64 protein-coding genes and 1 pseudogene (2 of these 65 only partly in view) are annotated in these 57,671 nt (G+C 28.3%); 9 read left to right on the top strand and 56 right to left on the bottom strand.

The genetic code is table 11. The annotated features are described in order from the left end of the window. Together IR151_RS20475 and IR151_RS11855 are read right to left on the bottom strand one after the other, a co-directional pair. Positions 1-33 carry the beginning of a DUF6485 family protein gene (locus IR151_RS20475; RefSeq protein ID WP_227434727.1) on the bottom strand. It extends 63 nt beyond the left edge of the window, so 33 of the gene's 96 nt are visible here — the first part of the coding sequence; it begins with the start codon at positions 31-33; its stop codon lies off the left edge, out of view. Positions 34-511: 478 nt separating this feature from the next. Beyond that, positions 512-1,600, bottom strand: coding sequence for a hypothetical protein (locus IR151_RS11855; RefSeq protein WP_227434726.1), 1,089 nt, complete (start codon positions 1,598-1,600; stop codon positions 512-514). Between the two features lie 125 nt (positions 1,601-1,725). Here IR151_RS11855 and IR151_RS11850 point away from each other — a divergent pair, with 125 nt between their 5' ends. After that, positions 1,726-2,454, top strand: coding sequence for an HAD family hydrolase (locus IR151_RS11850; protein ID WP_227434725.1), 729 nt, complete (start codon positions 1,726-1,728; stop codon positions 2,452-2,454). 323 nt (positions 2,455-2,777) lie between these two features. Here IR151_RS11850 and IR151_RS11845 read toward each other — a convergent pair whose 3' ends face one another. The 4 genes from IR151_RS11845 to IR151_RS11830 form a co-directional block, all read right to left on the bottom strand. Further along, entirely contained in the window at positions 2,778-3,275 is a 498-nt protein-coding gene (locus tag IR151_RS11845; RefSeq protein WP_227434724.1) for a hypothetical protein, read from the bottom strand. A gap of 10 nt (positions 3,276-3,285) precedes the next feature. Then, positions 3,286-3,729 carry a hypothetical protein gene (locus IR151_RS11840; RefSeq protein ID WP_227434723.1) on the bottom strand — a complete coding sequence of 148 codons (444 nt, stop codon included), beginning with the start codon at positions 3,727-3,729 and terminating at the stop codon, positions 3,286-3,288. Then, positions 3,719-4,558: a DUF5685 family protein gene (locus tag IR151_RS11835; RefSeq protein WP_227434722.1), complete on the bottom strand. Its 840-nt coding sequence runs from the start codon at positions 4,556-4,558 to the stop codon at positions 3,719-3,721. The genes IR151_RS11840 and IR151_RS11835 overlap by 11 nt, the downstream gene beginning before the upstream one ends. A 410-nt stretch (positions 4,559-4,968) precedes the next feature. Continuing rightward, positions 4,969-5,583, bottom strand: a complete 615-nt coding sequence (locus IR151_RS11830; protein WP_227434721.1) for a TetR/AcrR family transcriptional regulator — start codon at positions 5,581-5,583, stop codon at positions 4,969-4,971. 265 nt (positions 5,584-5,848) lie between these two features. Here IR151_RS11830 and IR151_RS11825 point away from each other — a divergent pair, with 265 nt between their 5' ends. Further along, the gene (locus tag IR151_RS11825; protein WP_227434720.1) at positions 5,849-6,493 is read left to right on the top strand and encodes a nitroreductase family protein; all 645 of its coding nucleotides are present in this window, start codon (positions 5,849-5,851) and stop codon (positions 6,491-6,493) included. Positions 6,494-6,859: 366 nt separating this feature from the next. Here the strand turns inward: IR151_RS11825 and IR151_RS11820 are convergent, their stop codons facing one another. From IR151_RS11820 to IR151_RS11745, 16 genes are all read right to left on the bottom strand, one after another. Continuing rightward, positions 6,860-8,245 (bottom strand): M20 family metallopeptidase, encoded by a 1,386-nt coding sequence (locus IR151_RS11820; RefSeq protein WP_413927360.1) that lies wholly within the window; start codon positions 8,243-8,245, stop codon positions 6,860-6,862. Between the two features lie 164 nt (positions 8,246-8,409). Beyond that, positions 8,410-9,153 carry a glutamine amidotransferase gene (locus IR151_RS11815; RefSeq protein WP_227434718.1) on the bottom strand — a complete coding sequence of 248 codons (744 nt, stop codon included), beginning with the start codon at positions 9,151-9,153 and terminating at the stop codon, positions 8,410-8,412. Positions 9,154-9,172: 19 nt separating this feature from the next. Then, positions 9,173-10,435 (bottom strand): M20 family metallopeptidase, encoded by a 1,263-nt coding sequence (locus IR151_RS11810; RefSeq protein ID WP_227434717.1) that lies wholly within the window; start codon positions 10,433-10,435, stop codon positions 9,173-9,175. A gap of 154 nt (positions 10,436-10,589) precedes the next feature. Continuing rightward, positions 10,590-11,588: an ABC transporter permease gene (locus tag IR151_RS11805; RefSeq protein WP_227434716.1), complete on the bottom strand. Its 999-nt coding sequence runs from the start codon at positions 11,586-11,588 to the stop codon at positions 10,590-10,592. Next, complete coding sequence (locus IR151_RS11800) at positions 11,572-13,083, bottom strand: sugar ABC transporter ATP-binding protein (RefSeq protein WP_227434715.1); 1,512 nt, start codon at positions 13,081-13,083, stop codon at positions 11,572-11,574. Before IR151_RS11800 ends, IR151_RS11805 begins: the two co-directional genes overlap by 17 nt. Before the next feature lie 50 nt (positions 13,084-13,133). Further along, positions 13,134-14,090 (bottom strand): substrate-binding domain-containing protein, encoded by a 957-nt coding sequence (locus IR151_RS11795; protein ID WP_227434714.1) that lies wholly within the window; start codon positions 14,088-14,090, stop codon positions 13,134-13,136. Positions 14,091-14,137: 47 nt separating this feature from the next. Next, complete coding sequence (gene rbsK / locus IR151_RS11790) at positions 14,138-15,031, bottom strand: ribokinase (protein ID WP_227434713.1); 894 nt, start codon at positions 15,029-15,031, stop codon at positions 14,138-14,140. A gap of 41 nt (positions 15,032-15,072) precedes the next feature. Continuing rightward, positions 15,073-16,095, bottom strand: a complete 1,023-nt coding sequence (locus tag IR151_RS11785; protein ID WP_227434712.1) for a LacI family DNA-binding transcriptional regulator — start codon at positions 16,093-16,095, stop codon at positions 15,073-15,075. 220 nt (positions 16,096-16,315) lie between these two features. Further along, the gene (bioB, locus tag IR151_RS11780) at positions 16,316-17,293 is read right to left on the bottom strand and encodes a biotin synthase BioB (protein ID WP_227434711.1); all 978 of its coding nucleotides are present in this window, start codon (positions 17,291-17,293) and stop codon (positions 16,316-16,318) included. A gap of 207 nt (positions 17,294-17,500) precedes the next feature. Then, positions 17,501-17,764, bottom strand: a complete 264-nt coding sequence (locus tag IR151_RS11775; RefSeq protein ID WP_021382847.1) for a hypothetical protein — start codon at positions 17,762-17,764, stop codon at positions 17,501-17,503. Positions 17,765-17,833: 69 nt separating this feature from the next. After that, entirely contained in the window at positions 17,834-18,907 is a 1,074-nt protein-coding gene (locus tag IR151_RS11770) for a DUF362 domain-containing protein (RefSeq protein WP_227434710.1), read from the bottom strand. A gap of 404 nt (positions 18,908-19,311) precedes the next feature. After that, positions 19,312-20,070 (bottom strand): ABC transporter permease, encoded by a 759-nt coding sequence (locus IR151_RS11765; RefSeq protein ID WP_227434709.1) that lies wholly within the window; start codon positions 20,068-20,070, stop codon positions 19,312-19,314. Next, a complete protein-coding gene (locus IR151_RS11760; RefSeq protein ID WP_413927359.1) occupies positions 20,067-20,987 on the bottom strand; it encodes an ATP-binding cassette domain-containing protein in 921 nt (306 codons plus the stop codon). Before IR151_RS11760 ends, IR151_RS11765 begins: the two co-directional genes overlap by 4 nt. Next, positions 20,984-21,184, bottom strand: coding sequence for a PLD nuclease N-terminal domain-containing protein (locus IR151_RS11755; protein ID WP_227434707.1), 201 nt, complete (start codon positions 21,182-21,184; stop codon positions 20,984-20,986). Before IR151_RS11755 ends, IR151_RS11760 begins: the two co-directional genes overlap by 4 nt. Before the next feature lie 4 nt (positions 21,185-21,188). Further along, on the bottom strand, positions 21,189-22,283 hold the full coding sequence (locus IR151_RS11750) for a helix-turn-helix domain-containing protein (protein WP_227434706.1): 1,095 nt from the start codon (positions 22,281-22,283) through the stop codon (positions 21,189-21,191). 158 nt (positions 22,284-22,441) lie between these two features. After that, positions 22,442-22,876 (bottom strand): helix-turn-helix domain-containing protein, encoded by a 435-nt coding sequence (locus tag IR151_RS11745; protein WP_227434705.1) that lies wholly within the window; start codon positions 22,874-22,876, stop codon positions 22,442-22,444. A gap of 327 nt (positions 22,877-23,203) precedes the next feature. Between IR151_RS11745 and IR151_RS11740 the strand changes: the two genes are divergently transcribed. From IR151_RS11740 to IR151_RS11725, 5 genes are all read left to right on the top strand, one after another. Then, the gene (locus IR151_RS11740) at positions 23,204-23,380 is read left to right on the top strand and encodes a hypothetical protein (protein ID WP_227434704.1); all 177 of its coding nucleotides are present in this window, start codon (positions 23,204-23,206) and stop codon (positions 23,378-23,380) included. A gap of 112 nt (positions 23,381-23,492) precedes the next feature. Then, positions 23,493-23,615 carry a hypothetical protein gene (locus IR151_RS20230; RefSeq protein ID WP_255613004.1) on the top strand — a complete coding sequence of 41 codons (123 nt, stop codon included), beginning with the start codon at positions 23,493-23,495 and terminating at the stop codon, positions 23,613-23,615. 213 nt (positions 23,616-23,828) lie between these two features. Then, positions 23,829-24,140 (top strand): DUF6442 family protein, encoded by a 312-nt coding sequence (locus IR151_RS11735; RefSeq protein ID WP_227434703.1) that lies wholly within the window; start codon positions 23,829-23,831, stop codon positions 24,138-24,140. 5 nt (positions 24,141-24,145) lie between these two features. Then, positions 24,146-24,355, top strand: a complete 210-nt coding sequence (locus IR151_RS11730; protein WP_021382875.1) for a helix-turn-helix transcriptional regulator — start codon at positions 24,146-24,148, stop codon at positions 24,353-24,355. Between the two features lie 371 nt (positions 24,356-24,726). Continuing rightward, positions 24,727-26,097, top strand: coding sequence for an MATE family efflux transporter (locus IR151_RS11725; protein ID WP_227434702.1), 1,371 nt, complete (start codon positions 24,727-24,729; stop codon positions 26,095-26,097). A gap of 69 nt (positions 26,098-26,166) precedes the next feature. On the opposite strand, the gene IR151_RS11720 is transcribed toward IR151_RS11725, so the two are convergent. Beyond that, on the bottom strand, positions 26,167-26,373 hold the full coding sequence (locus tag IR151_RS11720) for a hypothetical protein (protein WP_227434701.1): 207 nt from the start codon (positions 26,371-26,373) through the stop codon (positions 26,167-26,169). A 405-nt stretch (positions 26,374-26,778) separates the two neighbouring features. Then, on the bottom strand, positions 26,779-27,174 hold the full coding sequence (locus tag IR151_RS11715; RefSeq protein ID WP_227434700.1) for a pyridoxamine 5'-phosphate oxidase family protein: 396 nt from the start codon (positions 27,172-27,174) through the stop codon (positions 26,779-26,781). A gap of 141 nt (positions 27,175-27,315) precedes the next feature. Between IR151_RS11715 and IR151_RS11710 the strand changes: the two genes are divergently transcribed. After that, complete coding sequence (locus IR151_RS11710) at positions 27,316-27,708, top strand: winged helix-turn-helix transcriptional regulator (protein ID WP_227434699.1); 393 nt, start codon at positions 27,316-27,318, stop codon at positions 27,706-27,708. Between the two features lie 154 nt (positions 27,709-27,862). Further along, complete coding sequence (locus IR151_RS11705) at positions 27,863-28,843, top strand: CPBP family intramembrane glutamic endopeptidase (protein WP_227434698.1); 981 nt, start codon at positions 27,863-27,865, stop codon at positions 28,841-28,843. 796 nt (positions 28,844-29,639) lie between these two features. Here IR151_RS11705 and IR151_RS20225 read toward each other — a convergent pair. From IR151_RS20225 to fliG, 32 genes and pseudogenes are all read right to left on the bottom strand, one after another. Next, positions 29,640-29,783 (bottom strand): annotated as a pseudogene (locus tag IR151_RS20225) (hypothetical protein); the annotation flags it as partial. Between the two features lie 366 nt (positions 29,784-30,149). Then, positions 30,150-30,566, bottom strand: coding sequence for a DUF3788 domain-containing protein (locus IR151_RS11695; protein WP_227434697.1), 417 nt, complete (start codon positions 30,564-30,566; stop codon positions 30,150-30,152). A gap of 14 nt (positions 30,567-30,580) precedes the next feature. Next, a complete protein-coding gene (locus tag IR151_RS11690; RefSeq protein ID WP_227434696.1) occupies positions 30,581-31,492 on the bottom strand; it encodes an AraC family transcriptional regulator in 912 nt (303 codons plus the stop codon). 312 nt (positions 31,493-31,804) lie between these two features. Then, positions 31,805-32,827 carry a spore photoproduct lyase gene (splB, locus tag IR151_RS11685; RefSeq protein ID WP_227434695.1) on the bottom strand — a complete coding sequence of 341 codons (1,023 nt, stop codon included), beginning with the start codon at positions 32,825-32,827 and terminating at the stop codon, positions 31,805-31,807. A 211-nt stretch (positions 32,828-33,038) separates the two neighbouring features. Then, positions 33,039-34,169: an iron-containing alcohol dehydrogenase gene (locus tag IR151_RS11680; protein ID WP_227434694.1), complete on the bottom strand. Its 1,131-nt coding sequence runs from the start codon at positions 34,167-34,169 to the stop codon at positions 33,039-33,041. A gap of 307 nt (positions 34,170-34,476) precedes the next feature. Then, the gene (gene htpG, locus IR151_RS11675; protein WP_227434693.1) at positions 34,477-36,417 is read right to left on the bottom strand and encodes a molecular chaperone HtpG; all 1,941 of its coding nucleotides are present in this window, start codon (positions 36,415-36,417) and stop codon (positions 34,477-34,479) included. A 113-nt stretch (positions 36,418-36,530) separates the two neighbouring features. Next, positions 36,531-37,901 (bottom strand): tetratricopeptide repeat protein, encoded by a 1,371-nt coding sequence (locus IR151_RS20470; protein ID WP_227434692.1) that lies wholly within the window; start codon positions 37,899-37,901, stop codon positions 36,531-36,533. A 31-nt stretch (positions 37,902-37,932) separates the two neighbouring features. Then, positions 37,933-38,307, bottom strand: a complete 375-nt coding sequence (locus IR151_RS11665; protein WP_413926673.1) for a FliM/FliN family flagellar motor switch protein — start codon at positions 38,305-38,307, stop codon at positions 37,933-37,935. A 2-nt stretch (positions 38,308-38,309) separates the two neighbouring features. After that, positions 38,310-39,191: a FliM/FliN family flagellar motor switch protein gene (locus tag IR151_RS11660; protein ID WP_227434691.1), complete on the bottom strand. Its 882-nt coding sequence runs from the start codon at positions 39,189-39,191 to the stop codon at positions 38,310-38,312. A gap of 22 nt (positions 39,192-39,213) precedes the next feature. After that, positions 39,214-39,975, bottom strand: a complete 762-nt coding sequence (locus IR151_RS11655) for a flagellar hook-basal body complex protein (RefSeq protein ID WP_227434690.1) — start codon at positions 39,973-39,975, stop codon at positions 39,214-39,216. 20 nt (positions 39,976-39,995) lie between these two features. Further along, positions 39,996-40,769 carry a flagellar hook-basal body complex protein gene (locus IR151_RS20465; RefSeq protein WP_227434689.1) on the bottom strand — a complete coding sequence of 258 codons (774 nt, stop codon included), beginning with the start codon at positions 40,767-40,769 and terminating at the stop codon, positions 39,996-39,998. Positions 40,770-40,809: 40 nt separating this feature from the next. Beyond that, positions 40,810-40,995 (bottom strand): flagellar protein, encoded by a 186-nt coding sequence (locus IR151_RS11645; RefSeq protein ID WP_227434688.1) that lies wholly within the window; start codon positions 40,993-40,995, stop codon positions 40,810-40,812. Beyond that, positions 40,980-41,402, bottom strand: a complete 423-nt coding sequence (locus IR151_RS11640) for a flagellar protein (protein ID WP_227434687.1) — start codon at positions 41,400-41,402, stop codon at positions 40,980-40,982. The genes IR151_RS11645 and IR151_RS11640 overlap by 16 nt, the downstream gene beginning before the upstream one ends. Before the next feature lie 15 nt (positions 41,403-41,417). Beyond that, positions 41,418-42,119 carry a sigma-70 family RNA polymerase sigma factor gene (locus tag IR151_RS11635; protein ID WP_227434686.1) on the bottom strand — a complete coding sequence of 234 codons (702 nt, stop codon included), beginning with the start codon at positions 42,117-42,119 and terminating at the stop codon, positions 41,418-41,420. Positions 42,120-42,132: 13 nt separating this feature from the next. Next, positions 42,133-43,011 carry a MinD/ParA family protein gene (locus IR151_RS11630; RefSeq protein WP_227434685.1) on the bottom strand — a complete coding sequence of 293 codons (879 nt, stop codon included), beginning with the start codon at positions 43,009-43,011 and terminating at the stop codon, positions 42,133-42,135. Next, complete coding sequence (flhF, locus tag IR151_RS11625; protein WP_227434684.1) at positions 43,008-44,021, bottom strand: flagellar biosynthesis protein FlhF; 1,014 nt, start codon at positions 44,019-44,021, stop codon at positions 43,008-43,010. Before flhF ends, IR151_RS11630 begins: the two co-directional genes overlap by 4 nt. Beyond that, on the bottom strand, positions 43,999-46,074 hold the full coding sequence (gene flhA / locus IR151_RS11620) for a flagellar biosynthesis protein FlhA (protein ID WP_227434683.1): 2,076 nt from the start codon (positions 46,072-46,074) through the stop codon (positions 43,999-44,001). The genes flhF and flhA overlap by 23 nt, the downstream gene beginning before the upstream one ends. Positions 46,075-46,082: 8 nt before the next feature. After that, on the bottom strand, positions 46,083-47,897 hold the full coding sequence (locus tag IR151_RS11615; RefSeq protein ID WP_227434682.1) for a fused FliR family export protein/FlhB family type III secretion system protein: 1,815 nt from the start codon (positions 47,895-47,897) through the stop codon (positions 46,083-46,085). 11 nt (positions 47,898-47,908) lie between these two features. Next, positions 47,909-48,178: a flagellar biosynthesis protein FliQ gene (fliQ, locus tag IR151_RS11610; RefSeq protein WP_009888090.1), complete on the bottom strand. Its 270-nt coding sequence runs from the start codon at positions 48,176-48,178 to the stop codon at positions 47,909-47,911. Between the two features lie 12 nt (positions 48,179-48,190). Beyond that, positions 48,191-48,856 (bottom strand): flagellar type III secretion system pore protein FliP, encoded by a 666-nt coding sequence (gene fliP, locus IR151_RS11605; protein WP_227434681.1) that lies wholly within the window; start codon positions 48,854-48,856, stop codon positions 48,191-48,193. Next, positions 48,857-49,231, bottom strand: coding sequence for a flagellar biosynthetic protein FliO (locus IR151_RS11600; RefSeq protein ID WP_227434680.1), 375 nt, complete (start codon positions 49,229-49,231; stop codon positions 48,857-48,859). A gap of 14 nt (positions 49,232-49,245) precedes the next feature. Beyond that, entirely contained in the window at positions 49,246-49,689 is a 444-nt protein-coding gene (fliL, locus tag IR151_RS11595) for a flagellar basal body-associated protein FliL (protein ID WP_227434679.1), read from the bottom strand. A gap of 11 nt (positions 49,690-49,700) precedes the next feature. Next, positions 49,701-50,396: an OmpA family protein gene (locus IR151_RS11590; protein WP_227434678.1), complete on the bottom strand. Its 696-nt coding sequence runs from the start codon at positions 50,394-50,396 to the stop codon at positions 49,701-49,703. Continuing rightward, positions 50,386-51,204, bottom strand: coding sequence for a motility protein A (locus tag IR151_RS11585; protein WP_227434677.1), 819 nt, complete (start codon positions 51,202-51,204; stop codon positions 50,386-50,388). The genes IR151_RS11590 and IR151_RS11585 overlap by 11 nt, the downstream gene beginning before the upstream one ends. Beyond that, entirely contained in the window at positions 51,204-51,407 is a 204-nt protein-coding gene (locus tag IR151_RS11580) for a flagellar FlbD family protein (RefSeq protein WP_054268815.1), read from the bottom strand. The genes IR151_RS11585 and IR151_RS11580 overlap by 1 nt, the downstream gene beginning before the upstream one ends. A 12-nt stretch (positions 51,408-51,419) precedes the next feature. Further along, on the bottom strand, positions 51,420-52,406 hold the full coding sequence (locus tag IR151_RS11575) for a flagellar hook-basal body complex protein (protein ID WP_227434676.1): 987 nt from the start codon (positions 52,404-52,406) through the stop codon (positions 51,420-51,422). A 26-nt stretch (positions 52,407-52,432) separates the two neighbouring features. After that, positions 52,433-53,041 carry a flagellar hook capping FlgD N-terminal domain-containing protein gene (locus tag IR151_RS11570; protein ID WP_227434675.1) on the bottom strand — a complete coding sequence of 203 codons (609 nt, stop codon included), beginning with the start codon at positions 53,039-53,041 and terminating at the stop codon, positions 52,433-52,435. A gap of 17 nt (positions 53,042-53,058) precedes the next feature. Then, positions 53,059-54,261, bottom strand: a complete 1,203-nt coding sequence (locus IR151_RS11565) for a flagellar hook-length control protein FliK (RefSeq protein WP_227434674.1) — start codon at positions 54,259-54,261, stop codon at positions 53,059-53,061. Positions 54,262-54,289: 28 nt separating this feature from the next. Further along, positions 54,290-54,739, bottom strand: a complete 450-nt coding sequence (gene fliJ / locus IR151_RS11560) for a flagellar export protein FliJ (protein WP_227434673.1) — start codon at positions 54,737-54,739, stop codon at positions 54,290-54,292. Positions 54,740-54,767: 28 nt separating this feature from the next. Next, positions 54,768-56,087 carry a flagellar protein export ATPase FliI gene (gene fliI, locus IR151_RS11555; RefSeq protein WP_227434672.1) on the bottom strand — a complete coding sequence of 440 codons (1,320 nt, stop codon included), beginning with the start codon at positions 56,085-56,087 and terminating at the stop codon, positions 54,768-54,770. Positions 56,088-56,090: 3 nt separating this feature from the next. Next, a complete protein-coding gene (locus IR151_RS11550) occupies positions 56,091-56,831 on the bottom strand; it encodes a FliH/SctL family protein (protein WP_227434671.1) in 741 nt (246 codons plus the stop codon). Then, positions 56,815-57,671, bottom strand: the 3' portion of a protein-coding gene (gene fliG, locus IR151_RS11545) for a flagellar motor switch protein FliG (protein WP_227434670.1). Its footprint extends 214 nt past the window's final position; only the last 857 of its 1,071 coding nucleotides appear in the window; its start codon lies off the right edge, out of view — the gene reads right to left on this strand; it ends in the stop codon at positions 56,815-56,817. Before fliG ends, IR151_RS11550 begins: the two co-directional genes overlap by 17 nt.

Below are 57,671 nucleotides of genomic sequence, written 5' to 3'. Positions count from 1 at the left end.
CTCTTTCTCATATTTTTTGGATTTATTTGGCATTTCTCAACTTAAGTTTACTAACTCTATGTTATAATGACTCTAACAAGTCATTATCTTGTTTATAGTAGGCATTATTTTGAATAAAATATGTGTATTTTACTTTTCTGGAACTGGTATGATTCTAATATATTTACAAATAAATAAAAGCTAGTAATTCTATTATAACTATCATTCATGACTCTTTAAGATTATTTTATTTTCATTATAAAACTTCATTGCTTCATCATATAACAATCATAAAATATATCTTACTCCCTATATATCTAGTAATATGTTGAGATACGGTATGCTAAAAACCAATATTGGCAAATATTATAAAAAAAAGAAATAAAATATTTTTATATAAATTGTATAAAATTTTAATAATTGACCACAATAATAAATGTATTCCTCATAATATTCCCCCAATATTATAGAAATAAATTTAAGCGAGATTAAATTCAGTTAATCTCGCTTAAATAATGTCAAAAATCATATACTATTCCAAAAAATCATCAAAGTCTATTGAATCTGACTCTGCAAAATCGTATAAAGCATTTTGCTCAAAGAAAAATTTCTCTTCAAATTTAATATATTTGCTATAATTAGACTGACTTATTTCATTAATACAATTACAATCATTATCACTATAAGTCCCTATAAAAAACTTGTTTCCCATTAAGTAATATATAGCTTTCATATCATTATTTATTATATATACATTTTCTTTAACATGGTCATTATTAAAATTAAATCTAGTAAAAAATATACCTTCATTCATATTACTTTTTAATAAGAACGGATTTTCTTCATAAAATACTTTTGCAAATTCCTCAGGTGAACTTACGCTATATACACTTACAAATTCACTCTTAGAAATTTCATCAAAAACTTCAAAATCGTACATAGGCTCTTTATCTGTTACTAGCATAGAATTGATTTTAAAACCAGTATCATTACATTTACTTATACAAAAGGCTATTTTACATGTATAATACCCATCATTATCTTCATATAAAGCCTCACTAATATACCTACCTTGTCCTTTATTACTTACTGTATTTTTAAGTAATGTACCATTGATATTTGTAATATGCATATTTGCAATCTCTTCACTTCCTGAAAAGTATCTTAAGCTTTCTCTATCCCATGCTATAAACCTCATAGTCATATAGTTTATGAATTCAACTTCCTCATCAACTCTTTTACATATTTTATTATATAATTTTTCTATAGTTAAATCTGTTTTATAATTTTTTATAATGTCAATGTATTCACATTTATCTCCTGGCAATATCTTGTTATAACAAATATTCTTATTTCCAAAATAAGATACTAAAAACAGAGATTCCTCCTCTGTTAATCCAATTCTATCTGAGCCAAATCCACCCATTAATCTTTCTTCTTCCCTATAAGCTTCTTCTTGTGTTGGATTTTTTAAACTCACATAATCCGCCAGACCTAATCCTTCTGCATCCAATAAAAAATATTGACAAAAGTGATTGTTTTTATTGTCTATCCAATTTATTATAAGACCCAAGCTCCCCATAAGTCTAGAATTTGTAACCTTTGCAAAATTAAAATTCATACAATCACGTCCTTTAAAATTTAAAATCTTTGTTTTTTAATATATAAATTATTATACATATATTTTAACAACTTAGGTATAATTTATAATATAATATAAGGAAATGATTAATTGAGGTGGTTTTTATGAAAAATATAGCAGCTTTTTTTGATATAGATGGTACTCTTTATAGGGACTCTCTTATGGTTGAACATTTTAAGAAATTAATTAAATATGATATAATTGACCAAAAAAATTGGTATAAACACGCCAGAGATACATTTATGGATTGGGATAAAAGACAAGGCAACTATGATGATTACTTACTAGAAATATGTAATCTTTATGTTGACTCCTTAAAAGGCTTAGACAAAACTTGCATTAATTTTACAAGTGACCAAGTAATTAAATTAAAAGCAGATAGAGTTTATAAATACACACGTTCAAGAATAGATTGGCATTTAAATCAAGGTCACATAGTTATCTTTATTTCTGGCAGCCCTGGGTTTTTGGTTGAAAAAATGGCTAAAAAATACAATGTAACTGACTTCTTAGGAAGTGATTATGTATTTGAAGATGATATATTTACAGGAACAGTCATACCAATGTGGGATTCTATAAGTAAAAATAACGCTATAAATGATTTTGTTGTAAAATATGATTTAGACCTATCAAATTCGTACGCTTATGGAGATACTAATGGCGATATAAATATGCTAAAAAGAGTTGGAAATCCAATAGCAATAAATCCTACAAAAGAACTTTTGGCTCAAATATCACTTAATAAGGAAATTTCTAAAAATGTTGAAATAATAGTAGAAAGAAAAGACATTATCTATTCTTTATCTACAGATGTTAATATGGTAGATATTTAATTTATATTAGCTCTTTTAAAGACTTATACAACAAAAGTCTTATTATAATAAAGGATGTCATCATTGAAGTGATATCCTTTATTTTTATTCATATTATATATTTTAGTTCATAGATGGTAAGTATCTATTTCAAATATAAAAATTGTTATTGCTAAAACATTAAAAGTTTGTATAACAACATAAAAAGACTCTGATATAAAAATCAAAGCCTTTTTTATTAAATAAACTCATACATATGTTAATTTTATTTTTATATTTCAATGTACCTTTGCAAATGTATTATTCATATAAAAATTAAAACCATTCTAAAGTAAAACATTAAGTCAGTTGTTATTTTTAAATAACATCTTTCTTAGTCTATTATTGTAATAATCTATAAAAGAACTATATACATAATCATATATTATAAAGGCTACCTCAAATGAAGCTACTATAATAATATTTATTGGAATATAAACTATTGTCCTTAATATAAAGTACAATATAACTATCATTATATTTGCAAATACTACTTTCATAAGATACTCAATATATATTGACCTATCTTTTTCTATAAAATATTTAACAATACCATATATCCCAAAAGTAAGAGAATATACAATCCATTGAGATTTACTTGCCATTACTATAAATCCTAATGCTACAGAACCTATATAAAAAGCAATTCCACTTTTAAATCCCCATTCCATTATTACAATTGATACTAAAAGCGATGCTAACCCCATAATAAACAATGTATTTACAGGAATAATATTTGTAAGAGTTAACAGTATCACATTTAATGCTAATAAAACTCCTCCATAAGCAACTTTTATACTCATATTTATCATCCTAACAACAAGATATTAAATCTCCACCAAAACATTCACAACAGGAATCTAGACACCAAAGTTTAGCGCAGTTTTCACAACAATCATCACCTAGACAGCAACAACAGTCATCACAACAACAGCAACAACATCCATCTAAATCATTACGTCTTCTTCTATTATAATTATCAGCTCTATTGTTATATTCATTTCTATATTGTGTATAACTTCTAAGTGCATCATTGTATTCTTGATTTTCAGGCTCCATGAATTTTGCTCTCTTTAAGAAGTCTTCTCCTTCTTCATAATATCCAATATTCATCGCAGAAAAACCAGTTAGATAATACCACTCTGCACATTTGTCAGTTAATGTTTTTAAAAAATCATAGGCTTTTTTAAATTCACTATTTTCCATAAAAGCTCTTGCTCTCATAAAATTTTCATTATTATAAGTATTACTGTACATTCTTTCCACCTCTACTTTCTAATATATTCATGTATCTTAAATAAACTCCAGAATAAATTATATTTTCTATTATTCCAACGTTTTTATTTAGATTTAAATTATCAATTCCCCTAGCTAAAAAACCTAATGATGTTACAATTATTTTTTTTACTTTTTCTTTTAACTCATCATTTTTATCTATATATTCTATAAAAGGATTATATCTTCCTTTCTTAAAATCTTCATCTAAATCTTCATATGCATCTAGTAAATATATATATTTACCTATATTAAAGCCTATCATTCTTAGATTTCTCTCATTTTCATCTTTTTTATATGCAAATACTTCTCCCATTATATTTCCAAAGACATTAGACACTTCATCTATATTTATATTTTTGTCCTTTTCTAACTTATTTAATTCATTTAATTGTTGCTTTATATACTCAGCTTTTTCAGGATATTTCTCATAGGCTAAGTTTAATTTGTTTTTATATATATAATATGCTAATTTATCTTTTATGCGTTTATCATCCATTAAATTATCTTCCAATTTATAATACGTTAAAAGAACATTCATACTTGCTGCATATTCGGTAATATCATTTGTTATTATCTTTTTCTTCTTAAATGGACTGACTACACACACTTCTTCTGTACTTATAGACTCTGGCTTATATACTGAAGTTAATAAGATAATTAGAAATGTTATATCGTAGTTTAAAGAAAACCTTGAGATTTCTCCATGATTTCTTTTTAGATATTTACATAACCCACAATAATAAGCTTTGTAATGGTCATATTCTCTAAATGTTAAATCCATTTTGTTTATTTTAACATATCCAAACATAAATACTCCTTCTTGTACTACTTTTTATATAATAAATTATAATTTGTATTGTAACAATCTATATCTATAAATATCACATTTAACTCTTTTATATTCTCAATACTTCTTTATGGTTTATAAAAAGTATTGTGACTTACATAAATATTTACTTTGTTATCTATAAACTCATTATATTTATTTTCTAAATCATTTATTATATAGTACATTATGTAAGTTTTTACTCTTTTTTACTTACTAATGTTATATATCCTTTTGACTTACTATGTGTTATCTCTAAGTTACTTATATCATTTAACAGTAGTATATCCTTTGCATTTGAACAAGTCATTATTTCTCTATTTTTTATTAATTATTATTATATCATTAATAAAATTATAATTCATTGTTTAGAATTATTTTTCTGATGGTTTTTATGAGTCTTTACGAATACCTACTGCTCTTAATGGACCAAGTAACGACATTCTAGCAAGTATCAGTGCCATTTCATCAGGAGATTCTTTCATGTTTTTTTCAAGCCAATATTGAATTACACCTAAGTCCGCTGAAAGTATATATTGTATAAAATATTCTTCCGAAATTATTGCCTCATCTATGTTAAAATTTTTTAATTTTTGTTTCTCAAACAAATTGATTTCAATAAATTTTTTTATTTTTCTTTCAAAGGTAGGGTCACCTTTTGGACCTAAAATAGATTTAATAATTACTGAATTTTTTCTAAAATATTCAAAAAGCTTTACCATAAATGGAAGAGGTTCATTTGAGGCATCCATGTTCATCATGTTGACTGAATCAAGGTGCTTAGTCTCTTCTTCAATTTCCTGTATTATTTCATTTTCAATTTTCTCTAACAAGTCATACTTATCAACATAATGCAGGTAGAAGGTTCCTCTATTTATATCTGCCCTTTGAGTTAAGTCAGTAACTGATATATTGTTAAATCCTTTCTCATCTATTAACTCTGCTAATGCAGACCTAATCATTTTTTTAGTACGTATTGTTCTTCTATCAACAGATACTTTTTTCATGAATTATTTCCTCGCTCTATATAAATTTTTTTAATTTTAATTGACAATTTTATATTAAATGTTTATTACTTAACAATTTAAATATTATTGTTCATTGCATAAATCAATATACATATTATAATATACATATAGATTATTAATCAACAATGTGTTCATAAAAAATAGCGAATTGATTTGAAGTAAATGTTTAATATGACCTAAAATTTCGCCTTTATATGAATACATTATAGGATATCTTAAGAATAAGTATTAATGGAGGATAAAAATGAACAATTTAGATAAAAACAATGTTAATGAAGTTTTGGATATGCTATTAAGAACTCGAAGATCCATAAGAAGTTTTACAAAAGAAGTACCTTCAAAAGAACTGGTTGAAAAAATAATTGAAACTGGAAGACTTGCACCTTATGCAATACTTGCAGTAGCAAAACAAACAGATTTCAGACATTTCTTTGTTATCTCAAATAACAGTTTACAAATGGATAAAATAAAAACTATTCTTATTGATGTTATTAAAACTCAAATATCAACCCATGAGAAGAAGGCCGATAATGACATAGCTCTACAATCCTTCATTACTTCTTTAAAGATGCAAGTTAAAAAAGGGGTTCTTGGTGTAGGGTCAGCACCTTATCTTATTATTGTGGCAGAACGTCGTGGAATACCAGCCATAGAACAAAAGTCATTATCTCATGTTATGCAGAATATGTGGCTTAAAGCAACTGCTTTAGGATTAGGTTTTGAACTTGTTAGTGTAATAGGAAGATTAAGTAATAATAAAGATTTTTGCGATATTTTAGGAGTACCAACAGGTGAATATGGCTTTGATGCCTGTACAATTGGTTTCCCTACAACATCTGTAATTAAGGAAGGCAGAGCCATTCCTCATCCATCAATAAAATGGATATAATAAATAATATTGAAAACCAAATATTTATAAACTATTCTTACATATTTTTAATAATAGATGACATGCTGTTTCTCAGAGGAATCTATAATTTAACTGAGCCTAAGATAATCAAATTAATTACAAACAAAGAATAAATATAATAAAAGGACTTATAAATTATAAGTCCTTTTATTGAGCCTGAAATTAAATTCTTTTCCTTCAACTCTGGTAAATAACTTTCCTGTATTTCTTTTAAAGTATATGTATATCCACCATAATCAATTATTTTTACTTTTGTCTGTGTCTTAGAATTAGTCGTTCCTATGGCTCTCAATATATATTTATACTAATTCATACAATTCAATCTTACTTACATTAAGTTAATTTTTAAATAATTGGAGTATATTCAAAACTGCCTAAAGTATCTTTTAATTCCTTTTTTGCTTTATCTACAATAGATTCATCAAGCATTACATCATTTATTGAACATGCTATAGATTTTGATGCTAACAACATCGCTTTAAATCCCATGTCAGAACCTGCACTAGCGCAAGATTGCCATGTATGAGCAGAAATACCAATAGGCCAAACTGAACAAGAACATTGTGCTGTGGGAGTTATGTAACTAACATCTCCAATATCTAATGATAGTGATATACAGTTATTATGAGTAAAGGTATCATCTGTAACTTCATCATGTAGATTCATCTTAGTAATCTCCTTGTTTCCACTTAATACACTAGACACATTAATTCTTTTATCTATAGAAACTGTTTCAACTAATTTTTTTGCAAAATAGTAGTCATCTTCATCATACTTTTGTACTCCTATCAATTTCATGTTTTTTGATAAAACATCTGTTAATATTGTATTTGGAATATAGTCATATACTCCACTTACAATATTATATTCCATACTAGTACCAGTCATCAATGCTGCTCCTTTTGCTATATCAACAATTCTGTCAAATATATCTCTTACATGCTCCATTTTAACGCCTCTTATGTAATACCATACTTCTGCAAAGTCTGGAACTATGTTTGGCATTTTTCCACCATTAGTAGTTACATAATGAACTCTACAGCTATCAAATATATGCTCTCTTAAATAGTTACAGCCTATGTTCATAAGTTCCACTGCATCAAGTGCACTTCTTCCGTTATAAGGAGCTTGTGCTGCATGTGCACTAACACCCTTGTATCTAAACTTTACAGAATAATTAGCAAGAGTTGGAATTCTTATTGGAGTGTTTATATCAAATGGATGCCAACTAAATGCACAATCAATTCCATTAAAGAAACCTTTTTTTATCATTAATACTTTTCCTGACAAATCTTCTTCTGCTGGACATCCATAATATTTTATAGTTCCTTTCAATTTTTTTAGTTTGATTAGTTCCTTTATTGCAATTACAACTCCTATTGAACCCGTACCAAGTAAATTATGTCCACAACCATGACCCGCACCACCATCTGAAATAGGTTCTTTTGTAATGGATACTTTTTGAGACAAACCATCTAATGCATCATATTCACCTAAAACTGCTATAACTGGCTTACTTTCTCCATAGCTAGCTACAAATGCTGTATCCATATCCTCTAATTCATCTACACTAAAATCATGTTTTTTTAAATATTCTTTTTGTAAGTTTGAAGCATAATATTCTTTATATTGAAGTTCTGGATTTTTCCATATTTTATCTGATATATCTCTTAACTCTCCTTGTATTTTATCTATATAATCCATTATAAATTTTTTATTTAAATCATTTATATTAACCATATTCTCCTCCATAAGACTAATAATTATATTATTTGATTATATAAAATAATTATTTTTTAAATAGCTTCTATATTATAATCATTTTATATAAGAAAACCTCTTGACTTGTAAATTACACTTTATCAAGTAAGAGGTCTTTTAAATTTATAAAATTTTTAGCATGTTAACCAATCAAGCATATTAACCCATAATTTATTATAATATTTCCAATCAGTAAATTCTCTTGGACCCCAATGAGGTGCACAATCAGAACTAAAGATAGCAGATTTTCCTTTTCCAAATTCGCCAACAGCTACAAATGGGTCTCCTCCAATAGTCGCTAGCACAGGACAATTATCTTTAGCTATTGTCTTATTATATCCTAAAAACTGTGGCCATTCCTTTGGTATATCTTTTAAAACTGGATGTTCAGAATCAACAACGACTGGAGTTATTCCTGCTGGTTTTTCAACCCTATCATCTTTATCTATCATTGTTATTGGCAATACATCTTTGATAGCAGTTTCTCCAAATCTAGCTTTTGCATCTATACCTGTAAATGACATATATCCACCTACCATGATTAATGCTCCACCGCTATTTACATACTCTTTAACTAACTCAAGTCTATCTGGTTTACTATTACAATCTATAAATGTACTATTAGATAATAAGAATGTATTAGAACCTATATCAGATAATATTATACAATCATACTCATTTAACTCTTCCAATTTATATGGAAAACTGTCTGCTGCTACATGTGCAGGCATATGAACTGCTTCATATCCTCCAGACTCTACTGCTTCTTTTAACCATTTTACTGCTTCTTCATAATGTGTTGTAACAAATGTGTCAAATCCCTTTATATGAGTTATATTTTTTACCCACGATTCCCCTACTATTAATACTTTTTTCATCTATATATTCCTCCTACTTTTATAAGTTTAATATTAGACTGGCATACATAAGTATACTGTCTAAATACTCTTGAATTTCAACATACTCATCTATTGAATGACATTGTTCTATTGAACCTGGCCCTAATATTAGTGTTGGGATTTTAGCTAAGTTTTTCATCAGTCTTGCATCATTTCCAGCCGTTGACCCCTTTATATTTAGCTTTCTTTCTAAGGTTTCTTCTAATATCTTTTGAGTATTAACTATAAATTCAGATTGCTTGTCCATCTCAAAACCTAATCCTGATTGATATATATTTATCTCTGGTTTATTATCTTTAAGCCACAAATCTCCATCAGCTCTTGTCATTATAACCTTAGTTATATCTTCCACAACTTGCTCATAACTCATTGTATTTGGCAAGAAATGTACACATAAATTAAATACACATTTATCTGGTACAGTAGAACCTGCTGTTCCACCATTTATTACGCCTAGATTTATTGTAGGTGGAGGTAATAAAGCATGTTTATACCTCATAAGCCAATTATGTTCTAACTCTTTTATATCTTGGAGTAATAACATTGCCTTTTCTATAGCATTTACACCTTCCCACTTACTTCCACAGTGGAGAGATACACCTTTAACTTCAACCTCAAAGAATACAAATCCCATATGTGCAATTATTATGTCCTTCTCTGATGGTTCACAAATTACACAGTAATCTCCATCAATTCCATTCATAACTGCATTTATAGTTCCATTTCCTCCGCCTTCTTCATCTACCACCGACATTACCTTTATATTGCCAGGTATATTTAAGCCACTATCTTTTATAAGTTTTACAGCTAATATTGAAGCCATTAGACCAGATTTCATATCTGCAGTTCCAAGTCCATAAAGCTTCCCTTTATCTTCTGTAGCACAATATGGATTATATCTCCATTTTTTTATATCACCAGGTGGCATAGTATCTACATGACCATTAAAAACTATTGTCTTACCAGGCAAATTATCACTGTACTTACATATTAAATTATATCTATCATCATAATTGTGACCTAGATTACCTTCTTTATATATGTCTTTTGCCTTTTTAATTAAATCTTCGCTCATTTCTTGCCTATTTACACTAAAACCTATGGAATTTGCAAGTTTTTCAATATATTCTTGACCTTCCTTTTCAAATCCACCTAGTATTCCATGACCTACATCTTCGGTTTTGATACTTACAAGCTCTTTTAAATAGTCTATATATTCTTTTTTATTGCTATTTAATGTATCTAAGAGAATTTTTTTCATATTTCCTCCCAAGATTTATTTTCACATTTAAGATTTCAAAGTTAATATCCTCTGCTTAAATTACAATCTTTCTTTTTATTTAATACCTATCCTTTTTATTTAGCACCTATGCAAAACTAATAATTCTTATAGCTTACTAGTTAAGTAATATTTATTATTTTACTTTAGCTGATTTTTTTAATTTTATGTTATTTATCCATATAGCAAATAACATTACCAAACCTTTTATAATCATCTGATTATATGAAGATACACTCAATAGGTTTAATCCATTTCCTAATATTCCTATTATTCCAACACCTATACATGTACCTACTATAGAACCAGAACCACCCATCATATTAGTACCTCCAAGCACAACTGCTGCTATAGCATCCAATTCGGCTCCATCTCCAACAGTTGGTGAACCTGATGCTAAACGTGAAGATAATATTATTCCAGCTAAAGCTGTTAATAATCCAGCTAAGGCATATACTTTAACTATGACTTTATTTACTTTTACTCCACATAGTCTAGCTGCTTCTTCATTCCCACCTACAGCATGTACATGGCGTCCAAAATCAGTTCTTTTTAAGAGAAAATGTCCTGCTATTACGACTATAATCATAATTATAACTGGTATTGGTATTGGTCCAACATATCCTCTACCAAGCATCTTAAATGCATCTGTGTTTACTGATATAGGTCTCCCTCCTGTAAACACAAAGCTTGCTCCACTTATTATTGTCAACATAGCTAAAGTTACGATAAATGGTGGTAATTTTTGTGTTGAAATAATTGCACCTTTTATGATACCTAGTATTGTTCCAATTGCTAATGCCAGTAACATACCCACCCATACAGGTGCATTGTAATTCACTACTGTTGTAGCCCAAAATGTACCTACTAAAGCAATTACTGCTCCTACACTTAAGTCTATTCCTCCTGTAATTATTACAAAAGTCATCCCTACTGCAAGAATTGCATTTATTGATATTTGTCTTCCAACATTAATTAAATTATCTAAAGTTAAAAAATTAGATGAAGCTACACTCATTATTATAAAAATTATTACAAGTCCTATAGCTGCACTCCCCTGGTCTTTAAATACACTTGTTAATTTTGATAATAATGGAGATGAAGCATTTTCTTTATGCTTAGTTATTGAACTCATTAATTTTACCTCCAAAAGCCAATTTTAATACATTATTTTCAACCATTTCTTCACCTTCTAAAAAGCCACTTATATGACCCTCTCTCATAACCATTATCCTGTCACTCATTGATATCAACTCTGGTATCTCTGAAGATATCATTATGATACTTACGCCATCCTCTACCAAGTCACCCATTAGATTGTATATTTCTGCTTTAGCATTTACATCTATACCTCTAGTCGGTTCATCCATAATTAATATGTCTGGTTGTAATAAAAGCCATCTGGCTATTATAGCTTTTTGTTGGTTACCACCACTTAAGCTCTGTATAACCTGATTCATATGTGGAGTCTTTATTTTTAAAGCTTCTATGTATTTTTCTAAAACTTCTTTTTCTTTTTTTCTATCTATAACTGATTTAAATTTAGATACTTTCTTTAATCCTGCCATAGTTGTATTTTCTTTGACACTCATCTGTAAAAATAATCCAGTGCCCTTTCTATCTTCTGTTATCAAACCTAAACCATTTTCAATTGCATCCGATGGTGTTTTAAATTTAATTTCTTTATTATTTAAATATATTTTCCCAGAACTATATGTTCTAAGTCCAAATATAGCCTCTACGATTTCACTTCTCTTGCTTCCAACTAATCCACCTATTCCTAAAATTTCTCCTTTTCTTATATTAAAGCTGACATTATTAAAAACATTGTTTTTAGTTAGATTTTCTACCCTCATAATTTCTTCTTTGATTTCTACCTTTCTTTTAGGGAAAAATTGGTCTAATTTTCTATCTATCATTAAATTAACTAATTCTTCCTCAGATGATACTTCTTTGGTATTCAAAGTCGAAATCGTTTTCCCATCTCGCATTATAGTTATTCTGTCACAAATCTCAAAAAGTTCTTCCATTCTATGAGAAATATATATTATACTAACTCCACTACTCTTTAAATCATTTATAAGTCTAAAAAGTATCTCAGTTTCTTTTTTACTTATTGAAGATGTTGGCTCATCCATTATCAATACCTTAGTTTCTGATGATAAAACTCTTGCTATTTCAACCATTTGCTTTTGAGCTATACTAAGTTCTTTGACTAAGCTACTTGGATTTATATCTATTCCCATATTGTCAAAAATCTTTTTAGATTCTTCATTCATTTTTTTATCATTAGTTAAGACCTTGCCATTTATTTCTTTTCCCATAAAAATATTTTGTGCTACTGTCAATTCATCAAATACTGTTAATTCTTGATATATGGCATTTATACCTATTTTTTTAGAAATATCTGGTGATATATTTTCTATCTCTTTTCCTTCAAAAATAAATTTACCAGCAGTCTTTGCATGTGCACCAGTTAAAATCTTTATCATTGTTGATTTACCAGCACCATTTTCACCCAGTAGTGCATGAACTTCGCCATGAAATAACTCAAAATTAACATTATCCAACGCCCTAACTCCAGGAAATTCCTTAGCAATATTACTTAACTTTAGAATTATATTACTCATAATGACACTCCTTTTTAGATAGGATTTCTTTTAAATAATCTTATTTTTTATTAATTCTTAAAGTCTTTTATATTTTCTTTATCATAAAGTAAGGCTGGTACTGGTATATTTTTCTCTACCTTTTCACCTTTTATAGCCTTTACTACTGCTTCTACTGCCAAACGTCCCATTTCTTTAGGTTGTTGCTGAATCATAGCAAGAACAGTTCCATCTGTTATTCCAGTTGCTGCTTCATCAGTTAAATCAAATCCTACAATCTTAACATCCTTATTTTTTGCAGATTCAAGTGCAGCTTTAGCTCCTAATACACTATTTTCAGCTGTTGCATATATTATATCTACATTTGGATTAGATTGAATTAAGTTTTCTACAGTATTAAGAGATTCTTCTCTATCATATCCTGGTTGTGAGTTTAATATTTTAACATTAGCTGAACCTTTTAATGCTTCTTTAAACCCATCTATTCTTTGCATTTGTATTTGAGATTTTAAATCTGTTACTATTGCAATTTCTGATTTTCCACCTAAGTTTTCATCTATATACTTTTTAGTGTATTCGCCTAATTTTTTACCAGCATCGTAACTAACTGTTCCAACATAACTTGTAATATTTTCAGTATTTAATACAGCATCTACTGTAACTACAGGCATTTTTTCAAATGCTCCCTCTACAGCTGGTACTATAGCTGAATTATCTGTTCCAAGTACTATCATTCCATCTACATCCTGTTGTATAAAATCTTCTATAGCTGATGTTTGCTTAGCTACATCTTGGTCTGGGTCATTTACTATGACTTTTACACCTAGTTCTTTAGCTTTTTCTTTTATCCCTTCATCAATGTCTATAAAAAATTGATGTTGAAGAGTTATTGTAGATACCCCTATAGTTAAATCTTTCTTAGCTGAATTATCCTTCTTTTCTGATTTACCTGGTCCATCCATTGAACATCCTGTTAACATTCCTACTGCTAGTGTTGCAACAATTCCTAAAGATAAAATTTTTCTCATAATTACCCTCCATTTTTAATAGTTTTAGATTTGAACAATTTTAATTTTTATTTATTAATATCTAAATATTTTTCAACATCTTCCCTATAAGGCATTCCAGATTGAGCACCTAATTTTGTTACAGATAGTCCTGACACTACTACAGCATACCCTACTGCTGTATATAAGTCTTTGCCTTCTGTTATAGCTACTGACAATGCTCCATTAAAAGTATCACCTGCCCCTGTAGTATCTTGAACATCAACATTTATACAAGACACATGTTTTACTTCTTTACCATCATAAAATCTAGCTCCATTTTTTCCTTCTGTTACTACAAGTTTATTTGGATGTTTTTTTAATACTTCTTCTATACTTTCCTCTGTGTCAAAAACTATCTTATATTCATGTTCATTTGGTGTTAAATAGGTTACTTTTTCTATTATATCTTCATCTAATCTTATTGCTGGTGCTGGATTTAATAAAACCTTTATATTATTTTCAAAACAGAAATTTACTACATATTTTATTGTTTCTAGTGGAATCTCTAACTGTAGTAATACTATATCTGCATTCTTTATCTCTTCTTCATTCTTTTTAATTAAGTTTATATCTACTAGTTCATTTGTTCCTGGCACAACAACAATACTATTATCATTTTCACATAGTGTTATGACAGCAACACCAGAACTTTTTTGATTATTTCTAGCTATCAAATTATAATCAACTTTATTCTCTTTAAAATTTCGTATCAATTCTTCGCCTAAGCTATCTTCCCCTACACAAGATATCATTTTTACATTTGCACCTAACTTAGATGCTGAAACTGCTTGGTTAGCACCTTTTCCCCCAGGTGATGTAAAAAAGCTATTACCTAGTATTGTTTCTCCTTTTTCTGGTCTTTTATCTACAGAACATACCATGTCCATATTTACACTTCCTATGACAACTATGTTTCCCATTACGTTACTCCTTTACATATCTATTTATGCTTTTCATGCTGTTAATTACTTTCTTTAGTTGAAGCTCTTATCACTAGTTCTGCCTTAAAAATTAATTCATCAAAGGATTCTTTCTTATCTCCTCTTAAACAATTTATTAATATTTCACTGGCTTTATATCCTATATCATAAGATGGTTGTCGTACTGTTGTAAGTGGAGGACTTATTAAACTAGAAGTTTGAATATCATCAAATCCCACAACGCTTACATCGTTTGGTATATTTAATCCTCTTTCTTGAAGACCTCTGATAACACCTATTGCAATTAAATCATTTGCACAAAATATCGCATTAAAATCTATCACTTCTAATTTTTTTATAAATTCTTGGCCCCATTCAATCTTATATTTTCCTTCAAATACATAATTAGAATTGTAATCTAAATTACACTCAGTTAAAGCTTTTTTATATCCTTCTAATCTATCTATTGCTATTTCATTTTGAAGTGGACCACTCAAGTATATTATTTTCTTATTTCCAATATCTAATAAATGTTTTGTAGCTATATATGCACCCTCAAAGTTATTTATTTTAACTATGCCTTTTAAGGTTTCTTTATTCATACTTATTTTCTTATCGATTAATACTGTTGGTATTTTTATATCTTTGTAATTTGCCTCTTTCCAGTTTGTATTTGATGATGCTGCAAATATAATTCCATCTATCATTCTTTCTGATAATGTTCTTATCCCTTCATATTCCTTTTTGGCATCTTCATCTGTATTACATAAAATTATATTATAACCTTCCTCATTAGCTTTATCTTCCACACCTCTTGATACATCTGTGAAAAATGGATTTCGTATATCTGGTATAAGAAGTCCTATTGTATTTGTTCTTTTAGTTACTAAACTTTGTGCTAATTTATTTGGAACATAATTTTTTTCCTTCATTATTTTTAAAATCTTTTCTCTTGTTGCTTGACTTATATTTTCATCTTTATTATTAATGACTTTTGATACAGTTGTTTTGGAAACACCAGCCAATTCGCCAATCTCTTTTATAGTTATACTCAAGAAGTTCACCCCCACAATTTAGGAAACCGTTTTACTTAACCGGTTACCTAGATACTATCATATCTTTTTTCGCTTTGCAACTACTTTATACAAATTTTGATATTTTTCTTATTTTTCATAATATTGCAATTTATAAATTCAAATTTAATATTTATATTAATATACAAAAAAAAATTAATATACTTTTATAATTATTTAAAAGTACATTAATTAATTTAAGTAATCTTTATTAAAGTTCAAGTCCTTGTCCTATAATCATTTTTTTATCATTTTCAATTCCATTTCCTACAGTTGTTAAATAATCACCTACAATTGCAGAATTTACACCACCATTAAATCCAATTTTGTCATACCCTTTTAAAGATAGCCTTCCACCAGCATATCTTATGTATACATTAGGAATTATAAATCTAAATACTGCTGTTGTTTTTAATATTTCCATAGGCTCTAATACATCATAATTTTCCATAGGAGTATTCTTAATAGGGTTTAAAATATTTATTGGAATTGATTTGGTATTTAATTCTCGTATTTCAAAAGCCATTTGTAGTCTTTGTTCTTTACTTTCATTCATCCCAATGATTCCACCTACACATACATCTAATCCAGCCCTTTTAGCTTCTTTAATTGTTCTTATTCTGTCTTGATAAGTATGTGTTGTACATATATTATCAAAATTATCTTTAGATGTCTCGACATTATGATGATATGTAGTCACACCTACTAGTTTTAGCTTTTTAGCTTGCTCATAATCTATAATTCCTAGAGATGCACATAATTTTAAATTAGTATTTTCTCTTAATCCTTCATAGATATTTAAAATATCATTAAACTCTTTTCCTGTTATACCTTTACCACTTGTAACTAAAGAGAATCTATGTACTCCTTTACTTTCCATTTCTTTGGCTCTCTTTAAAATCTCATTATAATCTAGTAATGAATATTCTTCTATCCCAGTTTTATAATGAGATGATTGTGCACAAAATTTACAGTCTTCACTACATTTGCCAGACTTAGCATTCATTATTGTACATAAATCTACTTTTCTTCCCATAAAATATTCTCTTATTTCATTTGCAGATTTTAATAAGATATCAAAATTGTTTTTGTTATTAGTATCAATACTTATTAAATTAAGAGCTTCTTCATAATTTATTTCTTTTCCACTCAATATTTTATTTTTTAATTTGACTATGTATTTTTCCATATATCCTCCTATTTGTCAACTTATATTTTTTATATAGTTTACTTATTATATATAGTATTACATAGACAACATTTATTGGTCAACTTTATTTTATATATAGGTTTACTATTATAAAAAAAAATACTGTTCTAAAATAGTATTTGTATAATATCTTATACGTATCATTATTAAAACAGTATTTTTTATTAAAGAATCATTCTTATTAATTTATAAAACTATTCTTGTCTTAACTCCATCCAAGCTTTCCATTGTAACAACCTCTAATCCTTCATACTCTCTAAATAGCCATTTTAAATCCTTCATAGCTTGATTAACCTGACTTTTTGTTAGATTATTTATAAAATATTCTTTTCTAGTTTCCTCATACTCTTTGCTAGTTAAAAAGTTTCTTAGAAAATTAAATGCAAATACACTTGGAATATTGTTTACATTAGCTTTCTTGCTATTTTCTTTCTCATAGTAAATTTTCATAAATGCATACTCCTTTGATACTTTTAAATTTCTCTTACAATAATTATATGCATTTAAGTCCTACTATTCTTATAATTTTATTAATTCATATTCTTTATTTCCCATTCCCATTTCACACGCATAGTCTATTATTCTAGTTCCATTTACATGAGGATGCTCATGTTTAAACACATCATGACCCATTTCCTTACAAACCAAATCATAGCATGCTTGTTCAATTGCTACTGGGTCTGTTGATGCTAATATTCCTATATCATGTGCAATCGGTCTACCTGACCAAGGCACACAATCACAAAGTGGAGTCACATTCATAACAAAAGTTATATATCCTACCTTATCTTTTTTGTTTGATACTGCTCCATAAGCGTATTCTGCCATCTTTTCAACAAATACATCTGAGTCACTTTCCCATTGTATAGTTACTGCTCTAGTTGGACAGACAGTTGGACATTCTCCACATCCATAACACACATCAGAATCTATAATCGCCTTCTTATCTACTATACTTATAGCTTTTGTAGGACAAGAATTAACACATTTTCCACATCCTACACACTTCTTCTCTTTTACTACTGGTGTAACATCAGAATGTTGCATTTGCTTTCCTGCTGCACTTGCACACCCCATAGCTAAATTTTTTAATGCTCCTCCAAAACCTGCTGCTTCATGACCTTTAAAATGACTCATTACTATCATTGCAGAAGAATTATAAATTTCGCCACCTATTTTCACACTTTCAAAATGTTTTTTATCTATTTGTACATTTTCATAATTTCTACTGTACAATCCATCTGCAATTATTACTGGTGCATTTACCACTGCATAGGCAAAACCATTTTCTATAGCTGTTGTAAGATGGTCTACAGAATTTGTTCTACTCCCTGTATATAATGTATTTGTATCTGTTAAAAATGGCTTTCCTTCACAATCTTTAATCTTATCAACCACTTGTCTAACTGCTACAGGACTCATATATGTAGTATTTCCTTTTTCTCCAAAGTGAAGTTTGATTGCTACTTGGTCATTCTTTTCTATTAAATCTTTGAATCCTGCTGTATCAAATAATCTTCTTACATTGTTTGGCACATTTTTATTTTGCGAATTTGAGTATAAGTCACAAAAATATACTTTTGACTTTTCCATATCTACACCCCTTTAAAATATTTACTTGAATTAATTTTATCACTTTTAAAGTAATTTTTTAGTATATTTTACCACAATTAAAGATTCTTATCTTTATTTAATAAAAACAATATTATTTTAACTCCTTACTACATTTTTTTAATTCTTTACTAGTTTAGGCTCTATATACTATAGCATATCTTAAATAACCTATAATCACTATATTATAATCTATCTCCTTTTTTATTTTTAAACAGTTCCTTAAGGTAATAATTTAATTATTATAAAATATAATGAGTACGACTAAAACAAAAAAAAGACTTGAAACTTAAGTTCAAGTCTTTTTTACTTAGATATATTCTTATATATTACTAAGCATATTTTTACACAATACAGTGATATTTACAATTATAATAAAGATATCATTAAACTGGTTTTTTATTAAATAAAATAACAGCTGATAACAGACACACTATTGAAATAATAATTGTTACAATGATTGGAATAATAAATTCTGGAGCTGTCACTTTACCTGAAATCAAATCTATATTTTTTGATACTATGAAATTAGGTGTATAAGGTGCAATCTGTTCAGGAATAGAAATTAAACTCAAAACAAGAGTTACTACTAATACAAGTAATACACTTGCAAATGCTGGTCTAAATAGTACACATCCAAGAATTAATATAGTAATATACATAATACCAATTATCCATAAGTTAAATGCTGAAAATACAACATGATTAAGATTTGCAGTTGGCCAAAAATACATTGTATAACCATAAGTACATAAAAAGCTCAACCAGAAACCAATGGTCATAATAATTACTGCAATAGAAAATTTAGACAATACTACAGACGAACGTGACAATCCTTTAGTCAACATAATGACAAGTGTCCCTTTAGAATATTCGTTTGATAAAATATTACAAAAAATAATTAGAGTTAAACTCATTCCAAGACCAGAAATATTGCCAGAAAACTGTGTCCAAGAATCTAAAGCAGTTGGTAGAGCAGTAACTTTTAAAGTTGGGGCAAAATGAGCAATCAAGTCTGGCATAAATTTAGCAGAAAGAGGACTCATTATTCCAAATATCAAAAATAAAATAATTAGACTAAATAATTTATAATTTCTTACGTTCTCTACAAATTCTTTTTTTGTAAATGCTATGTATTCTCTCACTTTACTACCTCCAAAAATAAATTTTCAAGTGACAATTCTATTAATTCCATCTTTCTTGGACAAAGATTCATTTCTGCAAGTGTAGATATAACTGTTTGTTGTATTGATTTTATATCTTTACCATGGAAAATAATTTCCATATTAGTCTCTTCTGAATCTTTAAGTAAGGATTTAATACTACTACTAGACTTAAATGCTTGTATTTCATCATTACTTGAAAACTCCAATAAAAGTCTATCTTTTCCGTGCATACTTTTTATTTCTGAAAGTGTACCACTCAGAGCGATGCTTCCATTATTTAATATAGCAACATGGTCACAAATTCTTTCAACATCTGACAGTATATGTGTTGAAAATATTACGGTTGTTGAGTCTTTGATTTTAACCATAATATCTAATATTTCTTTTCTACCAACAGGGTCAAGTGCACTTGTTGGTTCATCACAAATAAGTAATTTAGGACGTGAAAGCAATGCTTGAGCTATCCCAAGACGTTGCTTCATTCCACGAGAAAATCCACCTATTCGTTTCTTTTCATTTCCAAGTCCCACAAGTGTCAACAACTCTTCACTTCTTAACTTTATTTCTTGTTTTGAAAGCCCTGTGATTTCTCCACAAAGAGAAAGATATTCAAGTGGTCTCATATAGTTATAAAACTCTGGAACATCAGGTAGATAACCTACATGGCGATTAGAACTTGTTCTTCCATAAGTCACCTTCTCACCAAAAACATTTATAGTTCCACTATCTGCTTCAAGTAACCCAAGCACCATTTTCATTGTTGTAGTCTTGCCTGCACCATTCTTACCTACAAATCCAAATACTGACCCTTCTGGTACAGTAAGATTTAGCTTATCTATTATCTTTCGATTACCAAAACTTTTTGATAACCCATTTATTGAAACAATATTCATCATTCATCACCTCTTCCTATAGTGAAATATAAAATTGGACCTATTATACTTATAAATAGCACTAAAATAATCCATATTGCCTTATTACCAATTTTATAATTTGGATGTTTTATTATATGAATAAGTGCAGTAATTACAAGTATTAAATTTAAAATAATAACAGGAAGTAAAAGTGGTAGATATTCCATTAAATTTTCCATAATCTTATTCCTCCAATAAAGATAATTTTTCTATAAGAAATCTGTATTCCTTGTTCTCATTTAATACAGAGAACATAGGATTATTCTTAATAGCAGCAACAATACCTGCCTTTACAATTGTATCATCACGTGTGATACCTGTTCCAATCTCAGAAATCCAGCAATCAATATGATTAAAAAAGTCATCACTATGTAGCATAATTGGATATATATCACTTATTGCCAAATCTACATATCTTTGTAACGACTTAATAGCTCCTTTAGTATTTCCATGTATTAAATTCATTTGTATCTGAGTCAAATATACAGAAAACATAACACCAGGAGATAATTCATTAAGGTCAAATGTATCTGAAATTATTAAAATACGTCTTTCTATTTCTTCAATTTGTGATTTATCTGAGTTTTGCAGAAGTCCCACTAAATCTTGAACTAATAATGTAAGATTCTGATATGCTCCAATCTGTAACGTTTCATTAGCTTCATTAGTTTGACCATTCATCATTTGTCCCTGTGCAAGAAGTATGCTTTCATTTACCATGGGAAAATTGCTATCTTGAAATAAATCAATAACTTCTATAGGTTGATTTAACAAGATATAACAAGTTGCCTCCATACCTTTTGACTGACGACAAATTTCTATATCATCACTTGTTTCTCGTATTCGAATAAAAATTTCTAATGCTTCACTAATTAATAGTTCACGTTTTTCTTCATCTACAAGGTCATAATGATTAATTATCAAAATACCCATCTGATAAATCAAAGGAAAGCATGAATAATATTTTTTTATGGTTTCTCTTATTTCATCCATAACTTCATCAAATGGTTTAACAGTAAAATCTTTACACAATCGCTGATATAGTTTATTAATATCTTCCTTAATCATTTGTGGTTCGTAGCAAATTAATTCATCAACTGTAATGTTGAAATATGTCGCGAGTTGTGGTAAAAAAGTGATATCAGGATAACTTTGCCCAGTTTCCCATTTAGACACAGAAGCTTTAGAGATACCTATATAATTTGCAAGTTCATCTTGTGTAATTCCTTTTTCTTTACGCTTTAAAATTAGTGTTTTTGCAATGTTTAATTCATTCATATCAACGCCTCCTTTGTATAATTATATCCTTAAATACATAAACCTAACAAGCGATTTGAAGTTGACTTTTGATGAAAAAATCAACCATAGAGAAACAAATAAGCAGGTATCTTAGATACCTGCTTAAATATATTTTTAAATTCAATTTATATAATTTTTTATTTATCATGTTTTTTAAACGTCTTGTATAAAATATCTTTTAATATAAGTACATTATTCTCATTGCTCATCCTGTATTCCTTTTCAAATCTTGAATATAATTCTTCAATAGCTATTTGATACTTTTCTATCCCTTCTATGTCAACATATGTTTCTAAAATAGGATACTTAGAGCTCCATGCTTTTGTCCAGTCAACATCCTTACTAATATTATCAGTTACATCTTTAGAACATAAATTACTTTCATCGATTAAGTAATCATAAGTAATATTAAACAGCTTTGATATATTTTTTATATTTTCTAAGTCTGGCTTAGCTTGCCCTAATTCCCACTTGCTAATAGTTTGTCTAGATACATTTAGTCTTTCAGCCAACAATTCTTGAGAATAATTATATTTCTTTCTTAGTTTTGTAATCTTGTCTTCTAAATTCATATATTAAACTCCTTTCAAGGTAAAAATAATTATATTTCAATTATAAAGTATTAAACTCAATGATTCTACAAAGCAAAGTTTGAAATATGTAAACTTTAGTTTACATACATGATGAATCATTCTATATGAACAATACTAGTATTAATATTTAATTATAGATTTTTTAATAAAAATTAATTATTTATTCTTAAATAATAAAAAAGGCTTGTATTGTAGTTAACTCCAAGTAGTATACTCTATTTAAGAATTGAGTAAAACATAATGAGTTTTATGTAGAGATATTGTACAGTTTATAAATCATATCATACTAAAAAGGAAATAAGGGAATTGTTTTCTAAACTTACAGGTGTTAATGTTGATGAAAGCCTATATTTAATACCACCATTTTATACAGATTTTGGAGAAAATATAAGAGTTGGAAAGGATGTATTTATTAACCATGCTTGTACATTCATGGATAGAAGTGGAATTACGATTGCAGATGATGTACTGATTGGACCTTAAGGTAAATCTTATAACAATAAACCCTCCTTTAGAGCCCTCAGAAAGACATTCCACTGTATCTACACCCATAGTTATAAAGAGGAATGCTTGATTAAGTGCAGGAGCAATGATTATGCCAGATATTACAGTAAGTGAAAATACTGTTGTTTCTGCAGGAGCAGTAGTCACAAATGATGTACCTCCAAATACTGTGGTTGCAGGTATCCCTGCTAAGATAATAAAAACTGTATGTTAGATTCTAAGTTTAAATTTGGTTATTAGTTCAATAGAATATTATTATAGTATTTCAATAAAAAAGACATTTTTAATTTAATTAAGTTTGTCTTTTTTTATTGATTTTTATTATACTCATTTCAAGTTTTATTGTCAAAGTTCTTGACAAGTAAACTTGTCATAAGTATAATAAAAGTACCAAGTAAACTTGGCATCCAAATAGGAGGTATCTTACATGAATAAAGAAGAAATTTTAAGTAAGAGTCGTCAATCCACTAAAGATGAAGGCTTAGAGTATATTGAAAATAAAGGCAGAAAAATAGGATATTCAATTTTCATATGTGTCTTCGCTTTCATTGTAATATTTAACGCCTTTATTGGACAAAAGAGTGATGCAGTATCTGCTTTATTTTGGACATTTGGTCTTGCTGAAAATATAGCAAAATACCAATTCACACATGAAAAAAAGAATTTAATTTTGGCTATTGGTTTCTTAATTACAACTATATTCTCATTAACTAATTTTGTTTTATCATCATTAAGGTAAGCAATATGAATGAAGAATTAATATTAAAAAATCACTTAAAAATAGCAAGAACAGAGAAAAAATTATCTCAAAGTCAGCTAGCTGAAATGGTCGGCGTGTCAAGAAACACTATTAGTTCAATAGAAACAGGTCAGTTTAATCCAACAGCAAAATTAGCACTTATTTTATGTATAGCTCTAGATAAAAAATTTGAAGATTTATTTTACTTTGAATAAAATGTATTGTAGTCATAAAATATAAAAGAAACCATAGTTATTGTATATTTTATTCACTTCTAAAACTCAAAATAAAAAGAGTTAAATAAATAAATAAAACAAAAAGAGTAAATGGTTAGATATTTATTATCTTATCACTTTACTCTTTTATTTATTTTAAAGTCTTATACATCTCTTTAATACCCTACATTCCATATTCATTAAAATAACTCCTATTTTCAAAAACCTCATTTTTAAATCCATATGTTGTCTAAATATAAAATAAATATACAGGTACCTTAATAAATATGTTGCAAAATTATTAAGGTACCTGTATAATATATTTCATAAGGTGCCTTATCATTATAAATCATATTATTTAGGAGGATAACATGGAAAATGAAAAATCAAACATTAAATATTTAAAAGAAGAACCAATAAAAAAAACTATTCTTTATTTATCTATTCCTATGATGATAGGAATGTCAGCTGGAACTATCTATAATGTAATTAATGCCTACTTTATAGGTTTAGTTCATGACACAGCTATGCTTAGTGCAATAACATTGGGACTCCCTATATTTACAATTCTAATGGCTTTTGGAAATATGTTTGGCGTTGGTGGTAGTACATTCATAACTAGGCTAATTGCACAAAATAATAGTGATGAAGCCAAGAAAATTGCTGGATATACTTTTTATGCAAGTATTATAACAGGTCTATTGATAGGTCTAATTGGCTACTTACTAATGAATCCTATTATTAGATTATTAGGTTCCGATATGACTACATTTGAATATACAAAACAATATGCAATTACACTATTTGTTGGCGGATTTTCTATTATATTGAACTTCTCTCTTGAACAAATTGTAAGGTCTGAAGGTGCATCAAAAGAATCTATGTATGGTATGTTTGTAAGTGTAATAGTTAGTATCATATTAGATGTTTTATTTATACTAGTTCTTAATATGCATGTGTATGGTGCTGCATTATCAATGATACTTTCTAACATTGCATCTAGTGCTTATTATGTTTGGTATTTAAATGTTAAAAGCGAGAACCTTAGAGGGTTTTTACATTACATAAAAATCAGCATAAACAGTCAAGTTGAAATATATAAAGTTGGTGTATCCCAATTAATCCAATGCTCTTTCTTAATTGTGACTACATTATTATCCAATAACTACTCTATGCAATATGGAAATAACATAGTTGCTAGTTTTGGTATAGCACTTAGAATTGCTCAAATTCCAGAATTCTTTGTTATGGGTATTGTTTTAGGTGTAATGCCACTTATAGCATATAATTTTTCTAATAAGAATATACCTCGTTTAAAGGAAAGTATAAAGTATTCTGCTTTATTCATATTTGTAATCGCAGTTGTATTTTCAGGAGTTGTTTATATATTTAGAACCCAAGTAATACAAACATTCTCAGTTGATACGTCAGTTATTGAAATAGGAACGTATGTATTGGTAGCTATGTTAGTATCTGCCTTATTCAATGGAGTTACATCTTTATTTATGACAATATATCAAGCATCAGGAAAAGGCATTGAAACAGGTATAATGTCTATAAGCCAAGGTGGATTGTATATACCTATAGTAATATTGCTTAATTATTTTTATGGACTTGATGGGCTAATATGGTCTATGACAGTAACAGAAATTATAACATTTTTAATAGGTGCAGTTTTATATATACCTTATAGTATAAAACTTAAAAAGGCATCAACTAAAAATAAAGTAAGTCTTATATAAGATTTACTTTATTTTTAATTTTAATGTTAGTCAATACAAATTATTTTATTATATGTAATTATTAATATATTAATCAATTTTATTAAAAATAACAGACTTCTCTTTTAAAGAGATTTTTCCTACTTGATATCCATATTCATTTAATTCTTTTTTATATTTTAAAAACGAATGGTCTATCTCTATTCCTGCAATATCTTTTATTTCTTCAAAAGTTAATTTAAATGATTGATTACCATTTTTCTTGACATATTCCCATAAAGAACTATATTTGCTCATTTTATATCACTCCTTTTAAAATTATATCTTATCTATTAGTTTATATTCTATCACTATTAATTTATAAAGTTATGCTACTTATTATTTATATGAAAAAATATACAAATAATAAGTAGCAATTTTTTATAATTATCATATTTTCTTCATATTTAAGAAAAGTCACTCATAGTTAAAATATTTTTTTTAAGAAAGTTTACTTCATCAGAAAACAAATTTTAATTGTTCTTATTTTTATTATGTAATTATTCAAGACAATATGTCATTGTTGAAATACAACTCTAATAACTAAATATTTTTATACATTCACTATTTAAAAATCTTTTTTATTGAATTTAAGTTAAATTTATCGACATTTCAGTAATAGCGTTTTCTTCATTTTCAATATGAATGTAGATTCTATTATAATTAAAGCTCTACATCAATCTTTTTACCACTCATTGAACAACAACTAACTTTTGCCTTATCAATAGAAAATATTTCAAACTTACCGTCTCCTACAGAGTACATCTGACCTAAACTTGGCATTATTTCAAGTGCCTTAGCTTGTGTTTCTTTTGATGTAACGAATACTGCTTCACCCAAAATACGTAGAGTATTAAGTTTTTGGTCTATACAGCAAAGCTCAACCTTTGGATTAAAAATAAGTTGCTTAAACATATCTTTTTGATTAGATGTGCAAAATGTAAGTTTGCCATCATATTCCATAGCAAATCCTAGAGGACGCACATGTGCTTGATTGTTCTCATCAGCTGTTGCTAAATAATAAACTCCTGCTTTGTTCAAAAATTCTAATACTTTCATAATTTTTACACCCCTTTTAAATACTTGTATTAAGGATTATCCTTTGATATAATTTTAATATAAAATAAGAAAAAAACAAGTATGCAGTTTTTTCTGATAAAGTATAAAAAAGATACTATTGGAATTGAGGAGTGAATTAAAATGAGTTTGTATAATAAAAATAATATAACTGAAAATGCTGAAGAATTAACTTGCCCTATACGTTACGCATTAGATATTGTTGGTGGAAAGTGGAAATTGCCTATTATATGTATGTTAGCAGTTGATAATCCAATTAGGTATAGTAGTATAAAAAGAAAATTAGATGGAATTACAAATACTATGCTAGCTCAATCATTAAAAGATTTAGAGTCTGATGGTATTGTTCATCGTAAACAATACAATGAAATTCCTCCAAAAGTTGAATATACATTAACAGATAAAGGTAAAAGTATTGTACCTATTTTGCGACAGTTTGCTAATTGGGGCGCTATTAATATGCAGGAGAAAAACACATGCGGACTTAATTGTAAGGAATGTCGAAAAATAACTTAATCATATAATATACAATCATTACAAACTTTTTTTTAGTTCTTTAATAATATATAAAAATATTTTTGTTAGTTTTCAATATTTGCTATATATATTTATTTCTATATAAAATTTGTTATTATATATAATTTTAAAATTTAAGATAAGGGGAATTAATATGTCAAATAATATTAAAATAATAAAAAAAGAAATAAACTATTTCTTATTAATAAATTTTTTACTGATTGCTTTTACATCAATATTTTTATTTTTGTCAATATCAAAACCAAATAACAGTGAACTTATATCAAGCTTCGCTGGATTATTTATGTATATTCCTGCATTTTCAGCAATTGTTGTCCTAAAAAAAGTTTCTAATTACAAGTTTGATTCAACAGTGGATAAATTTTTAAAGTTTTTTGCTATAACTACAATTGTGAGAATAGTAATATCTATAGCTGAAACATTTTTAATGCATAGTAGTATTATTTCTTCAACAATAGATACATTAACATCTTTTTATCTTTTAGCAGTTGTTCTTTACAATGAATTTCAATTTGAAGTTTTAAATTTATCTTTAAGTAAAAATTTCAAAAAAGTTTTAGGCATTCTATTAATATTCTTGATATTAATTATAGTTAGAAATATTATTGATAAAGAAAGTTTATCAATTAATGTTGTAAATAAATTTGTCACAGTATTTATAAATATAATTATAAATTTATGTTTTGGTTTTAATTTATTTTTTGGAGAAGAATTTGGATGGAGATACTTTCTTCAACCTAGACTACAAAAGATTTATGGCAAAAAATTTGGTGTATTAATTTTAGGTTTTATATGGGGAATTTGGCATTTGCCTCTTTGTGTCACTTTGTACAGTCCCGAAACCCCATTTTATTGTGTTATTTCTCAGATAGCATATTGTACCTTTATAGGAATATTTTTAGGATATACCTATATGAAGACCAAAAACCTTTGGGCGCCAATATTAATCCACTTAGTAAATAACACTGTTTCTATTATACTTGGAGGAAGTATTGAGTCTATATTTACATTAGAATCACTATTATGGAGTATTCTAGTTGATGCTATATTGTTTTTACCATTCTTATTTACTAGAGAGTACAAAACTAATAACTATGATGAAAGTTCTAACTAGTCTATAAATACATAAATCTCTAGACATAGAGGCTTTTTATATTTGTCCATAATATTGATAAAATACCTGTTTTAATATATAGAAGAATAGTCCTTATGGTATTAAGTAAAATAAAATTACTTTTTATGTAAATTTTAATAATTTACTCATTTTAAAAACCACTTTTCATTAGATGTAAAAAAGTGGTTTTTAAAATAATATTTCTACATTTAATTTTTAGTTCATTCTTATCTAAAACAGATTATTATATATTTATATCAATCTAAAAATATCCATTTTATGTTTTATGGTATAATAAAAATAATACATATCTTACTTTATTTTAAGTAAAATAATTTCTTAGTTTAATTTATATAGAACAGTTAAATTGGCAAAAATCAATCTAATAAAGGACTTCATAAATTTAAATATGGATATAGAAGTAGCTCTTCAAAATCTAATCGTTATTTTACATTTTGTGGTATAATAAAAATCAAGAAGGACTATACTTTATTGTTGTAGAGTAGAGTCCAGAAATTATTGATTATTCTTTTTGAACTTAACTTTTAGTTCAAAACTAAAGCTACTCTTTCGTGAACTGTACCCACTGTTTTATACAGTTAAAACATGTAAAAATAGGTTTTGCATTTGGATATAGTTCTATTGCTTTATCAAAAGTTTCGAACACCAAGTTATTGTTATTTGATTTTCCAATAACATATGAAATTATACTTCTATCGCCTAAATCTAGAATTGCACTTAAATAGACCTTCATCCCATTGGTTAATTTAAATTCAGTTACATCTGTTAACCATTTTTAAGAGGTTTTATCTGCACTAAATTTTCTACTTAATACATTTCCAGCAATTACTTCTAGTATACATTTAACATAACTGAATTTCTTTTTTCTACAAACAGACCTTAGACCTACGGCTCTCATTAGTCTGTACACTCTCTTGTGATTGACATAAGTTTATACTCTCGGTTTAACTGCAGAGTCATCCTTAAAGAGCCAAAAACCCCATTCTTTTCTTCATATATCTTAGTTATCAAAGCTGCTAATTTAATGTTTTCAAGTTCTAAATTACTTTTATATCGATTGAGCCATTTATAGTATGTTTACAAAAATTTTTAGTTTAAATTATAATTTTATAAAAAACTAAATAATTTCAATATTACAATTAATAGATGATAAAATTAAAACTATATTGTTTAGAAAAATAATTAAGAATTTGAAATGGTGTATCTACCATATTATATTTTAAATATTTTTTAAAAGTTAATATATAAAAACAGGATGAGTATATAAGTCACCCTGTTTTATATATTAAACTCTAAATTTAATAAGCTCAAGTGTGTCATTTAATGCTGACATACTATCTATTTGAATCATTAACCACTTACTTCCATTAAAGAATTTTATCTCATTATACAATTGCTTTATATAATCACAACAAGTATTAATAAATAAGTCAACCTCAACTCTATTACTTTCATTTACAATGACTAAAGCTTTGAAGGAACCTTCTTGAGGATATAAGGTACATAATGACTTTCCTCTTTTTTTGTATTTTACATTCCAACCTCTTTGCATTGAACATTTGCTATATTCAAGCTTAGGCTCTACATCATAAGTTGAAGTCAAAGCATTATTTAGATTGTCCCATAATGGACTATTTATAAACGCTTTGATTTGTTCAGGTGTTGGTTTATTATCTTGAAAAAACATATCTTGCCAATCCATATTCATCACCCTTTCTATTGTTCAATAGACACTGGAATAGTCCAATGTTCCATATATGCCACTTCAGGTGTAGTAGGATAATACATTTCAATCGCAAAATCAGTGGCTATTAAATTATGATTCTTCATCCATCTTTCCATAAACTTATCCGCTTTAAAAACAGCTGAATCAACTAACTCATTAAAATTTTCTGCTTCAAATCCACACACTAAATATTCTTTAGCAGGTAACTCAAAAATACTATATCCTTCCACCAATGTACCTGGCTCCACTTCTATACCTGCCATATACATACAATTACCTTCTTTTGCACTTCCCATATAAAGAGCAGCAAATTCATTTCCACCTGGGATTTTATTTGGTATATTGTGTTTTTGACTTCCAAGTTTCATCCATAATTCCTTTGCTATCGCTATGCCAGTTGTCTCACCACCCATCAACTGGCAAATAGGTATTTCTTTTTCTATTCCAATAAAAGTCCTTGGGTTACTCAATCTCCTGCGAGTTACTTCAATTACTATATCATCGGCAATCAGTGGCACACCTTCATCAACCATAACATAATTTAAAATTAATTCTGGCTTAACAAATTGATTAAGTTTTACTGGATTTGCTCTATATTCCTCTGGAGTTAATCCATATGCTTTTTTAAAAGCACGTGTAAATGTCTCATGGCTATCAAATCCAAAATTTAAAGCTACATCAAGTATACGATTTTTATTTTCTGCTAAGTATTCTGAAGCTTTTGCAAGGCGACGAAGCTTTATATATTCCATTACGGTCTTATTAACTAACCTTTTAAATAATCGTTGATAATAAAATGGTGATAAATTAGCTGCATTTGCTAAATCATCAATAGATATTTCTTCTGATAACCTTTCTTCTATCAAGTCTAGTGTAGTTTGAATGGATTCCCATGCATGCATATTATAATTCCTCCTTATAGTTATCTTAAGCTTCTATATTTATATTATCAAAATCATAAAAATTCTTCTTGATATACAGTGCCTTTTTTAATCTTTACAATACTTACCAACAAGATTATTTAAACTTATTTAACTTGTCTTTAGACAAGTATTCTCCCACTTCTAAGTAATATCATAAGTGGTTATTAGTTCTCTACTCTATGTTAAATATTGTAATATTAATAATAGGCTATATGACAATTACAATATTTTATTGTAAACATAAAGTATTGCAGTAAAAATAAAATATAGCAAATCTTATTTGAAGATTTGCTATATTATATATTTTATTAAATTGTTTTTAAACACTGTATTTATTTCTTTACTAAAAAATTCCTTCATATCATCCAACTGCTCTTTAGTATATACATATTTTCCATATCCAAATTGACCATATTTAAACTTTCTATCATCATTTTCCATTGGCAATAATGTGTCTGGATAAATTTCTAATATTCTATTTTTAGCTTTAGTTGTATATCTATGAGATATAACTTCAAATATAATTTTTCTATCAAAATCTTTTGGAAGAGCTTCTTTTATACTTCTAATCAGACTTCTATACTCCTCTTCCCAACCTTCATATAAAAACACAGGAGCTATTATAAATCCAATCTGATATCCAACTTTTGCAAGCTTTACAGCTGATTCTATTCTTTTCTTTGCAGAAGCTGTATAATGCTCATGTCCATCTATAATTCTAGGTGTATTTATGCTAAATCTTATCTCTGTATGGTTATTATGCTCAGCATCCAACAAGCTATCTACATCACTGTATTTAGTAACAAATCTAAATCTTCCTTTTTCTTCTCTTCCAAAAAACTCTATTGTCTTTTTCAATGAATTGGTATATGGCTCTACTGGAACAGGGTCTGATGTAGCTGCTCCTTCAAATATGGTTACTTGTGGTTTTCTATCTTCAATATACTTCTTTGTTTGTTCAAGTATCTCATCTATATTTACAAACACCCTTATAAAGGGTTTATCACCTAGTTGTGTGTTTAAATAACAATATTCACATCTTCCCATACATCCACTGACAAGTGGTAATTGATAGTTGGCAGAAGGTTTACATGTTTGAAATTTTAAGCTTTTCCTAGTGCCAACTACCATGGTTTGTTTTCCATTTCTATATTGTTCATATAGATTTTCTCCTGGGATATGTTCCTTAATCCTATTTGATGATATCTTAATTATTTCTACATCTTTTTTATCCTTAAATTTATCATATATGTTTTTCCCAATATCAGTATCTAAGCTACCTTTTTCAAATATTATTCTTTTAGGATTAAACATTTATTTCACCTCTACTTAAAGTTTTTAAAATGAAGATTTTTATAAAATATTACTTAGTTAATCTTCCCCTTTTTAAGTTTCTTTATTTATCAGAAAGTAAAATAAACATTTGAGATAAATTTATTTTTTTGCATTAACTAATTACAAGTTTATTTACTTATAACAACTAACACAACCAATTTTTATCTAAAATTTAATTTATAAATTTAATTTACAAAGATTTATAGTATATTTCTCTTATTTGTTCCTTATTAAAAGTCTTTGGATGTCTCTTAATATTTGCAGCAGATATTTTCATACAGTTATCAGTTAACCAATCAATATCTGATTTTACAATACCTAAGTCACTTAGCTTTATATCTAAATCTATCTTTTTAAGGAAATTTTTAACTGCACCTGAACAATCTTCTGCACAAGTTCCACCCAATATTTTTGATATATTTCCAAACCTTTCAATATCACTATCCCATGAACTTTCTACAATAGTTGGTGTTAAAGCTGCAAGCCCTTTTCCATGCATTACATCTCTAAGACCACTTACAGGATGCTCCATTCCATGTTGAAGAGTTGTTCCAGCTGTACCAATTGTCATCCCACCAATAGTGCTTGCAAGTGTTATTTTCTCCCAAGCTTCTAAATCATCAGAATTATTGTATACATTTACTAAGCTTTCTGATATAAGTTCAATCCCATAGATAGCCTGTACATCTGCAAGAGGATTTCTTCCATTAGAAAGATATGCTTCTATGTTGTGAGCAAGTGCATCAAATCCAACGGATGCAATTATATGTTTTGGCATTGTTACCATAAGCTCTGGGTCAATTATTGAGGCTTTTGCATACATGCTATTCTTTTTTATAGATTTTTTATCTTTAGTATCTGAATTTGTAAGCACTGCAAAACAATTCCCTTCACTACCTGTGCCTGATGTTGTTGGAACTAAAACTATGGGTAGAGCCTCTTCACCTTGTTTAATTCCAAATATGTAATCATTTAAATCACCTGGATTTTTATAAGAAAAAGCTATACTTTTAGCTGCATCCATTATACTTCCACCACCAAGACCTAAAACACAATCACAACCAGTTTCTTTTATAGCTTCTACGCCTGCATATATAGTAGTTATAAGAGGATTTTGCTCTACTCTATCAAAAACTTCATATTCTACTTTAGCACCTTTTAGCAAATCTATTGTCTTATCAAGTAACCCTGTTTTCTTTGTACTGTTTTTCCCAGTTACAATTAATACTTTTTTACCATATTTAGATACTTCTATTCCTACATCATTAATTCTTCCTCTTCCAAATAAAATATTTACTGGCAAACTATAATTAAAATTCATGCTAAAACCTCCTATTTTTCTACTTTAGTAATAACTTTATTTTTTAATAAAAGTATAATTATGTATTGAAACATAATTTATAAAATAATCTTTTACTTAATTATATGTATTATTTTATTTCATATCAAGTTAACTCTATTTAATCAAATATATTTCTTGCTGAAGTACCGTTAAATGATTAAAACTTAACTAAAAATTATAAAAATAAAAAAGAGTTATCTAAAGATAATTTCAATCATCTTAAGACAACTCTTTTCATTTTTGTATCATACAAATTTTTTAAACTTTATTTTCCTATATTTTAAGTCTATAACTCTATTAACATATTCATAAGTTTATTACTTCTTTGTACAAATGAATCTAATTCTCCTGGCTTTAATTCTTTATTAGAAAGTAAAGCTAAATCAGCTATTTGATTACATATAAGTGCTACTTTATCTTTCTTTTCTTCATCATCTTTAAGAGAAACTAATTTTTTGATAATCGGGCTGTTTTCATTTATTACAAGAGTCTTTTCTTCCTCAAAGCTCATTCCTAAATCCATTCCAGCAAATCTTGACTGCATTTCTGCCATTCTAATAGATTGTTCAGATACTAAAATCATAGCTGGAGTTTCTTCGTTTTTTAATCCCTCTACAGAATAATTTTTCACTCTTTCTCCGACAGCTTCTTTAAATAACCCTTCTATCTTAGCTATCTCTTCTTTATTTTCTTCACTATCTTTATTTTCATTTTTGTCTTTTAATACATCAGAAAGGTCTGCATCTATTCTGTTGAATTTAACACCATTTTCTTTGTATTCCATAAATGAAATAAAATGAGTATCTATTGATGAATTTAATACCACAGCATTTAGGTCATATTCCTTAAATAATTTTATATATTGTGATTGTTGCTCTTTATCACTTACATAGAATACTTTATTTTCATGTTTTTCTTTACATTTTTCTAAATAATCTTGAAGTGTTATATACTCATCATCAATAGTTTTAAATAATATACATTCTTTCACTTTTTCATAGAAGCTCTCATCTTTTAAACAACCATATTTAATGAATATTTGTATATCATCCCAGAACTTGTTGTATTCTTCCCTTTGATTTTTACAAAGAGATTTTAACTTATCTGCTACTTTTTTAATTATATGTTTAGAAATTTTACTTACATCTCTATCATTTTGTAAGAAGCTTCTTGATACATTTAGTGGTAAATCTGGGCAATCTATTACACCTTTTAATAAAAGTAAAAACTCTGGTATAACTTCTTTTATGTTGTCCGCTACAAAGACCTGATTGTTATATAATTTTACTTTTCCTTCTGTCAATTCAAATTCATTTTTTAATTTAGGGAAATAAAGTATACCCTTTAAATTGAAAGGATAATCAACATTTAGATGTATCCAAAACAAAGGTTCATCAAATACATTGAATACTTTTCTATAAAACTCTTTATACTCATCATCAGTACAATCCTTTGGAGATTTAAGCCATAAAGGATTAGTATCATTTAATGGTTCAATTACCTTTGCATCTATAACTTCTTCTTCTTTTCCATCTTCTTTTTGCTTTTTAGCTTTTTCTTCAGCTTCCTTAGCTTCTCTTTGTAATCTTTCAACATCTTCTAAATATATCTCTACTGGTAGGAAAGAACAGTATTTGTTTATTATTCCTCTTACAGTAAATTCATCTAAAAATTCCTTACTATCATCATCAATAAATAGTGTTATCATAGTTCCTCTGTCATGTCTACTATCTGATTCAGATATTTCATATTCTGTACCACCTTCAGATATCCATCTTACAGGAGTTGCTCCTTCCATATATGAAAGTGTATCTATTTGTACTTTTTTAGACACCATAAATGCAGAATAAAATCCTAACCCAAAATGACCTATTATGTCATTTGACTCTTCCATTTTATCCTTATATTTATTAAAGAAATCTTCTGCACCTGAAAAGGCAACTTGGTTTATGTATTTTTTTATTTCTTCCTCAGTCATACCTATTCCATTATCAATAAATTTAAGTGTACCCTCACCTTTATTTACAGATACAGTAATTTTATAATCTGATGGATTATTTTCTGATATTTCTCCTAATGATATAAGTCTTTTGTGTTTACTTACTGCATCACATGCATTACTGATAAGCTCCCTTATAAATATGTCCTTATCAGAATATAACCATTTTTTAATTATAGGAAAAATATTTTCTGTATGAATTGAAATACTTCCTTTTTCAAACTCCATTTTTATCCCTCCTCATTTTATAATTACTATTTTAAATTTTTTAAAATAGTATGTCAATATATTATAAATAAATTATTTTAAAATAAAATAATTTATTTTTCTTAGTTATTTTTTTATTCCTCTTTTAAAATTTCCTTTACCTTTGAGTTATTATACATACTATTAGGAACCTTATTAACTAGTTTTTTTAATGTCAATTTAGAGTTTTTTAAATCACCTTTATTATAATACATCATACCTAAATTATAATACGATTCATCAAAATAGGCATCTTCTTCTGAGTAATTTTCTACATACATTTTATAATATTCTTCAGCAGTATTATAGTCTTTTAATTTTTCACTAAGAATAGCTACTTGATAAGTTGCCTCTGATGTATTGCCTTTATTTTCACCAGTATCTACTACCTTTTTATATAATTGTATAGAGGACTTGGTTTTCTTTTCCTTCTTTAAATTATTCGCTTTAGACATCAATTCATCTTCTGTAAATAAATCAGTATTTTTATCACTTTCATTGTCTACAGTATTTTTTTCAGAATTTACATCTTCTTTGTCATCACTTCTATCATTATTATTTGCATTAGAAGTCTTATCCTTATTTTCTTTATCATTTAAGCTAGAATTTAGTTTTTCTTCATTTTTAACACTAGTGTTTTCAGACATCTGATTTTTTAAATTATTCATCTTATAAGAGCTATATATATTTTGTCCTATTAATAATATACCTAATATTATTGCTAAATGTAGATATTTATTTTTTTTAATACTTTTTTTCTCATTAGAAGTTAAATTTTTCTGCTTTTCAGTTATATTATCTTTCTTAACAACATCTTTAGTTCCATCAAATTTAGAGTGTTTAATATTTTTATGTGAAAATTCACTTTCATAAATATCTACATCTGCATTACTTTTAATTTTTTTATTATATGTATCTAATATATTATTCTCTTGGTTTAATAAATGATTTTCTTTATCAATTCTTTTTAAAACTTCTAAACATTCATCAAATTTTATGTAATCTTCTTCTTTATCATAAATCAAAGCAAGTAACTCATAAGGCTCTATTAAGTCACTATATTGCTCAGTTATAAATTTAAAACCTTGTATAGCTTCTTTGTACATTCCTTTATTTATGAATCTTATAAGCTGATTATATTTTTCAAAGAAAATTAAAAACTCCTCAGATGTAAGCATATTTATATACTTTTCACACAGAGCAGTTTTTTCGCAAAGGGAACTCTTATAGAAACTTTCTACAGCCTCATCAAAATTACATTTTAGTAGGTTTACAAGACCTATAAGATTTAAAATATCTACATCATTTTGGCTTAAATCTCTTGCTTCTTTTAAAAAGTTTAATCCACTTGATATACAATTATTATTTATATTATCGATAGATTCATTATATAGAACACATGAGTCTTTTTTATTGAGTTTTAATATATCTTTCTTTACATCATTTAAGTTTAAAATAAATACCACCTCATGCCATAAGTATTAATTGATTTTGTTTCTAAACAAGAGATTTTACCATGTCCTCTTCACTTACTATACTTGTTACTTTTACACCAAAGTTTAAGTCTACCACTACCACTTTTCCATAAGCCAGTACTTTATTGTCTATTAGTATTTCTACATCTTGGTCTGCTAAAGTATCAAGTTCAATAAGAGAACCTTTATTTAGATTTAAAATATCTCTCAAACTCATCTTAGTTCTTCCTATAACTACAGATAACTCTAACTTAAGGTCAAGTATTCTATCTATATTATTTCTATTAGTTTCAGAAATTTCTAAAGCTAATTCATCATCTCCACTAATTTCTTTTTCAATTTTATCATTCAGTAACATTTTTGCTTCTTCATCAGAAATAAGATTACTATTATCCATAACTACACCTCTTTTTTGACAGCATCATTTATTTTCACACCCTTTTTACTTGATATAAATCCTGGTGTTGCTGTGTATGATTTTGAATTTTCTACATATACATCTATATAATCATTTATCTTTTTATTTGTTACTATTACATCTCCAACTTCTAGTTTAAGTAAATCCTCAACATTAATTGATACTTTACCTATCTCTGCAATAACTGATAATTCTATATTAGATACACTATCATAGATTTTCTTAGTGAATTCCTCTGAATTATCCCCTGCATCCATATCTAAAAATTCTACTACAGAAATATTTTCCAAAACGGCCTCTAAAGCATTGTATGGAAAACAAAGTGAAACATTACCAATATGCTTATTATCATTTAGCACTTTTAAATCTACAACACATACAGGTGCAGTTGGTGAACACAATTGTGGTAAATTAATATGTGTATGTGTATCTAACACTTGTATGTTTTCAAAACCTTCAAATAAATGCATATTTCTTACTAAATCCTCCATAAGATGTAAAAGTAATTTCTTATCAAGTTCTGTAAGTTCTCTGTTAGTATCTATTGTAACTCCATTTCCTCCAGATGTTATATCAATCCACATATCAGCTACACTTCTATCTATTCTAAAAGAAAAGTTTTTCATAATAGGTTCCATCGAATTTTGTACTACTAAACATGAAGATGTCACTTTATCTAAAAAAGTTTGATAATTTACTTGGTCTATATTCTCAACCACCATACTAGAATTACACTTAAGTTCATAAACTATATAGTTTTTATATTTTTTACAGAATTCAGCTAATAAAAAATTTAAGCAAGTTAAATTTTCTCTTGAATAACTCTGAGGTTTGCCGAAATCATAATCTTTCATATCATACATGAATATTCCTCACCTTACATAATTATTTAGCTCTTAAATTATTAGCTATTTGCCACATTTCATCAGCTGTCTTTATTCCTTTTGAATTCATTTGAAATGCTCTTTGAGTAGCTATTAAATCAACAAATTCTTCTTGTAAAGAAACATTTGACCTTTCTCTGTAGCCTTGAACTATATCAACTTTTCCAACTTGTTTGACTTCTCCTGCATCAGTTGCAACAAATAGGCTATCTCCTTCAGATATAAAATTTTGAGTTCCTGTAGGCTCATACAAATTTATCGTTCCTATTTTTTTATTATCTACAAATAAATCTCCATTTCTTGAAACGGTTAAGTTTGTATCAGTTATATTTGTATTATTGTAGTTATAACCTGCATCAAATTGGACATCTAGTATATTTCCACTATCATCTACAATCTTACCTAAAGCATCTACATTAAATCCACCATTTCTTGTATATGCATATGTCCCATCATTTCTTATGACTCTAAAGAATCCTTCTCCATCTATTGCCAAATCACTTTTACTATTTGTTGGAGCTAATGCTCCTTGTTCATAATTTCTCATAGGAGCTGAGGCTTTAGAGCCAGTTCCAGTTGATATATCTTTACCATTTGTCGGGTAAGATGGTCTATTTAGTACTTCATCTACTAAATCAGAATATTCCATATTTAGCTTTTTATATCCTGTGGAATCAGTATTTGCTATATTATTAGATATTATATCTAGTTTACTTTGATTTGCTGATAAAGCTGTTTTACTAGTATAAAACATTGTGTACATAAAAATTCACCTCCTATTATCTATCTTACTGAACCAATCTCGCTTGCTATTTTTGCTAATTTAGAATCCATAGCTTGAATTATCTTTTGATTTGCTTCATATTCTCTTGAAATTGTCATCATATTATTGATTTCAGATACCATATCTACATTAGATGACTCTATAGCATTTTGTATTGTATATGCATTATTTGCTTTTATAGCTCCTTCTCCAGAATACAGGTTATCGCCTTCTTTTTTTAGCTTATTATAGTCATTAAAATCTACCATATTAAATTTGTACATAGCATTTCCGTCCAGTGATATTGTATTATCATTTGCTACTTCAAATTTCTTATTTCCTACATTTATATGACCCACAGCACCAGTTACAGTATTTGTTCCAAGAACATAGTATCCTTCACTAGTTATAAGGTCTCCTTGATTATCTGTCCTAAAATTACCATTTCTAGTATAAAACTGATTCCCAGCTGCATCACTAACCAAAAAGAACCCCTTACCTTGAATAGCTACATCCATTTTATTATCAGTCTGCTTTATAGGACCTTGGTTAAAATTTGTAATAGTTTCATCCATGGAAATACCTGGACTTATTTCACCTATCTCTTGCTTTTGTTTAGTTCCATTTACGTAGTTATTGTAAGCTTCTAATTTCAATGAATCAAAACTCTTGGTTAAAAGCTGTTTACTTTTATATCCATTAGTGTCCATATTGGCTAGATTATTGACAACAACATTTTGCTTTTGCTGATTTGTTATCATAGCCGAAACAGCTGTATATAATCCTCTTATCACATCATGACCTCCTTTTTCGTAAATTGTTTAACAAGATTATTTATTCTAAAACTTTCATCTCACTTGAATATTTCATCCCTAATGCTCTGGCCTTTTTTTCTATCTCTGCTTTGCTCATATCATTATTACTAAAAAGCATTATACATAAAGTCGATATTAATATACCAATCCCTATTCCTAAAAGTACTTTTTTATCAAATAATAATATTCTTATATTTTGTAACAACTCTTTATTAATGACAGCTCACCCTTTCCAATATCTAGCATCTTGCATATTTCCACATCATCATAACCAGAATTTATAAGATGTTTCACTTTAAGAGATAGCTCATTTTCTTGTTTTATTTCCTGTCTTGATTCTATAAAGATACTGTCTTTTTTTTCTTCATTAGTTTTTATTAAGTTATAATTTTCATAAACTTTTATATGATTATTACTTCTTATTTCAGCAAGTACTTTATCTAAAAAGAATCTTCTTTTTTCTGCAACTATCAATCTATCATTTGCCTCATATTCCTGTTCAAATATTTTGTCAAAGTACCTGTTATCTTTGTTTTTCGATTCCTTATGTAAATTTGATATTATAGTTACTATTATCAAAATAGACACTACTATTAATATAATTTGTATCATCACATCAATCACCATCTATATAGAATATTTAAGTTCTTTTATTTTGCTTCTCAAGTTTCTTATTGATTTTCTGTGGAGTTGTGAAACTCTTGATTCTGAAACACCTAGCACTTTTCCTATTTCCTTTAGATTTAAATCTTCATAATAGTACAGTGAAAGTATTAATTTTTCCTTTTCCTTTAAATTACAAATTGCTTGAGATAAAATTTCTAGTTTTTCTTCTTCCTCTATTACATTTGCTGGAATATCTTCATCTCTGTCACTTATTGTATCTTGTACAGTTTCATTTGTATCTTCAAAGATTACATGGTTTAATGACACAATATTTAGCATATCTATATTATTTTCGATATCATAAAGTTCCTTTTCTGAAATATTTAATTCATTTGCAATTTCATATGAAGTTGGCTCTCTTAATAACTCCGCCTGCAATTTTTCTACTACTCTATTATATTTATTTACTTTAGTTAAATTATGCTTAGAGATTGGACTTTGATTTCTAATTTCATCTAATATAGCTGATTTTATTTTTATATAAGAGTAACTAGAAAATTTTGCTCCTTTTTCAACATCAAACTTATTTATTGCATCAATCAATCCAATAACTCCACTATTTACTAAATCTTGATATTCAAAGCCTTTCCCAGGTATAAAAAATTTTCTTGCTATACTCTTTACAAGAGGCATATTCTCTTTTATTAATTCTTCTCTATTCATTAACTACGCCTCCTTAGCTTTTAAATATACTAAACATTTTTCTTAGTAGACCCTTATTCTCATCAATATCTTCTCTTGACTGACTTACCATTCTCTTTGCTATAGATATAATACACTTTGAAGCGCTACTTGTAGGATATTCCAGAATAAATGGTATCTGCTTTTTTACACATATTCCTACTTTTTTATCATCTATTATATATCCATATAACTCTAAATTAAGATTTAAAAATTTGTCTACAACCATCTTTATTCTGTTGTATGTAGATTTTGCTTCTTCTAAATTTATTACCCTGTTGATTATTATGTTTGCACTTCTCTTTATCCCAAAATTACTTATGGCCTTTAGTAAGCTATATGCATCAGTTAATGATGTTGGTTCTGGAGTTGTTATTAAGAAAAATTCAGTACTACAATATATAAATGACAATAGACTTTTACTCATACCAGCGCCTGTGTCAATTATTATAAAATCGACATCATGAATCTGTTCTATGCTATGTATAAACTTATTTCTTTGAGCTTCTGTAAAATCTTCTATATGATTAAGTGCAGAACCTCCAGAAATTATATTCACACCATATTTAGTACGTGAAATTATATCTTCTATATTTTTTTCTCCATTAATTACATCAATTATCGTACCTTTTACATTTACACCCATTATTATATCTATATTTGACATTCCTATATCTGCATCTAATATAAGAACTTTTTTATTAAGCCTAGTCAAACAGATAGACAAATTTGTAGCGAGATTACTCTTTCCAACACCACCTTTCCCAGAAGCTATTGTAATTATCTTAGGTGCATTCCCATTCTCCACTATAAATTCATCAAGTCCTCTTTTTTCTATTGCTATCTTTCTCAAGATTTGAGCTTGGTCAATCATATACTTTCAACTCCTAATAGTAATCTTATAATCTTATCTTCATTAGGTTTTATAATGTCATCAGGAACACTTTGCCCTATTGTAATATACGATATTGGTTTTTGTGCATAATTCACTATGTTAAAGATGGAACCATATGTGATTGTTTCATCCAGCTTTGTAATTATTAAGCTTTTAAAGTTCACATTTCTATATGAATCTATAATTGCTTTTGTATCATTTTCTCTTGTTGTGCAATTCAAAACTAAGTGTATATTATCAGTTTCAGCTTTATCTATGAGATTTTTGATTTCTAGTATTTGCATAGAATTTTTATATCCTCTACCTGTAGTATCTATTAATACAACATCACAATCTTTCATCTCATCAAGCGCCAACTCCATCTCATCGGGGCTTATTACTCCTTTAAAAGGAATATTCATTATGTCAGTATATATCTTTAACTGCTCCACAGCGCCAATTCTATAGGTATCTATAGTTATTACACCTACTTTTTTATTTTCCTCAAATACTAATTTTGCGGCTAACTTTGCTATTGTAGTTGTCTTACCTACTCCTGGTGGTCCAACTAGAGCGATTTTCCCATTTATCGTTGGATTTTCTATTTTAATCTTTTTCTTTAGACTTTCCACTAAATTTTTACTTGTATCAATTCCATTGAACTTCATCTCTTGTAAGTCAGTTCTTATGGACTCTACAATTTCTTCATTTAACTCTAGATTTAGTAGGTTCTTACATATTTTATCTATATCATTGTCATTCTTATTATCAAACCCCATATTACTTATAATTGACTTTAATTGTTCTACCTCTCGTTTCAAGTCATTTTGTTCTACATTATCTCTCTTTTCCCATCCGACAGTTAATTCGATATCTCTCTTTGAAAAAATACCTCGTATTCCAGATTTTCTTACTTCTTTTTTATCTATTAATGTAATATTGTCACCCAATTCCATTTTGGCTAGATTCATAGCATCCTGAATTGTATTAGCTGTATACTTTTTCGTCATCATATATGCTCACCACACCTTCTGCTTTGATTTTAACATCATTAGGTATTTCATTTAATGATAGTACAGTCAAATTAGGATATACAATCTCAACTAGTTTTCTAAATGGTGCTCTTATCTTTGGTGATACTACTATTACTGGTATATTATGATTGAAATATACATTACCTATTACATCTTGTATACTCTCAAATATTTTGTTTGTGTTTTCTGGGTCAACAGCTGGATAAGTTCCATTTACAGACCTTTGTAAATTATTAGATACCAATTCCTCTGTTTCTGGAGATAATGTAGCCACTACAATTGACTTATCTTCATCCACCAAATTCGTACAAATACTTCTAGCTAAAGCTATTCTCACATATTCAGTAAGAAGCTCTATGTCTTTTGTGTTTCTGGACTGGTCTGCAAGTGTTTCAAGGATTGTAACCCTATCCTTTATATTTACTTTTTCTCTCAACAGATTTTTAAGTACTTTTTGAACTTCACCAAGTGTCATTAAGTCTGGTATCAACTCATCAACTACAGCACTATAATTTTCTCTTGCTGCATCTATAATAGTCTTAACTTCTTGTCTTCCCAGTAACTCATGTGCATTGGATTTTATTATATCTAGTAAATGGGTTATAAGTATTGTGGATGAATCTACAACTGTATAACCTTTTAACTCTGCATCTTCTACCTTATCACTTTCTATCCAAAGTGCCTCTATTCCAAAAGTAGGCTCAATTGTCTTTATTCCAAATATATTAAAACCTTGATTCATAGGGTCCATACATAAAACCATATTAGGCATTATCTCATATCCACCAACTACATTACCTTTTATCTTTATGTTATATTGGTTTGGATTTAGTTGTAAATTATCTCTTATTCTTATAGGTTGTACAACTATACCCATGTCTATGGCACATTGTCTTCTTATTGATGCTATTCTCTGAAGTAAATCTCCTCCTGCTGATTCATCAGCTAAAGATATTAAGCCATATCCAATTTCTACTTCTATAGCTTCTACATTTATTAAGTTTGTTACATCTTCTACTTCGTTTTTGTCTGGATTTACCATATCAGGTTTTTCAAAATCTAAATCTTCTAAGGTATCCTTCTTTTCTCTTCCTAAGAAGTAACCTGCTGCTATTGCACCTATTCCCAGTGAAAAAAACGCTGGCTTGGGTAATCCAGGCATCATACCAAGTATAATTAAAACACAACCAGTCATCATTACTGCTTTTGGTATTGCTGTTAATTGCTTACCTACTAAGTCACCAAAGTTTTCATCAGTCGAAGCTCTTGTTACGATTATACCAGCTGATGTGGATATTAGTAGAGCTGGTATCTGGCTTACAAGTCCATCACCTATAGTAAGTCTTACATAAGTCTGAGCTGCACCCATAAGAGTCATGTTTAGCATTACAGCTCCTATTACAATTCCTCCTATTATATTTATTGCTGTTACTATAAGACCTGCTATAGCATCTCCTTTTACAAACTTATTTGCACCATCCATAGAACCATAAAAATCAGCTTCTTGTTGGAGTTCTTTTCTTCTTTTTCTAGCAGTTTTGTCATCTATAACTCCTGCATTTAAATCTGCATCTATACTCATCTGCTTCCCTGGCATGGCATCTAACGTAAATCTAGCTGTTACTTCAGATACTCTTCCAGAACCATTAGTTATAACGACAAATTGAACAATTAATATAATTAGGAATATAATTATCCCTACTACGTAATTTCCACCTACAACAAAACTTCCAAATGCCTCTATAACTTCACCTGCGTATCCTTGAGTTAAAATTAATCTAGTTGATGAAAGATTTAATCCCAATCTAAATAGTGTTGTAACAAGTAACACTGTTGGAAATATAGATAAATCAAGTACATTTGTTGTAAATAATGTCATTAATAAAATTAGCACAGATAAACTTATGTTAATTGCCAGTAAAATATCTAATATAAATGTAGGTAATGGCACTATCATCATAAGAACAATTCCTACAACACCAAAAGCCACTATTACGTCCATATGTTCTTTTAGATTAAACTTATTCATTACTTATCCTACCTTTTTGGGACTTTGTATCTATTTTTGATTTTATATACTGCTACTAAGATCTCTGCAAAAGCTTGATACATGTCCTCTGGAATTTCTTGGTCTATTTCTACTTGCTTATATAACAACCTAGCAATGGGTTTATTTTCTATTATTGGGATGTCATTTCCCTTTGCGATTTCCCTTATTTTAAAAGCTAAATAATCTGCACCTTTTGCCACTACTACTGGAGCTTGGTCCTTCCCTTTTTCATATCTCACTGCTATAGATAAGTGAGTTGGATTGGTTACTATTACAGTAGCGCTTGGTACTGCTTGCATAGTCCTTTGAGATGAGATTTGTCTTTGTTTTTGTTTTATCTTAGCTTTTATTTCTGGGTCTCCTTCTGAGTTTTTATATTCATCTTTAACTTCTTGTTTTGTCATTCTCAGTTGTTTTTTATGACTATACCTTTGATAAAAATAATCTGCAACTGCTATAACTATCATAGCTATACAAATTTTACTTAATATGGAATATACTAAGTCTTTAACTGTATACATTAAAGTTGGTAAGTATATATTCCCTAGTTTTAAGATATCTAAATAATTATCTTGAAAAAATTTATATCCTATGTAAGCTAAGACAGATATAATTGCTGTATCCTTTATTAAAGTTGATAAACTTCTCATAGAAAACATGTTTTTGAATCCACTAATTGGATTTAATTTTGATAAATTTGGTTTCAAAGTTTCCCCAGTAAATAATATTCCCACTTGAAATAGGTTAGCTACTACACCTAAGACCAAAAATGGAATAGCTATAGGCAAAAATATCTTGAAAAAATCCATTAATCCTACTATAATTAAGTTTTCTAGGTTTGAATAATTTATGTTCATATAAAAATTCACGCTTAAAAAATGATTGAGTGAAGATTTAAGTGTGTCTACTACATATGAAAATAATGTAGGGACTAACAAAGTGAATGCAAATAAGGTCATTGCAACAGGTAATTCTCTACTTTTTGCTATATTACCTTTTTTTCTTTGTTCTCCCCTTTTCTTTGGAGTAGCGTCTTCTGTTTTGTCTGTTGAACCCATAAAAAACATAGGGGCTAGTGCAAAAGTTCCCTCATACATCTTTGGTATTTGACTCAATAAATGACTTATTTGGTTGACAATTAAAGGTATTGATATGATAAATAATGCTATACCAACCAATATTTTTAATGGCATACCAACTATCATTACGTTTAGTTGAGGTACACTTCTTGATATAAGACCTAATATAAAATCTGCCATAAGCAGACAAAGTACAATAGGTATTGCTATTTTAAACCCAGTTATAAAGCACTGCACAAATATGTTTATTATATAATCTATATTATTATCTACAAATGATTTTCCTATTGGAATTAACTCAAAACTATACCTTATACCTCGAATTAAAATATGGTGACCATCCATGCTAAAAAATATCATAATTGCTGTCCAGTTCATAAGATTATCAATTAGAGTTGTTTGAGTCATTGAGTTTGGGTCAAACATATTAATCATTGATAATCCCATCTGTTGGTCCATCATAGAACCTGCCATTCTGATACTGTAAAAACATAGATTCGTTATATATCCAAGAATAATCCCTGTTATAGTCTCATTTATACCATATAAAGTAAACATTACAATATTGTCTATATTTGTTACATATTCAATTTGCATAGTACTTGAAATCAATATTGATATAATGATTGCAAAGAGTGACTTAAATAAAGCAGGCGTACCAGCTGGAAATAGCATTCTCAATGTTCCAAAGAAGGCTACTATTCTAATAAATACAAAAATCATATGTATCCTACTTACTTAGTTATAAGAGACATCATATTGAATATCTCAGAAGTAAAACTAATAAGAGTATGTAACATCCAGCTTCCACCAATAGCTACTACCAAAAGAATTGCTATTAGTTTTGGTACAAATGTCAAAGTTTGCTCTTGGATTTGAGTTGTAGCTTGAAATACACTTATTAAAAGTCCAACTACAAGAGAAACAATAAGTACTGGAGCTGCAATCATAGCTCCTGTAAACATACCATTTTTAAGAACACTCATTATCATAAATTCGCTCATATTATTTTTCTCCTATCCAAATCCCAATATCAATGTTTTTACTATCAAGTTCCATCCGTCCACCATTACAAATAATAACAACTTAAATGGTAATGATATCATAACTGGAGGTAACATAAACATTCCCATAGACATTAAAACACTTGCTACAACAAGGTCTATTATCAAAAATGGTATGTATATTAAAAAGCCTATTTGAAAAGCAGTTTTTAGTTCACTTATTGCAAAAGCTGGAACTACAACAGATAAGGGTATATTTTCACGAGTTAATTTTTTTTCTTTTAACCCTGCTTGTTCTACAAATAAATCTAAGTCAGTTTGTCTAGTTTGCTTTAGTAAAAACTCTTTAATAGGTACTTCTGCTTCTTTCATGGCTTTTTCCATAGTAATATCTTCTTTCATATATGGTTGTAATGCCTTTTCGTTTATTTCATTTAATACTGGCCTCATTATAAATATTGTCAATACTATCGCAAGCCCTACCAAAACTTGACTTGGAATTGCTTGTTGTGCTCCTAATGCTGATTTCAAAAATGATAAACTTATGACTATTCTAACAAAGCTTGTCATCATGAACATTACAAATGGTAAAAACATTAATGCCGTTAGAAATAAAAACAATTGCATTGAACTTGTATATGGTACGTCAGCCAAAGGTAATTTTGATAATAGTTCCATTTACTTATCTTCCTTTTTTGTAAATTTTCCAATATATCTACTGAAATCATATTTTGCTTTGATTTTTTCCATTTTAAAATCTTGGATTTTAAAATTTCTCTCTTTAATGTCATCTTCTATTTTTGATATTTCTTCTTTGGTCAAATCTTTTATCTTATTCATACTAGCCGAAGAAGATGCAATAATACATCCTTCTTCACCTACTTTTAAAATTATTATGCTATTGTTTTTATTTATACTTACAATGTCTAGTATTTTTACATATTTGTCATTGTATTTTTTTAATAAAGTTCCCTGGCTAATTTTTAAAGATAAGACTATCAATATTAAAATTATTGGAATACATATTAATATCTTTAATAAATAAAGTATCATGTCTTACCATCCTTTTATTGTACTACTATATTTGTGAAATATATGCTTTGTATTACATTTCCACCTAAATTTGTATTTAAAGTATTTTTTATTTCATCTTTTATATTATTTAGGTTTTCAGCAGCAAAATCATCTGCTCTTTTTGCCATAAGGCAATTTATAATATTATCTCTAATTAAAGGTGTATTTTTTTCTATATCTTTATATGAAGCATCATAAGATACAGTTATTGACACCTTTAAATATCTTACACCTTCATCAGCTAGCTTCAATACCATTTCTTCTAAATCAAGATTTTCTGTCTTTATTTCATCTTTAGCTTTTCCTGTTGGAATAAACAAACCTATAATCTTATCAATTTGTCCACTTCCACCTTTACCTAATATAAAAAACCCTGCTCCTGCTGAGAAAACAATCAGTATCAAAATAATTAGAATAATTTTTTTATTTTTGAACAAAACTCTTCCTCCTAGTCGATAGTTATAAGTATATTAACTCTTCTATTTTCAGCTCTTCCCTTTGCTGTATCATTTGAAACTAAAGGTTGATACTCTCCACATCCTGTTGCTGAAAACAATTTAGGGTCCATGCCCTTTTCTTCTACAAAGTATCTTACAACACTTACTGCTCTACTAGAAGATAAATCCCAATTGGACTCATGTGTACTTGATTTTACAGGTACATTATCAGTATGACCTTCTATAACTATCTTATTTTTCATCATTTTTATCATGTCATATACTTTATTTAGAGTAGCTTTACTATCAACTTTTAACTCCGAACTCCCAGAGTCAAATAAGATTGAGTCATCTAACTCTAATAAAATCCCTCTACTATCATCCTTAACTGTTACACTATTTTGCAGGTTAGAATTATTAACCTTATCTTTTAAATCTTGTTCTAAATCTGACTTATCACTTTTATCCACTAAACCACTATCTATTGGAGACTTCGCACTTGTACTTGAACCTGTGTTAAACATACTTACTCCAGAAAACTGACCTTTTAATGCATTTGATATATTTTTAAATTTTTCAATATCTACAACTGATGTTGCATATAGAAGTACAAAAAATGTAAGAATTAGAGTTATTGTGTCTGCATAAGTGGCCAACCATGCATCTGGATTTATCTCATCTTTTTTTTTATTTTTTCTACGCGCCATTACTCATTGCTCTTTCTGTATTTTTATTGGATTTCATAAACTGTAATTTTTCAGTTTTTGAAAGGTACGTCGCTAAACGTTCCTCAACTACTATACTGCTTTCACCAGATTGTATGCTTATTATACCTTCCAGCATCATCTCTTTTATGTAAACTTCTTTTTCCGTTTTTTCATCTATGTTATATGCAATTGGATTTAAAGCAATATTTGCAAGTAGAGAACCATAAAATGTTGTAATTAACGCCTTTCCCATACCAGAAGCAATCAAATCTGGTGACGTAAGGTCAGATAGCATTTGTATAAGACCGATTAGAGTCCCCAACATTCCAAATGCAGGTGCAAATGTTCCCCAAGTTTTAAATATCTTTGAATATCTGTTATTTGTATCTTCAACAGAATCTATCTCTAATTCTAATATAGACCTTATTTCATTGACTTCCAGGCCATCAATACATAACTCTAATCCTTTTTTCATAAATGGGTCTTGTATTTTCATTACATCACTTTCTATTGACAAAAGACCTTCTCTTCTTGCTTTTTTTGAAAGTGCTTTAAATTGATTCAATAAGTCTAATCTTGATATACTCGTTGTTTTAAATGAGTATTGTAATGCATTTTTTATAAGTTTCATGTCATCAATAGTAAATGTAATCATCAACGCTCCAAATGACCCAAATACTGTTATTAATATTGATGAAAAATCAAAGAAACTTTTTAATCCTGAACTACTTCCTTTTACTGCTCCAAATAAAACTAATACTGTAGATAATATTAGTCCAATGAATGTCAGTGAATCTGTTTTTTTCATTACTTTTCGCTCCTAATATAACCTACATTTATTTTCCTTTTATACTTTATCACTTTATCTACTATCTCATCTACAGACTCTTTTACAAGATTCTTTTCTCCTGTTGTAAGTAATATTCTACTTTCTGGAACGGAGTCAATTCTTACTATAAGGTCTGAGTTTAATATGTAGCTTCTTCCGTTTAAGTCTGTTACTCTTATCATGCTATGTACCTACTATCTCTTAAGACTTATTATTTCTTGAAGTATCTCATCTGATGTAGATATTATTTTACTGTTTGCTTGGAAAGACCTACTTGCTATTATCATTTCTGTAAATTCTTCTGCTATGTCTACATTGGAAGCTTCTATTGCTCCTTGTATTATTGTTCCTGTAGCTCCTGCTATTTGTGGATCCCCTGAGTTTGCTGATGGCTTGTATAAGTTTCCTCCTTCTGCATCTAGTCCTGCTGGATTTTGAAATGCATATGTTTGTACTTTTTGAAGTTTTCCATCATTAGTTGCTATTGCAGGATTTGGTACTTTTCCTACTTCAGAATTGTCAGGAATATCATACACAAACTGAGTTCTTTGACCATCACTCAATAAAAATTCTACTGTACCATCTTTTGATATATTGTACTCCAGTACATTTTGTACTGTACCATCTTTAGGACTTATACTTTGAAGAGGAATTACAATGGGTTCTTTTCCTTCTGCAGTAGCATTTTTAGTAAATTCACCAGTAGTAGCATTATATGTACCCTTATAAACCTCACCTTGTAACATATACCCATCTCCATTTACAAGTCTTCCACCTTTGACACCGTTCAGAGGTCCAGCTGTTGCTTTAAATCCTGTATCTAAGTTAAAAGAACCATCTCTTGTATACATAACTGTACCTTGCCTTACTACTGGAAGATACCCATCTCCATCTATCATTAAATCTGATGGTCTATTAGTTGGCTGTACATTTCCTTGTGTCATATCTTTATTTATACTTGATATCTTACTACCTACACCTACTTGTCCTAAGTTTGTTCCCCCTAATGCAGCTGTTGGAGCACTTGCATATAGTACAGTTTGATAAAATGAATCTGTTATTCTAGCTGAACTTTTCTTAAAAGCAGTAGTCCCAGCATTTGCTACATTGTTACCTATTACATCTAGTTTAGTTTGATTTGCTTTCATTCCACTTACACCTGAATACATCGCTTTTATCATGAATTTACCTCTTTTCTAATTTAATATTATTCTTGTTCAGGAGATTCTTGCTCTGGTGGGTTATTTTCTTCTCCTGAAGTTGTATCTACTTCTCCTATTTTAAGTAATTTTTCATATTTAACATCTACAGTTTTATCACTACCATCTACTTTCAGTTCTAAGTGTACCTCTCCATCTTTTATATATGTAGACTTTACTACACCTACAATGTTTTCATCTTCCTTCTCTTCTCCGGATACTTCTACTTCTTTACCAATTAATGACGTTGCCATACTCAAAGCAGAGTTTATTAGAGTAGAGTTACTTAAAGCTAAGAGTATATCTAGCTTGTCGTTCATAGCTGACATCTTTTCTAAAGTTGCAAACTGAGCTAATTGTGATACATACTCTGTTGGGTCTTGTGGATTCATTGGGTCTTGATTACCCATTTGTGCTACAAGTATTTTCATAAACAAGTCTTTATCAGCATCATCACCCTGTCCTATAATTGGAGTTCCATTATCTGTTACTGTCTGATTTCCTTTACTTCGAACTTGTTTATTAGCAATATCATTAATATTTCTTTCAAGTTGGCTCAAGTTATTTGACCTATAGTTTCCTTGAACCCCTGCTAAAGCTGTTGCCACTCCATACATACAGTATTTCCCCCTTATTAAGCTAATAAATCTACTCTATCATCATCAATATTTTCTTTAATTTCATCTTCTATGACCATATTGTTACGCTTATTATTTGTATTTTGCTTATTCATATTTTCTTGGTTATTTTGTCTATTCTGTTGTTCAAATGCTTTATCAAAAGTATCTGATGTACTTCTATTATCACTATGCATTTGCACAGATACATCTTTTATATTTACATTCGTAAGTTCAAGATGTTGCTTTAAATCTGTTATATTTTTATTTATAGAGTCAAATACGTCTTTATTAAAAACAGTCACAACAGCTTTCATACTTTCGTTATCTTTCAATAATTGTATGTTCATATCTCCCAATTCTTTTGGCCTTAATCTAATTGTTAATTCTTGGATGTCATTTGTTTTCATATGTTTAATAGCTTTGATAGAATCATCCATAACATTTGATTCTATATGTTTTAAGTCAACATTATCATTTTTAACTTTGTTTATATCCATGCTTTTATTTATTACTTGACCAAAGTTTCCACTTTTATTTCCATTAATACCTGCTAGTTTTTCCAAAATATCAGAGTTATCATCTCTTTTCTTATTTGAATTAAGGTTATCCATTCTATTACTATCAAAGTTGTATAAATCTATGCTTTTATTATCATCCTCTGTAGTTTTACTAATTACTTCAAAGTTTTCATTAACATTATTATCTAAAAACTCTCTTAACTTCATCATGTCTAAATTTTGCATATCATTATAGTTATTCATGTCAGCCTTATTTAACTCTGCATTTTGCTTTACAATATTATTCAATATATTTTTATTAAGTTTAAGCCCTTGTTTCAATTCATCCGATATGTTTAGTTTTTCCATACCATTCAATATAGAATTTATATCTTTATCTTTTTCATTATTATTTTTTAAAAGAGTCAATAATTGTTGTAAAATCTCATTATTCTTACTACAATCTTTTTCATATGTACTTTCATCCTCTAAGTGATTACTTTTATCTACATCTGAATGACACTCATTATCACTATCTTCTGATTTATTTGAGCTGATATTTTGATTACTTGTTTCTTTTTTGTCTTCAACTTTCCTATTGTCTGTTGCCTTATATAGATTATCTTCAAATTTATCATTTTTCACATCTTTATTCTTGGATGAACTCTTTTTACTCCCAATATCTTTGATAACATTATAAGAATCTGCTTGTATCTTCATACAATAATATCCTCACTTCCTACTCTTCTTATAGAACTTGTCTCTTTCTCAAATAACTCATGCTTGCAAACTCATCATTAGTTTTTTGTTCTTTTAAATTTTCTTCTTTATAATATTGGCCATATTTTTTTTCTTTTAGTTTTTCTAATGATTTTCTTTCTATCTGCTTATCTATAAGTTGTTTTCTAGCCTTTTCAAGTTCATTTGTTGACTTGTCCAATTCCTCTGATAAATCTTTTATAGAGTTATTTAAAGCTAACAAATAGTTAATAGTTATTTTTTGATTTTGAATACTATCATTATTTTTACTTATTGAATACTTGCTATAATTACTTTCTAGGTTTTCTAAATTATTTTCTATATCTATTTTTTTTTGTTGAATCTTAGCAAATTCCATTTTTATCTTCTCTTCATCTTTCATTTTTAAGTCTAAAACCTTCTGCAATCTAAACTTAAAGTTCTTATCCAACTCTATCACAACCTATTCAAATATTTTTTAAAGTTATTTATTCAAATATTCTTTTCAAACTACTTATAGTTTCGTTAAAAGAACTCTTTTCATTTATCCCTTGTTTTAAAAAATTGATAATATGCTCATGATAATAGATTGCTTCATCTATTTTTTTATTGGTACCTGAAGCATATGCACCTATATTTATCAAATCTTCTGCCTCCCTATATTCAGAAAGCATATCTCTTGCAAAAGATGCTACTTTTATATCTTCTTTTGAAGCAATTTCATTCATAAGTCTACTTAAACTATTTAAAACATCTATAGAAGGATAATGATTCTTGTTAGCTAAATCTCTAGATAGAACTATATGACCATCAAGTATTCCTCTTGTAGTATCTGCTATTGGCTCATTAAAATCATCTCCATCAACTAATACTGTATAAAAAGCGGTTATAGAGCCTTTATCTGATGTCCCTGTTCTCTCCATAAGTTTTGGTAAAATGGCAAATACAGATGGTGTATATCCTTTTTGTGCTGGTGGCTCTCCTATGGCTATTCCAACTTCTCTTTGCGCCATAGCAAATCTAGTCACAGAATCCATCATAAGTATTACTTTTTTCCCTTGGTCTCTAAAGTATTCGGCTATTGCAGTTGCTGTAAGGGCACCTTTAAGTCTAACTAATGGTGCTTTATCTGATGTTGCGCATACAACAACAGATTTTTTCATTCCCTCTTCGCCTAAGTCTTTATCAATAAAGTCTAATACTTCTCTTCCTCTTTCTCCAACAAGAGCAATTACATTCACATCAGCTTTTGCATTTCTAGCAATCATACCTAGCGTTGTACTCTTACCTACTCCACTTCCTGCAAATATTCCTATTCTCTGTCCTTCACCACAAGTAGTAAATGCGTCTATTGCTCTTACACCTGTTTCCATTATATTTCGTATCTTTTTTCTTTTCATTGGGTCAGGAGGTTCATTATTCAAGTTGTATCTATCTCCTAAAACAACTTCTGAGTTATCTATAGGATTTCCAAGACCATCAAGTACTTTACCTAGTAAATTATCACTACACATAACACTTAGAGGTATCCCCTTAGAAATAACTTTGCAACCAGGTGATATTAATGTTAACTCTCCTAATGCCATTAATATTACTTCTTTATCTTTAAATCCTACTACCTCACAATTCACTGGCTTATTGACTTGATTATATATAACACATAACTCTCCAACAAAAGCTTTTATTCCTTCAACTTCTACAGTAAGTCCTATTATCTTCTTAACTCTACCTTCTGATATAGTGAGTTCTAAATTTTCTATTTTCTTATTTATTTTGTCAAAATCTATAGATATATCAGTTTTATACATATTTTATTCACCAAGCAATTCTTCTTTTAGTTTTTCCATAGCACAATCAACACCAACTATTATTCTTCCATTTTCCTTTTGTATAATAGCATTTCCTTTATCTATGCTATCATCTGCGATAACAAATACACTTGATTTTAATGATGTTTCTTCTTTAAATAATTCAAACTCTTTCTCTATATTATCTTTATAGAAAGAATTACATCTTACTATGAATGAACTACTTCCTTCATAATCTTGAATAATTTGTTTTAACAAATCGCTCATAGAGTCTTCATCTTCAAAGTGCTTTTTTAGCACAGAACTAGCCATATTAATAGCAAGTCTTATAATCTCTTTATTTTTTTCTTTTATGTACTCAGTCATTTTCTCATTAGCTTGTAATAAGATTAAATTTGCCTGATTTCTTATAGAATCTGCTTCATCTTTAGCTTTTTGGGTATACTCATTATACGATTCTTTATATCCATCCTCATATCCATTTTTCTGACCTTGACTATATCCTTTTTCATATGCTTGCTTTTCTATATTTTGTGCGTTTATTTTTGCTTCTTCCAATATCTCATTCTTTTTTATCTCAGCAGATTCTATAGCTTCTTTTATTACTTCATCTCTAAATCTACAATCATTATCCTCGTTTATATTTGATTCTCCCAATCTAGCTTTATCTATTATAGATAAGTCCAGCACTCCTTTATATGATGCTTTTTTACTTTTAATAATTTTATTATTCAACAAAGTCATCACCAAAATTCCTTACAATAGTTATGGCACCTTCTCTTTCAAGTTTCCTTACAATACTTACTATTTTTTGTTGAGCACCTTCAACCTGAGTAACCTTTATGACACCAACCATTTCCATTTCTTCTTTAAGTGCTTCTGCTGCTCTAGAAGATTGGTTTCTATATATAGCATCTGATATTTCATCATCCACACCTTTTAAAGCATATACTAAATCCTTCATAGTTACTTCTTTCAGTACTTTCTGTATGCTTATATCATCTAATTTGACAATATCTTCAAATACAAATATATTAGATTTAATTTGAGCTGCTAAGGCTGGGTCTTTTTCTTCAATAGTATTCAAAATATTCTTTTCTGTTTTTCTATCAGAATTAAGTAATATTTGAACTAATGTAGATATTCCTCCATAGTCTTTAAAATCTTCACCACTTATTGAATGTAATTTATCCTCTAATGAGCTTTCAATTACACTTATAACATCTGGAGATATTGACCCCATTGAACTTATTCTCATAGCTACCTCATTTTGTAAATCAAAATCTAAATAAGCTAAAACTTCTGCACCATTTTCAGGATCCATATGTGCAAGTAAAATAGCTATAGTCTGTGCACTTTCATTTCTAAGTATTTCTAATATCTTCTTTACATCTAGTTTTATAATATGTTTAAAAGGTTTTGTACTTGTATCTATTGATATACCTTCAAGTAATTTACTTGCTTTGGCATTTCCCAGGGCATTACTTAACAATTCTTTGGCATATTCAAGCCCGCCTTCTATAACATAATCTTTCGCTTTATTTATTTCTACAAACTCTTTTAATATTTCTCTTCTTTCTTTTG

The sequence above is a fragment of the Clostridioides sp. ES-S-0006-03 genome (assembly GCF_020662275.1).
GTDB lineage: Bacteria > Bacillota > Clostridia > Peptostreptococcales > Peptostreptococcaceae > Clostridioides.
Note: the sequence above shows the minus strand (reverse complement) of the source record. Positions and strands in the feature narration are given on the sequence as shown.

Bases quoted from the DNA above. Each gene is read 5' to 3' on its own strand.
- IR151_RS11855 (WP_227434726.1), bottom strand. From the start codon at position 1,600: ATGAATTTTAATTTTGCAAAGGTTACAAATTCTAGACTTATGGGGAGC.
- IR151_RS11850 (WP_227434725.1), top strand. From the start codon at position 1,726: ATGAAAAATATAGCAGCTTTTTTTGATATAGATGGTACTCTTTATAGG.
- IR151_RS11845 (WP_227434724.1), bottom strand. From the start codon at position 3,275: ATGAGTATAAAAGTTGCTTATGGAGGAGTTTTATTAGCATTAAATGTG.
- IR151_RS11840 (WP_227434723.1), bottom strand. From the start codon at position 3,729: ATGTACAGTAATACTTATAATAATGAAAATTTTATGAGAGCAAGAGCT.
- IR151_RS11835 (WP_227434722.1), bottom strand. From the start codon at position 4,558: ATGTTTGGATATGTTAAAATAAACAAAATGGATTTAACATTTAGAGAA.
- IR151_RS11830 (WP_227434721.1), bottom strand. From the start codon at position 5,583: ATGAAAAAAGTATCTGTTGATAGAAGAACAATACGTACTAAAAAAATG.
- IR151_RS11825 (WP_227434720.1), top strand. From the start codon at position 5,849: ATGAACAATTTAGATAAAAACAATGTTAATGAAGTTTTGGATATGCTA.
- IR151_RS11815 (WP_227434718.1), bottom strand. From the start codon at position 9,153: ATGAAAAAAGTATTAATAGTAGGGGAATCGTGGGTAAAAAATATAACT.
- IR151_RS11810 (WP_227434717.1), bottom strand. From the start codon at position 10,435: ATGAAAAAAATTCTCTTAGATACATTAAATAGCAATAAAAAAGAATAT.
- IR151_RS11805 (WP_227434716.1), bottom strand. From the start codon at position 11,588: ATGAGTTCAATAACTAAGCATAAAGAAAATGCTTCATCTCCATTATTA.
- IR151_RS11800 (WP_227434715.1), bottom strand. From the start codon at position 13,083: ATGAGTAATATAATTCTAAAGTTAAGTAATATTGCTAAGGAATTTCCT.
- IR151_RS11795 (WP_227434714.1), bottom strand. From the start codon at position 14,090: ATGAGAAAAATTTTATCTTTAGGAATTGTTGCAACACTAGCAGTAGGA.
- rbsK (WP_227434713.1), bottom strand. From the start codon at position 15,031: ATGGGAAACATAGTTGTCATAGGAAGTGTAAATATGGACATGGTATGT.
- bioB (WP_227434711.1), bottom strand. From the start codon at position 17,293: ATGGAAAAATACATAGTCAAATTAAAAAATAAAATATTGAGTGGAAAA.
- IR151_RS11775 (WP_021382847.1), bottom strand. From the start codon at position 17,764: ATGAAAATTTACTATGAGAAAGAAAATAGCAAGAAAGCTAATGTAAAC.
- IR151_RS11770 (WP_227434710.1), bottom strand. From the start codon at position 18,907: ATGGAAAAGTCAAAAGTATATTTTTGTGACTTATACTCAAATTCGCAA.
- IR151_RS11760 (WP_413927359.1), bottom strand. From the start codon at position 20,987: ATGATGAATATTGTTTCAATAAATGGGTTATCAAAAAGTTTTGGTAAT.
- IR151_RS11755 (WP_227434707.1), bottom strand. From the start codon at position 21,184: ATGGAAAATTTAATGGAATATCTACCACTTTTACTTCCTGTTATTATT.
- IR151_RS11750 (WP_227434706.1), bottom strand. From the start codon at position 22,283: ATGAATGAATTAAACATTGCAAAAACACTAATTTTAAAGCGTAAAGAA.
- IR151_RS11745 (WP_227434705.1), bottom strand. From the start codon at position 22,876: ATGAATTTAGAAGACAAGATTACAAAACTAAGAAAGAAATATAATTAT.
- IR151_RS20230 (WP_255613004.1), top strand. From the start codon at position 23,493: ATGCCAGATATTACAGTAAGTGAAAATACTGTTGTTTCTGCAGGAGCA.
- IR151_RS11735 (WP_227434703.1), top strand. From the start codon at position 23,829: ATGAATAAAGAAGAAATTTTAAGTAAGAGTCGTCAATCCACTAAAGAT.
- IR151_RS11730 (WP_021382875.1), top strand. From the start codon at position 24,146: ATGAATGAAGAATTAATATTAAAAAATCACTTAAAAATAGCAAGAACA.
- IR151_RS11725 (WP_227434702.1), top strand. From the start codon at position 24,727: ATGGAAAATGAAAAATCAAACATTAAATATTTAAAAGAAGAACCAATA.
- IR151_RS11720 (WP_227434701.1), bottom strand. From the start codon at position 26,373: ATGAGCAAATATAGTTCTTTATGGGAATATGTCAAGAAAAATGGTAAT.
- IR151_RS11715 (WP_227434700.1), bottom strand. From the start codon at position 27,174: ATGAAAGTATTAGAATTTTTGAACAAAGCAGGAGTTTATTATTTAGCA.
- IR151_RS11710 (WP_227434699.1), top strand. From the start codon at position 27,316: ATGAGTTTGTATAATAAAAATAATATAACTGAAAATGCTGAAGAATTA.
- IR151_RS11705 (WP_227434698.1), top strand. From the start codon at position 27,863: ATGTCAAATAATATTAAAATAATAAAAAAAGAAATAAACTATTTCTTA.
- IR151_RS11695 (WP_227434697.1), bottom strand. From the start codon at position 30,566: ATGGATTGGCAAGATATGTTTTTTCAAGATAATAAACCAACACCTGAA.
- IR151_RS11690 (WP_227434696.1), bottom strand. From the start codon at position 31,492: ATGCATGCATGGGAATCCATTCAAACTACACTAGACTTGATAGAAGAA.
- splB (WP_227434695.1), bottom strand. From the start codon at position 32,827: ATGTTTAATCCTAAAAGAATAATATTTGAAAAAGGTAGCTTAGATACT.
- IR151_RS11680 (WP_227434694.1), bottom strand. From the start codon at position 34,169: ATGAATTTTAATTATAGTTTGCCAGTAAATATTTTATTTGGAAGAGGA.
- htpG (WP_227434693.1), bottom strand. From the start codon at position 36,417: ATGGAGTTTGAAAAAGGAAGTATTTCAATTCATACAGAAAATATTTTT.
- IR151_RS11665 (WP_413926673.1), bottom strand. From the start codon at position 38,307: ATGGATAATAGTAATCTTATTTCTGATGAAGAAGCAAAAATGTTACTG.
- IR151_RS11660 (WP_227434691.1), bottom strand. From the start codon at position 39,191: ATGTATGATATGAAAGATTATGATTTCGGCAAACCTCAGAGTTATTCA.
- IR151_RS11655 (WP_227434690.1), bottom strand. From the start codon at position 39,975: ATGTACACAATGTTTTATACTAGTAAAACAGCTTTATCAGCAAATCAA.
- IR151_RS11640 (WP_227434687.1), bottom strand. From the start codon at position 41,402: ATGATACAAATTATATTAATAGTAGTGTCTATTTTGATAATAGTAACT.
- IR151_RS11635 (WP_227434686.1), bottom strand. From the start codon at position 42,119: ATGAATAGAGAAGAATTAATAAAAGAGAATATGCCTCTTGTAAAGAGT.
- IR151_RS11630 (WP_227434685.1), bottom strand. From the start codon at position 43,011: ATGATTGACCAAGCTCAAATCTTGAGAAAGATAGCAATAGAAAAAAGA.
- flhF (WP_227434684.1), bottom strand. From the start codon at position 44,021: ATGACGAAAAAGTATACAGCTAATACAATTCAGGATGCTATGAATCTA.
- flhA (WP_227434683.1), bottom strand. From the start codon at position 46,074: ATGAATAAGTTTAATCTAAAAGAACATATGGACGTAATAGTGGCTTTT.
- IR151_RS11615 (WP_227434682.1), bottom strand. From the start codon at position 47,897: ATGATTTTTGTATTTATTAGAATAGTAGCCTTCTTTGGAACATTGAGA.
- fliQ (WP_009888090.1), bottom strand. From the start codon at position 48,178: ATGAGCGAATTTATGATAATGAGTGTTCTTAAAAATGGTATGTTTACA.
- fliP (WP_227434681.1), bottom strand. From the start codon at position 48,856: ATGGAACTATTATCAAAATTACCTTTGGCTGACGTACCATATACAAGT.
- IR151_RS11600 (WP_227434680.1), bottom strand. From the start codon at position 49,231: ATGATACTTTATTTATTAAAGATATTAATATGTATTCCAATAATTTTA.
- IR151_RS11590 (WP_227434678.1), bottom strand. From the start codon at position 50,396: ATGGCGCGTAGAAAAAATAAAAAAAAAGATGAGATAAATCCAGATGCA.
- IR151_RS11585 (WP_227434677.1), bottom strand. From the start codon at position 51,204: ATGAAAAAAACAGATTCACTGACATTCATTGGACTAATATTATCTACA.
- IR151_RS11580 (WP_054268815.1), bottom strand. From the start codon at position 51,407: ATGATAAGAGTAACAGACTTAAACGGAAGAAGCTACATATTAAACTCA.
- IR151_RS11575 (WP_227434676.1), bottom strand. From the start codon at position 52,406: ATGATAAAAGCGATGTATTCAGGTGTAAGTGGAATGAAAGCAAATCAA.
- IR151_RS11570 (WP_227434675.1), bottom strand. From the start codon at position 53,041: ATGTATGGAGTGGCAACAGCTTTAGCAGGGGTTCAAGGAAACTATAGG.
- IR151_RS11565 (WP_227434674.1), bottom strand. From the start codon at position 54,261: ATGAAGATACAAGCAGATTCTTATAATGTTATCAAAGATATTGGGAGT.
- fliI (WP_227434672.1), bottom strand. From the start codon at position 56,087: ATGTATAAAACTGATATATCTATAGATTTTGACAAAATAAATAAGAAA.
- IR151_RS11550 (WP_227434671.1), bottom strand. From the start codon at position 56,831: ATGACTTTGTTGAATAATAAAATTATTAAAAGTAAAAAAGCATCATAT.